This window comes from Arenibacter flavimaris, assembly GCF_030291335.1.
In the GTDB taxonomy this organism is placed as follows: domain Bacteria; phylum Bacteroidota; class Bacteroidia; order Flavobacteriales; family Flavobacteriaceae; genus Arenibacter.
The window spans coordinates 230,686-287,158 of the sequence record NZ_JASWIM010000002.1 but is presented as its reverse complement, the minus strand read 5'-3'; the positions used below and the strand labels follow the sequence as shown (position 1 = coordinate 287,158).

Below are 56,473 nucleotides of genomic sequence, written 5' to 3'. Positions count from 1 at the left end.
ATTGGTTACTCCGTCCCCGTCACAATCAACTGTTAAATAGTCGCCGCTCTGGGCCAAGGTAATATGTTCAGGGTTGTAATCGCAAGGGTCCAATGGATCCGTGCCATCTTCTTTCTCATCCCCGTTGGTTACCCCATCCCCGTCACAGTCCGCTTCGTCCCAACTATTGGAAGGAGCTACAGTTTGGTGGGCCAATACAAAATCGCAGGAATCCAATGGATCCGTACCGTCTTCCTTCTCATCCCCATTGGTTACTCCGTCCCCGTCACAATCAACTGTTAAATAGTCGCCGCTCTGGGCCAAGGTAATATGTTCAGGGTTGTAATCGCAAGGGTCCAATGGATCCGTGCCATCTTCTTTCTCATCCCCATTGGTTACTCCGTCCCCATCACAATCAACTGTTAAATAGTCGCCGCTCTGGGCCAAGGTAATATGTTCAGGGTTGTAATCGCAAGGGTCCAATGGATCCGTGCCATCTTCTTTCTCATCCTCGTTGGTTACCCCATCCCCGTCACAGTCAGCTTCGTCCCAACTATTGGAAGGAGCTACAGTTTGGTGGGCCAATACAAAATCGCAGGAATCCAATGGATCCGTACCATCTTCCTTCTCATCCCCATTGGTTACTCCGTCCCCATCACAGTCAACTGTTAAATAGTCGCCGCTCTGGGCCAAGGTAATATGTTCAGGGTTGTAATCGCAAGGGTCCAATGGATCCGTGCCATCTTCTTTCTCATCCTCGTTGGTTACCCCATCCCCGTCACAGTCAGCTTCGTCCCAACTATTGGAAGGAGCTACAGTTTGGTGGGCCAATACAAAATCGCAGGAATCCAATGGATCCGTACCATCTTCCTTCTCATCCCCATTGGTTACTCCGTCCCCATCACAGTCAACTGTTAAATAGTCGCCGCTCTGGGCCAAGGTAATATGTTCAGGGTTGTAATCGCAAGGGTCCAATGGATCCGTGCCATCTTCTTTCTCATCCTCGTTGGTTACCCCATCCCCGTCACAGTCCGCATTCTTCCATTCCGTTGATGGTGAGCAGTTCTGGTGGGCCAAAATAAAATCACAGGGGTCCAATGGATCCGTACCGTCTTCCTTTTCCTTTTCATTGGTTACGCCATCACCGTCACAATCCGCATTCTTCCATTCCGTTGATGGTGAGCAGTTCTGGTGGGCCAATATAAAATCACAGGGGTCCAATAAATCCGTACCGTCTTCCTTTTCCTTTTCATTGGTTACGCCATCACCGTCACAATCCGCCTTCTTCCAAGCAGTAGACGGCGCACAGTTCTGATGGGCCAATATAAAATCACAGGGATCCAACGGATCCGTGCCATCCAACTTTTCTTTTTTATTCGTTACTCCGTCACCGTCGCAATCGGCATTCTTCCAAGCAGTAGACGGCGCACAGTTCTGATGGGCCAAAATAAAATCGCAAGGATTATTCGGATCCGTACCATCCTCATTTTCCTTATCATTGGTCACACCATCCCCATCTGAATCCACAGCTGTAGCCGATGATGAACCTATTATTGTAGTGGAAAGAGGACTACCAGGATTTAAAGCAAATGCTGAAGCCATGCCATTACCAGACAATTCAATATTACCGATAGCAAAAAGATCCCAAAATCCATTCAAAGAATTTTCCTTGATATCTGATGTTTCTTTATCATCGTCTTCATGCAATACGGGTTCCCCATGAATAGAATTAAAATTATATACATAGGTATTCCCATAGGAGGAAGAACTTCCAAAAACAAAAATAACAGCGATAAGTGAAAAATAGCGGGCTAAAGTGCTCCTATATTTCACAAAAGTAATATTCTCCATAAATGATAGTTTTATATCAACTGATCACCATGGCATAATAGGTAAAAACAAATGTAAGAAGTTGGGGCCAACTCCAAAATTACATGCAAGATATATCTAAAAAATCAATACTCATAAGGTTTTCAATCTGTAAATTATATAAAATCTGCCAATAACCGTATTACTCGACAAAGTGTTAATTATTTACAAAAATAACTTTGAAAAAAATATGATTAACCTGTAAAAAATATTATTTGAACAACACTTGACCTAAACTTTTTCATTGGTGAAAAATACATTACAGACCTATCATTTAACAAAACCCGACGAATGGTTTTATCTATTTTGATTAAAATATACTCACTTTAATACCTAAAAAAAGGTATACAAAAATTAAGAATATTCCCAAAAATAATATTTGGATCACAATAGGCACTGGACGGGCAAGGCAACCGTATTCAAATGTCATATAGATTTCAAGAATAAAATCGATACCACAAGAACCAAAGCCACACAAGACTCCAATTGTTACCTATACATTCAAAATATCCGCCAATTAATAATTCTTTGTTGCATTAACCCATATTTGCTGGTTGAAAAAAATTAATTTGACTTATTTTTGCCGAAATCAAAAGATCAATGAGTTTTAGGGAACAAATTGAAAGAAGAAGGACTTTCGGAATTATATCGCATCCCGATGCGGGAAAAACTACACTTACTGAAAAACTACTCCTTTTCGGGGGTGCCATTCAGGAGGCCGGAGCTGTTAAAAACAATAAGATAAAGAAAACTGCTACCAGTGACTTTATGGAAATTGAAAAACAAAGAGGTATTTCAGTTGCCACCTCTGTTCTTGCCTTTCTCTACAAGGACAAAAAAATAAATATACTGGACACTCCAGGCCACAAGGATTTTGCGGAAGATACTTTTAGAACCCTAACTGCCGTTGACAGCGTAATCGTTGTTGTTGATGTTGCAAAAGGTGTAGAGGAGCAAACTGAAAAATTAGTGGAAGTTTGTAGAATGCGGAACATTCCAATGATCGTATTCATCAACAAATTGGACCGTGAAGGAAAAGATGCCTTCGATTTATTGGACGAAGTTGAGCAAAAATTGGGACTTTCCGTTACCCCATTAAGTTTCCCGATCGGCATGGGTTATGATTTTAAAGGAATCTATAATATTTATGAAAAAAACATCAATCTTTTTAGTGGGGACAGTAAGAAGAATATTGAGGACACTATAGCTTTCGACGATATTAACAACCCGCAGTTAGAAGAAATTATAGGTACAAAAGCAGCCACTGAGCTCAGGGACAACCTGGAATTGGTCAACGGTGTATACCCCCCCTTCAACAAGGAAAGTTATCTCCAGGGAACACAGCAACCCGTTTTTTTTGGTTCTGCCCTGAACAATTTTGGAGTGCGTGAACTGTTGGATTGTTTTATAGATATTGCCCCCTCGCCCCGGGCCAAAATGGCCGAAGAGCGCCTTGTAGAGGCCAATGAAAAGGAATTAACTGGTTTTGTATTTAAGATACACGCCAATATGGATCCAAAGCACAGGGATCGTCTAGCATTCATAAAAATAGTTTCGGGTACTTTTGAAAGGAACAAACCCTATTTACATGTCCGACAAAACAAAAATTTGAAGTTCTCCAGTCCCAATGCATTTTTCGCCGAGAAAAAAGAAATTGTGGATATTTCCTATCCTGGGGATATTGTTGGATTACATGATACCGGAAATTTCAAAATTGGAGATACCTTGACGGAAGGTGAAGTTCTACACTACAAAGGTATCCCCAGCTTTTCCCCGGAACACTTTAGATATATCAATAATGCAGATCCCATGAAAGCCAAACAGCTCAACAAGGGAATTGACCAATTAATGGATGAAGGGGTTGCCCAGTTATTCACCTTGGAAATGAACAACAGAAAAGTTATAGGTACTGTGGGAGCCTTACAATTTGAAGTAATACAATATCGTTTGGAGCACGAATATGCCGCCAAATGCACTTATGAAAATTTCCCGGTTTACAAAGCTTGTTGGGTAGACCCCAAGGACAGGAACAGTGAGGAATTTAAGGAATTTAAACGGGTAAAGCAGAAGTTTTTGGCCATGGACAAACGCAAGCAACTTGTTTTTCTTGCGGATTCCCAGTTTTCACTGCAGATGACCCAGCAGAAATACCCCAACGTAAAACTTCATTTTACTTCAGAATTCAATTAAATCACATATAGATTCCCGTAAAACAAAAAACCTTCTGCTAATACAGAAGGTTTTTTTATTGCTTTTAAGCTTCACCCGTTGGTCCAAAATTCAATGGAATGGGAGGCTGCTCATAATCCTTTATTGTTCCATGTGCCTTTTCGAAGCGACTCACATTATCACCAAGCGCCTTTAAGAATTTCTTGGCATGCTGGGGGGTAAGCACAATCCTACTTTTCACCTTTGCCTTGGGAGCCCCGGGCATCATGCTTATAAAATCCACTACAAACTCTGAAACGGAATGATTGATTATAGCCAAATTGGAATATATTCCCTCAGCCGTTTTCTCATCCAGCTCTATGTTGATCTGTTTTTGATTTTGATCCTTATCACTCATTATAAAAAATGATTATCTATTACTATTTAACTAAAAGCTAATGAACAAGTAACAAACAAATTGTCAATTGTCCAAAAAAAAACCCCGGTGAATAACACCGAGGTTCTTATTATTTAGAATTTCAATTCCTCTTTTCGGGCCATGATTTCATCGTATTCCTCCTTGGAACCTACAATGATATTTTCATAATCCCTCATTCCCGTACCTGCTGGGATTTTATGACCAACAATTACGTTTTCTTTCAATCCTTCCAGCGTATCTACCTTACCGCTTACAGCAGCTTCGTTAAGTACTTTGGTCGTTTCCTGGAAAGAAGCGGCAGAAATAAATGATTTGGTCTGTAAGGAAGCACGTGTAATTCCTTGTAGGATTGGTGTAGCTGTTGCCGCTACAGCGTCCCTTGCAGTAACCAAATTCTTATCGTTACGTTTAAGAATCGAATTCTCATCCCTTAATTCACGGGCACTAACAATCTGACCCGGCTTTAAGTTTTCGGAATCACCCGCATCTTCTACCACTTTCTGTCCGAAAATCTCATCGTTCTCTTGGATGAAATCATCCTTGTGAACCAATTGATTTTCCAAGAAGATAGTATCTCCCGGATCCTCTATACGCACTTTACGCATCATTTGACGCACTACTACCTCAAAGTGCTTATCATTGATCTTCACCCCTTGCAATCGATATACTTCCTGAACTTCGTTCACCAAGTATTGTTGCACCGCTGAAGGTCCTTTGATGGCCAAGATATCCTCTGGAGTGATTGATCCATCGGACAATGGCATTCCTGCACGTACGTAATCATTTTCTTGTACAAGAATTTGATTGGACAATTTAACCAAGTATTTCTTGACCTCACCCAATTTGGATTCGATAATGATCTCGCGGTTACCTCTTTTGATCTTACCAAAGGAAACAACACCATCAATCTCGGAAACAACAGCAGGGTTGGATGGGTTACGGGCTTCGAACAATTCGGTAACTCTTGGAAGACCACCCGTAATATCCCCAGCCTTAGCTGATTTACGCGGTATCTTAACCAAAATTTTACCTTCATTGATCTTGTCTCCATCATCTACCATAATATGCGATCCAACCGGAAGGTTGTAAGAACGCAATACTTCATCCTTATTGTTTTTGATCAATAGGGTAGGTATTAATTTCTTGTTCCTTGATTCTGAAATTACTTTCTCTTGGAATCCAGTCTGTTCATCAATCTCTACCTGATACGTAATACCTTGTTCAATATTCTCATATGCAATTTGTCCTGGGAATTCTGAAACAATAACTCCGTTGTAAGGATCCCAAGAACAAATAACCTGACCTTTCTCTATTTTTTCACCATTCTTAATGAACAACTGTGAACCGTAAGGAATGTTGTTGGTACTTAGTGTTATTCCAGATTTTGCATCCACAACCTTAATCTCTGATGTCCTAGAAATTACAATCTCTGATTTTTTACCATCTCCATCCTGACTGGAAACTGTCCTTAAATCTTCAATCTCAGCGACACCGGCAAATCTGGCTTCCAATTTATTTTCTTCAGAGATGTTACCTGCAATACCTCCCACGTGGAAAGTACGCAATGTTAACTGTGTTCCTGGCTCACCGATAGACTGTGCAGCTACTACACCAACAGCCTCACCACGTTGTACCATTTTATTGGTAGACAAGTTTCTTCCGTAACATTTACCACAGATACCTTTCTGTGCCTCACATGTAAGAGCAGAACGCACTTCTACTTTTTCAACTGGGGATGCTTCTATTTTCTTCACATCCGATTCCATAATTTCCTGACCTGCCTTTAAAAGCAATTCTTCAGAAATAGGATCATAAACATCATGTAAAGAAACCCTTCCAAGGATACGTTCCCCTAAAGTTTCAACAATCTCTTCATTTTTCTTAAGGGCCTCAACCTGAACCCCTCTTAGTGTTTCACAATCCTCAATATTGATAATTACATCTTGTGAAACATCCACCAAACGACGTGTAAGATAACCTGCATCCGCCGTTTTCAACGCCGTATCCGCAAGACCTTTACGTGCACCGTGAGTAGATATAAAGTATTCAAGAATGGAAAGACCCTCTTTAAAGTTGGATAAAATGGGGTTTTCAATGATCTCCCCACCTCCAGCAGTAGATTTTTTTGGTTTTGCCATTAATCCACGCATACCGGTCAACTGGCGAATCTGCTCCTTGGAGCCCCTTGCACCAGAATCCAACATCATATACACAGAGTTAAATCCTTGCTGATCCTCACGGATACGCTTCATAGCCAATTCCGTTAACATGGCATTGGTAGATGTCCAAACGTCAATTACCTGATTGTAACGCTCGTTATTGGTTATAAGCCCCATGTTATAGTTGGCCATAATACCATCTACCTGTGTATTGGCATCCGCAATCATTTCATGCTTCTCAGGCGGAATAATAATATCTCCCAAACTAAAGGACAATCCACCTTTAAAAGCGAATTCATATCCCATAGTTTTTATTTTATCCAAGAAATCGGCTGTTGTTGGAACATCGGTAACACTTAATATATTACCAATGATATCCCTAAGCGATTTTTTGTTCAATACCTCGTTAATGTATCCTGCCTGCTCTGGAACTACCATGTTGAACAATACCCTACCAACTGTTGTTGGAATGATTTGATTGACCAATTCACCAGCCTCATTAAAATCTTTGGCACGTACCTTTATACCGGCATTAAGATCTAGCCTACCTTCATTAAAGGCGATAACCACCTCTTCATAGGAATAGAACGTTAAACCTTCTCCTTTTACCGCTACCTCTGGAGTTGACTTTCTTTCTTTGGTCATATAATAAAGTCCCAAGACCATATCCTGTGATGGTACGGTAATAGGAGAACCATTTGCAGGGTTCAAAATATTATGTGATGCCAACATTAAAAGTTGTGCCTCCAAAATAGCTTCAGGTCCCAAAGGCAAGTGAACTGCCATTTGATCCCCATCAAAATCCGCATTAAATGCAGTACACACCAAGGGGTGCAAACGTATAGCCTTACCTTCAATAAGCTTTGGCTGGAACGCCTGAATACCTAGTCTGTGCAATGTAGGGGCACGATTCAACAATACTGGGTGTCCTTTTAAAACATTTTCAAGAATATCCCAAACTACAGGTTCTTTCTTATCAATGATCTTCTTGGCAGATTTCACCGTTTTTACAATACCCCTTTCGATCAACTTTCGGATAACAAAAGGCTTGTAAAGTTCAGCTGCCATATCTTTGGGCAAACCACATTCAAACAATTGCATTTCAGGTCCAACGACGATTACCGAACGAGCGGAATAATCCACACGTTTACCCAAAAGGTTTTGACGGAAACGACCTTGTTTTCCTTTCAGTGAATCTGAAAGTGACTTTAGTGGCCTATTGGATTCTGTTTTAACTGCAGATGCCTTACGTGTGTTGTCAAATAAAGAATCAACTGCCTCCTGAAGCATACGCTTCTCATTTCTAAGAATCACCTCTGGCGCCTTGATCTCGACCAATCTTTTAAGACGGTTGTTCCTTATAATAACCCTTCTGTAAAGGTCATTTAAATCCGAGGTTGCAAAACGGCCACCATCAAGCGGTACTAAAGGACGTAGTTCCGGTGGAATAACAGGAATCACCTTCATGATCATCCAATCCGGCCTGTTCTCCCTATTTTCCTGAGACTCCCTTAAGGCTTCCACTACTTGAAGTCTTTTCAAGGCTTCGGTCTTACGCTGTTTGGAAGTTTCGGTATTGGCCTTATGTCTTAATTCATAGGACAATTGGCTCAAGTCTATTCTCGCCAAAAGATCAATTAAGCATTCCGCACCCATTTTAGCGATAAACTTGTTCGGGTCAGTATCTTCCAAGTACTGATTCTCTTGTGGAATAGACTCCAATATATTCAAATATTCCTCTTCGCTCAAGAAATCCATTTTTTGGATTTCCTCACCGTCCGGTCCCTTGGCAATACCCGGCTGAATTACTACATAACGTTCGTAGTAAATAATCATATCCAATTTCTTGGAAGGCAAACCCAATAGGTAACCAATTTTATTGGGCAAGGAACGGAAATACCAGATATGGGCAACAGGAACAACCAAATTAATGTGTCCTACCCTATCTCTACGTACCTTTTTCTCCGTGACCTCTACCCCACAACGATCACAAACAATACCACGGTAACGAATCCTCTTATATTTCCCACAGGCACATTCATAATCCTTTACAGGACCAAAAATACGCTCACAGAATAGACCGTCCCGCTCAGGCTTGTGCGTTCTATAGTTAATAGTTTCAGGTTTTAAAACCTCACCTCTTGACTCTGCCAAAATAGCTTCTGGAGATGCCAAACCGATTGAAATTTTATCGAACCTTTTAATGGTATTATTATCTTTTAGTCTAGCCATAACTATAATCTGATACTAATTTAATTCTTGTTATTAGGAATAGTGTTTAAAACCAATCCTTGTTATTCTTCCAATCTAATATCCAAACCTAATCCCTTAAGTTCGTGCATTAATACGTTGAAAGATTCTGGCAAACCAGGTTCTGGCATGGTCTCTCCTTTTACGATCGCCTCGTAAGTCTTGGCCCTACCTATAACATCATCCGACTTAACGGTCAGTATTTCCCGTAATGTAGCAGAGGCTCCATAAGCTTCCAGTGCCCAAACTTCCATCTCTCCAAAACGTTGTCCACCAAATTGTGCTTTACCACCCAATGGCTGCTGCGTAATAAGTGAGTATGGTCCAATGGAACGAGCATGCATTTTATCGTCTACCATATGTCCTAATTTCAACATATAGATAACCCCAACGGTTGCAGGCTGGTCAAAACGTTGACCCGTACCGCCATCGTAAAGATACGTATGTCCAAATCTAGGAATTCCTGCTTCATCGGTATAGGCATTGATTTGCTCCAAGGTAGCACCATCAAAAATTGGGGTCGCATATTTCTTCCCTAATTTTAATCCGGCCCATCCTAAAACAGTTTCATATATCTGTCCAATGTTCATACGGGAAGGCACCCCTAATGGATTCAATACTATATCCACCGGTGTTCCATCCTCTAGGAACGGCATGTCCTCGTGACGTACAATTCTGGAAACGATACCTTTGTTTCCGTGACGGCCCGCCATTTTATCCCCAACCTTCAGTTTACGCTTTTTCGCTATGTAAACTTTGGCCAATTTCATAATACCGGCTGGCAATTCATCACCAACGGAAATAGTGAACTTGTCCCTTCTAAGGTTACCTTGAAGATCGTTCAACTTTATCTTATAGTTATGCAAAAGATCGGTTACCAAGGTGTTGCTTTCCTTATCCGTAGTCCAACTTCCACCAACCAAATGGGCAAAATCATCAACGGCATTCAACATTTTCATGGTATACTTCTTTCCTTTTGGCAAGACTTCTTCCCCAAGGTCGTTCAATACCCCTTGGGAAGTTTTGCCATTGACCAATGTAAATAGTTTTTCGACCAATACATCTTTCAATTGCTGGAATTTCACTTCGTATTCCAACTCCAATTTGGAAAGTTCTTCCTTATCCTCGGAACGCTTACGCTTATCCTTAACAGATCTTGAGAATAATTTCTTGTCTATAACAACCCCTCTAAGTGATGGGGATGCCTTTAAGGAAGCATCTTTTACATCACCGGCTTTATCACCAAAAATGGCGCGTAACAATTTTTCTTCCGGGGTAGGATCGGACTCACCTTTAGGAGTGATCTTACCGATCAAAATATCCCCAGGCTTAACTTCCGCTCCAATACGGATCATTCCGTATTCATCCAAATCCTTGGTAGCTTCTTCAGAAACGTTGGGAATATCATTGGTCAACTCTTCAGCTCCCAATTTGGTATCCCTTACCTCCAAAGCGTACTCATCAACATGGATAGATGTAAAAATGTCCTCACGAACTACTTTTTCAGAAATAACGATCGCATCCTCAAAGTTGTAACCTTTCCATGGCATAAACGCCACTACCAGGTTTCTTCCCAATGCCAATTCGCCACTTTCCGTAGCGTAGCCTTCACAAAGAACCTGTCCTTTTTTAACCTTGTAACCCTTTTTTACAATAGGTTTAAGGTTAATACTTGTTCCTTGGTTTGTTTTTCTAAACTTGACCAATTCATAAGTTTTGGAATCTTCTTCAAAGCTAACCAATCTTTGCTCTTCGGTACGGTCGTACTTAATGGTGATTTTCTGGGAATCAACATATTCTATAACCCCATCTCCTTCTGCATTTATCAATACCCTTGAATCCGACGCTACTTGACGTTCCAAACCTGTACCCACAATAGGTGATTCCGGCTTCAATAATGGAACGGCCTGACGCATCATGTTAGATCCCATCAAGGCCCTGTTGGCATCATCATGTTCCAAAAATGGGATCAAGGATGCCGAAATGGAAGCTATCTGGTTGGGTGCAACATCGGTATATTGAATTTCAGCAGGATCCACCACTGGAAAATCCCCTTCTTCCCTTGCAATTACCTTCTCTGCAGTAATGTTTCCTTTTTCATCCATAGGAATGTTTGCCTGGGCAATTTTCATTCCTTCTTCCTCTTCTGCACTTAGGTAAGTAAAGTCGTTAATGTTTACTGTACCATTGTCAACCTTACGATACGGTGTTTCCAAGAAGCCCATTGGGTTTACCTTGGCAAATACCGATAGTGAGGATATCAATCCAATGTTCGGTCCTTCCGGAGTTTCAATAGGACAAAGTCTACCGTAATGCGTATAGTGCACATCACGTACCTCAAACCCTGCTCTTTCCCTTGAAAGTCCGCCTGGCCCCAATGCCGACAATCTTCTCTTGTGCGTAATTTCGGCCAATGGATTGGTTTGATCCATAAACTGTGATAACTGGTTGGTACCAAAGAAAGAGTTGATCACCGAAGACAGGGTCTTGGCATTGATCAAATCTATTGGGGTAAACACCTCATTATCACGTACGTTCATACGCTCGCGAATTGTTCTGGCCATACGTGCCAGACCAACACCAAATTGCTGTGACAATTGTTCACCAACAGTCCTTACCCTACGGTTGGAAAGGTGATCAATATCATCGATCTCAGCTTTGGAGTTGATAAGCTCTATCAAATATTTAATAATGGTAATGATATCTTCCTTGGTCAAGACCTGCTTGTCCATTCCAATATCCAATCCCAATTTTTTGTTCATTCTATAACGTCCTACCTCACCAAGGTTGTAACGTTGATCGGAGAAAAACAATTTATCTATAATACCACGTGCTGTTTCCTCATCGGGCGGTTCAGCATTACGCAATTGACGATAGATATGTTCAACAGCCTCTTTTTCAGAATTCGTCGGATCCTTCTGTAGGGTGTTATGGATAATGGCATAATCGCTTTGTGCATTATTCTCTTTGTGCAAAAGAATAGTCTTCACATCAGCTTCCAATATCTCATTTATGTGATCTTTTTCTAAAATAGTATCACGGTCAAGGATAATCTCATTTCTCTCAATAGATACCACTTCGCCCGTATCCTCGTCCACAAAATCCTCATGCCATGTATTCAATACTCTAGCCGCCAATTTTCGGCCCAATACTTTCTTTAATCCGGCATTGGAGACTTTCACTTCCTCAGAAAGGTCGAAAATTTCCAAAATATCCTTATCCCTTTCAAAACCAATGGCCCTGAACAAGGTGGTAACCGGTAATTTTTTCTTTCTATCAATATAGGCGTACATAACACCATTGATATCCGTTGCAAACTCTATCCAGGAACCTTTAAAAGGAATCACCCTTGCAGAGTACAACTTTGTTCCATTTGCATGGAAAGATTGACCAAAGAAAACCCCTGGAGAACGGTGTAACTGGGAAACAACAACGCGTTCTGCTCCATTGATCACGAAGGTACCGCTAGGAGTCATATAAGGAATAGTTCCTAAGTACACATCTTGTACAATGGTCTCGAAATCCTCATGCTCGGGATCTGTACAATATAATTTTAATCTTGCTTTTAATGGAACACTATAAGTAAGTCCACGCTCAATACATTCTTGAATGGAATATCTAGGTGGATCAATGAAATAATCTAAAAATTCTAATACGAACTGGTTCCTTGTGTCTGTAATTGGAAAGTTTTCCATGAAGGTGTTGTACAACCCTTCATTGCCCCTTTCGTCAGATTTAGTTTCAAGTTGAAAAAAATCTTGAAATGATTTAATCTGAATGTCCAAGAAATCCGGATAATTCGGCGTGTTCTTAGCGGATGCGAAACTTATTCTTTCAGTCTGATTTGTGAACATCTATGGACAAAATTTTGATCGTGAATACTATAATTGGGTAGTGTACGCCACTATACACGGTATCTATAAAAAGGCTTAGGTCTAGCCACAAAAAGCGGAAAGACCTAAACCAAAATATTAATGGTTGTCGTTGCTATTATTTAAGCTCAACTTCCGCTCCTGCTTCTTCCAAAGATTTTTTAATTCCTTCTGCTTCGTCTTTAGAAACACCTTCCTTAACGGCTTTTGGTGCGCTATCAACGATGTCCTTAGCATCTTTCAATCCTAAACCAGTTAATTCCTTAACCAATTTAACTACTGCTAATTTAGAAGCACCAGCTGCTTTCAATATAACATCAAATTCCGATTTTTCCTCAGCAGCATCACCACCATCGGCAGCACCGCCACCAGCAGCAACAGCAACTGCAGCAGCTGCAGGCTCTATACCGTATTCATCTTTTAATATATTAGCCAACTCATTTACTTCCTTTACTGTAAGGTTAACCAATTGTTCTGCGAAATCTTTTAAATCTGCCATTTTTCTATCGTTTAATAAAATTTTAAAATATAATTGTTTTTAGTGCGTACGTATTATCTTTCTGATAATGTCTTAAGGATTCCAGCAAGTTTACCTCCACCGGATTTAAGTCCAGAAATAACATTTTTGGCTGGGGATTGTAACAATCCAATAATTTCTCCAACCATTTCCTCTTTGGACTTAATGCTTTCCAAAGCATCCAATTGATCATCACCAACATAAATTGCCTCGGCAATATATGCTCCCTTCAACAAAGGCTTATTAGACTTCTTTCTAAAAGTCTTAATCAGCTTTGCGGGTGCATTTCCGGTTTCCGAAAACATTAAAGAGGTATTCCCCTTCAACACTGTTGGAAGTTCACCGAAATCCTTATCCGAAGCCTCCATTGCTTTTGCAAGCAAGGTATTCTTAACTACAGCAAGTTTTATATCAGCCTTGTAACAAGCCCTTCTCAATGCCGAAGTAGTTTCAGCATTTAATCCGGAAATATCGGCTAAATATATAGTGGAGCTATCCCCTAACTGCGCAGTTAAATCTTGTATAACATTTAATTTCTCTTCTCTTGTCATAATAAAAATTTTTAACTACCAGTTAAACTGCTTTTGGATCCAATGCAACACTAGGACTCATAGTACTGGACATATATATAGTCTTCACATATATTCCTTTGGCTGCAGTTGGCTTTAATTTTACCAGTGTATCCAACAGCTCGTTGGCATTGTCCGCAATTTTATCAGCTGAGAAAGAAACTTTCCCGATTGCAGCATGCACAATTCCTGTTTTATCCACCTTAAAATCGATCTTACCGGCTTTTACCTCAGCAACTGCTTTGGCAACATCCATAGTAACCGTACCTGTTTTTGGGTTCGGCATAAGACCTCTTGGTCCCAAGACCCTACCTAAAGGACCTAGCTTACCCATAACACTTGGCATCGTGATGATCACATCAACATCGGTCCAACCGCTTTTAATTTTATCCAAATATTCGTCCAATCCTACGAAATCAGCACCAGCTTCCTTAGCCTCCGCTTCTTTGTCCGGTGTTACCAAAGCCAAAACCTTAACATCCTTACCAGTACCGTGGGGAAGTGTAACAACACCACGAACCATTTGATTGGCCTTTCTTGGATCAACGCCCAAACGTACCGCCAATTCAACAGATGCATCGAATTTTGTATTGGTTATTTCTTTTACTAAAGCAGATGCCTCTTCAACAGAATAGAGTTTATTCTTATCTATTTTGCTGTGGGCTTCTTTTTGCTTCTTTGTTAATTTTGCCATTCTAAATTGCTTTTAAGATTTTAAAAAGGTCTGTTGCCTGCAACTTTTAAACCCATAGACCTTGCTGTACCTGCAACCATACTCATTGCCGATTCTACCGTAAAGGCATTAAGATCTACCATTTTGTCTTCAGCGATCAACTTGATCTGGTCCCAAGATACACTTGCAACCTTATTTCTGTTAGGCTCGCCAGATCCTTTTTTAATCTTAGCCGCTTCCATTAATTGAACTGCCGCCGGCGGTGTCTTTACGACAAAGTCGAACGACTTGTCTTTATAAACCGTGATCGCCACTGGCAATACTTTGCCTGGTTTGTCCTGCGTACGAGCATTGAATTGCTTACAGAACTCCATAATGTTGACCCCGGCAGCACCTAAAGCGGGTCCAACCGGTGGCGATGGATTCGCTGCACCTCCCCTAACTTGTAGTTTAACTACTTTACTTACTTCTTTTGCCATTGTTTAAAATTAAATTTAAAGAGTGTTAATTTGGAAGCAACACTACTTTTATCTATGTAACAGTTCTTATTAAACTTTTTCTACTTGCATATAACTGAGCTCCAATGGTGTTTTTCTTCCAAAAATTTTCACCATTACCTCCAGCTTGCGCTTTTCTTCATTAATCTTTTCTACGGTTCCATTAAAACCATTGAACGGCCCATCAATAACCTTTACAGTTTCACCGAACACAAACGGGATGGCAACACTATCGGTCTTAATAGCCAATTCATCAACTTTTCCAAGCATTCTATTCACTTCGGATTTCCTCAAAGGAACAGGATCCCCCCCTTTGGTCTCACCTAAAAATCCAATGACATTGGTAATAGAACGGATAATATGAATCATTTCACCCCCTAGGTTGGCTTTGATCATAATATATCCCGGAAAATAAACACGTTCTTTGTTTATCTTTTTTCCGTTTCTTATTTGCACCACTTTCTCAGTAGGAACAAGAACTTCTTCCAAATAGTCACCAAAACCAAGCCTAGCGACTTCCGCCTCTATATAGCCTTTAATTTTGTTTTCCTGACCACTTACGGCTCTTACAACATACCATTTCTTATCCAATACTTCTGACATACAGTACTTCTTAATTGATTATGTTATTGAAATACAGTTGTATCAACTTACCAAACAAACTATCAACACCCCAAGTCGCAAGCGCAAAAATTATAGAGAACACCGCTACGATCACCATCAAGTTGGAAGATTCCTCCCTTGTCGGCAAAGTAACATTGTTCCTAAGTTCGTCTATAGATTCCTTTATATATGTAAACATGCTGCGATATATTTATTTTCCAAACTACAAAACAAGGCCTTAAAAAAAACTGACGACACCATCCAAATCAGAAAAGAACCCATTGTATTCTGCACGGGCGGAGAGGCTCGAACTCCCGACACCTGGTTTTGGAGACCAGTGCTCTACCAACTGAGCTACACCCGTTTATATTTACATTGAAAGGTATCCCGCTTTAGCAAGACACCCTCAATGTAAACAATACTATACTAAAATATTAATCTAATATCTTGGTAACCTGTCCTGCACCAACTGTTCTACCACCTTCACGGATAGCAAAACGCAAACCTTCACTAAGTGCGATTGGAGACAACAAGTCAACAATAATAGTAAGGTTATCCCCTGGCATAACCATCTCAACTCCACTAGGAAGATTGATAGTACCGGTAACATCAGTAGTTCTTACATAGAACTGAGGACGGTAGTTATTATGGAATGGAGTGTGACGTCCACCTTCTTCTTTTTTAAGGATATAAACCTCAGCTTCAAATTTAGCGTGTGGCTTAACAGAACCTGGCTTACAGATTACCATTCCTCTTTTTATTTGAGCTTTTTCAATACCTCTCAAAAGAATACCAACGTTATCACCAGCTTCACCTCTATCCAATATCTTACGGAACATCTCAACCCCAGTAATGGTAGAATTCAATTTTTCAGCACCCATACCAATGATCTCAACAGGATCTCCTGTGTTTGCAACTCCTGTTTCAATACGTCCAGTAGCAACAGTTCCACGACCTGTAATAGTAAATACATCTTCAACAGGCATCAAGAAAGGCTTATCAACATCCCTTGTTGGCAATTCGATCCAGCTATCAACAGCTTCCATCAATTCCATTACAGTATCAACCCATTTTTGCTCACCGTTAAGTGCACCCAAAGCCGATCCGGAAATAACAGGACCATTGTCACCATCATACTCATAGAAAGAAAGCAACTCCCTTACTTCCATTTCAACCAACTCCAAAAGCTCCTCATCATCAACCATATCCACTTTGTTCAAGAAAACAACAATTCTTGGAATACCAACCTGACGACCTAAAAGGATGTGCTCCCTAGTCTGTGGCATTGGACCATCAGTAGCAGCAACAACCAATATGGCACCGTCCATTTGAGCAGCACCAGTAACCATGTTCTTTACGTAATCCGCGTGACCTGGACAATCCACGTGAGCATAGTGACGGTTCGCGGTAGAATATTCTACGTGTGAAGTATTAATTGTAATACCTCTTTCTTTTTCCTCAGGAGCGTTGTCGATAGAATCGAAACTTCTCATTTCAGAAAGTCCTGCGTTTGCCAATACTGTAGTAATCGCAGCAGTCAATGTAGTTTTACCGTGATCCACGTGTCCAATAGTACCTATATTCAAATGCGGTTTGGAACGATCAAATGTTGCCTTTGCCATGTGTGTTAATTTTAATTCTTAGTTTATATTAGTGTACAAATAATGCCTTAATTGAGCCAATGATGAGATTTGAACTCATGACCTCTTCCTTACCAAGGAAACGCTCTACCCCTGAGCTACACCGGCATCTTTAATTTTAACCATTGGGCCAGGCCCAATCTAAAACTACAACCCTATACCCAAAGTTTAAGAGCGTTGACGAAGTTTACCCTCGGCGTCGCTCAGGACAGGATACCAAAATCTTGTCCATTTAATTTTAATTGCGCAAAGCCCCATCAAAGGAGCTTTTGCTTTTAAAATTAGAGCGGGAGACCGGGTTCGAACCGGCGACATTCAGCTTGGAAGGCTGACGCTCTACCAACTGAGCTACTCCCGCTTTTTATAATTTTTAGGCAAACCTAAAAATTAATTTCATTATTTCAAAAAAAACTTTCTGTATTCTCATACAAAGACCTTTTAAAGCCTTTTTGTGGGGAGAGCAGGATTCGAACCTGCGAAGACGTAGTCAGCAGATTTACAGTCTGCCCTCGTTGGCCGCTTGAGTATCTCCCCAAACCATATATTTTAAAGAACCCGGAAAACTAATTTTCCTTTTTTTTTTGAGCCGATAGAGGGACTCGAACCCACGACCTGCTGATTACAAATCAGCTGCTCTAGCCAGCTGAGCTACATCGGCTTTTATTACTTTTTTCCTCAAAAAAAAGTCCGCTATTTCTAACGGACTGCAAATGTAGATATTTATTTATTTAATCAAAACATTTTTTGATAATTTTTTTATGCATTTAATCTTATTTTTTCTTTTCGCTTTACCAACTTCCTTTCCAAGGAACTACATGCCGTGTCCACGGCCTCTTCAAAGGACTTACATTGCTTTTTAACCACAAACTTATCTTTGGGGACCAACACCTTGATTTCCACAATTTTATTCTCCTTTGCACTTGTGTTCTCGACCTTTAGGTATACATCGGAACTAATTACCTTGTCATAAAACAGTTCCATTTTATTTAACCTTGCCTGAATAAAGTCAATTAGCTTTCCGTCTGCAGTGAAATTAACCGATTGTGCATTTACTTTCATAGAATGAAGTTTTAATAGAGTTAAACAATAAATTTAGCTAAAGACCGCACTATTTCTTACTTCTAGGATGAGCCGCCAAGTGCACCTTCTTTAATTCCGCAATACTGTTGTGCGTATAAACCTGTGTTGATGCCAAACTCGAATGCCCCAATAACTCTTTTACAGAATTTAAATCCGCGCCCTTATTTAGCAAATGGGTGGCAAAGGTATGTCTTAAAATATGCGGACTCTTTTTTACCTTGGCCGACACTAAACTAAAGTACTTATTTATAATTCTATAAACAAGGGTTTCATACATTTTATTGCCTTTGGCAGAGAGAAGAATATAGGCCTTATCCTTAATTGCTTCCAACGCGCTCCGCTCGAGATTATATTCCAAAAACAATTCCTTGGTCGCCTCTAGTAGTGGAATGATCCTTTCCTTATTTCGCTTCCCCAATACCTTTATTGTCATGGCCCCATAATCCACATCCCCAACCTTAAGCCCTATCAATTCAGCACGTCTTATCCCAGTGGTATACAGCAATTCGATTATCAACTTATCGCGCTTGCCCTCAAAATTATCTTCGAAGGGAATTTGGGAAAGAACATCATCCATCTCAGTTTCCGAAAATGGAATCTCAATTTTCTTTGAAGTCTTAAGTGCTTTGTGTTTTGCCAAGGGGTTAACCGTCAATACACCAGCCCCCAAAAGATACTTATAATAAGCCTTTAAGGACGCTATTTTGCGATTTACGGATCTATTGGACACCCCTGATTCCACCAAGGAAACTATCCAGCTCCTGATCAGGTTGTAGGATATCTGCGCTATATCCTCAATGCCAAACTGCTGCCTGCAAAAATCTTGAAATTCCAGTATATCGTTCCGATATGCTTTTGTTGTATGGGGAGAATAGTTCTTCTCCAACCCCAAATAAGAAATAAATGATTCTAAGGACATAACCCAAAGTTACGAAGATAAACATCCAATATAGTACGGCACAAAAAAAAAGTCCCACTAAAAGTGGAACTTTTTAAACTATTATAAATTCAAGTGGAACTAGATTTCCTCTTTATCCCTTAGACCTTGAATATATTGAGCTTTCTGAATCTTCGCTCTGTTCTCTACAGATGGCTTAGTAAACTGCTGACGTTTTCTCAACTGTCGCATTGTACCTGTCTTGTCGAACTTACGCTTAAAACGCTTTAAAGCTCTATCGATGTTTTCTCCTTCTTTTATTGGTATTATTAACATGGGCAATAACCTCCTCTCTTTTGTGATTAAGGCTGCAAATATATACCTTAAAAATGAATTACAAATATTTATTTTAAAATTTTTCTGGCAATAACCACTTTCTGTATCTCGGTAGTACCTTCCCCAATAGTACACAACTTGGAATCCCTATAGAATTTTTCCACGGGAAAATCTTTGGTAAACCCATATCCACCGTGTATTTGCACTGCCTCATTTGCTACTTTTACACATACTTCCGAAGCATACATTTTGGCCATAGCTCCCAATTTGGTAACATTACGCCCTTCATTTTTAAGAAATGCAGCCTTGTGTAAAAGTAATTCCGAAGCTTCGATTTCGGTGGCCATATCCGCTAATTTAAAGGAAATACCTTGAAATTGGCTAATAGGCTTACCAAACTGCACCCTCTCCTTCGAGTATTTTAAAGCCGCCTGATAAGCTCCTTTGGAAATTCCCAGGGACAAAGCCCCAATGGAAATTCTTCCACCGTCCAAGATCTTCATAGACTGAACAAATCCTTCTCCGATTCCCCCCAATCTATTTGCGTCCGGAATTTTGCACTTATCAAATACCAATTCGGCCGTTTCACTGGCCCTCATCCCCAGTTTGTTCTCCTTCTTTCCACTGCTAAAGCCAGGTGTACCCTTTTCCACTACAAAGGCAGTCATACCATGGCTATCCCCTTTTTCTCCGGTTCTTGCCACCACAACCGCAATATCCCCACTCTTGCCATGGGTAATAAAATTTTTGGCTCCGTTCAAAACCCAAAAGTCCCCATCCTTGACCGCTGTGGTACTCATACCTCCTGCATCGGAACCGGTATTGTGTTCCGTAAGGCCCCAAGCCCCGATCCATTCTGCGGTAGCCAATCTTGGAATCCATTTTTTCTTTTGATCCTCATTCCCAAAACTTAGGATATGATTGGTACATAATGAATTATGTGCCGCCAGTGATAATCCTATGGAAGGATCCACTTTGGAAATCTCTTCAATAATAGCTACATATTCGTGATAACCCAGGCCTGACCCTCCTAGCTCCACAGGAACCAAAACCCCCATAAAACCCATCTCCCCAGCTTTCTTAAAAACCTCAACGGGAAAGGTTTGGGCCTCGTCCCATTCCATTACATAGGGCCTAATATATTGTTCAGCAAACTCCCTGGCTGAGGCAGCTACCATTTGTTGAGTTTCAGAGTAGTCAAAACTCATTGTAGTAGGGGTATCGATTACCATTATTAGCAATTTTTTTTATAATTGCAAATATAACTTAATTATATCTAATTTTTCCGAAGGAAAATCTTCGATTTCCATTAATTCATCAAATGAAGCTATACCACCGTTCGCCTCCCTAAAAGCCACCATACGCGCTGCCACTTCATATTTTATATAAACAAGTTTGGAGATATCCCTTGGGGACGCTTGATTGATATTGATTTTTGTAATTTGCGGCCTTTGCAAAATCTTGAAGTGCTCCAAAATCCTCGCAGTCACCTCCGGCTTCAGACCATAGACATGTCCTAACTGCTCCTCGGACAAAAAACCACCCAGGAGGTCCCTAAATTTTACAATGCGCCGGGACAACTTCTCCCCTATTCCATTAATAATCCTTAATTCTTCCGCCGTAGCAGTATTAAGATCTTTGACCTTTACATTCTTAAAGCGTTCAGGGCCCGAACTGGATCCCCAATTTCCAGGGGAAGAAGAACTATTACCAACCACCAACCCCACTCTTCTTTTATCCGTCCATTCCGGAAACTTAAAATAAGGCTGCAAACTCTCCAAAAGGGAATCCGATATCAATGTTACCTTTTGAAACTCCTCTCCAGAATTAACAAATTGGTTCCCAGCCCTAAAAGCATGAAGCCGATCTATTTCCTCTGTAGACATCCCTAAAATGTAACCCTTGTAATCTGTTATAAAATTGGGATTAAATGGATAATGACTGATAGAATCCTCCGTTTGGCTATGACATTTCAGCTCCTCTATTTTAGCTTGGTATTCCTCATCGACCAATAAGGAATTGGTATTTTCAGTTATAGGATACCATTTAAAAATAAAATACACTATTTGGAACATAACGATGAGAAACAGTAAGAAGAAAATCCCGTTTCGTTCCTGCTTATTGAACCTAAAATGGGATTTTAACGATTCTCTGTTCACGACTCAAACTTTTTGTCCTAAAAATACTTTAACATTTCTTGGATAATGCTATAGGGGGGATTACAAATCCCTATATAAAAAGCATCGCTGCAAAAGCGGCTAAGTTCAAAATGCCACCCACCCCGAATCCAGGTTGGTTATAACCTAAATATAGTAAAAATGTAATAGATTTAAAAAGTTGGCACAACCTCAATCTCCAGCCAAATCTTGGGCAATGTTCCTCCGACGGTATCAATAATTAAAAAATCCCACCTTATTCCCTATGATGGAATTTAAGGTGGGATTTGTATTTATTATCCTAAGTATTTAATTATACCTTCCCCTTTTTTTTGTAAAGCAGATTTGCCTTAAGTTTTATCAAATAATCATCAAGATCCTTTTTCACCTCACCGGACATCAGATAAAGTCCAATAATATTCGGGAAGGACATGGCCAAAATCATCATATCCGAAAAATCCAATACCGCTCCCAAGCTCACCGATGCACCAACCACCACAAATACTAGGAATAACATCTTATATACAAACTCCACTTTTTTACTTTTCCCAAAAAGGTAGGTCCAAGCCCGCATCCCATAGTATGACCAAGAAATCATGGTTGAAAAAGCAAACAGGAACACTGCTAAGGCCAAAACATATGGAAACCAAGAAAGCACACTTCCAAAGGCATCCGAAGTTAATTGGGCTCCTGCCATTCCCTCTACTTCATGCATCCCTGTAAAGATCAAAACCAAGGCAGTCAATGTACATACCACAACCGTATCTATAAAGGGTTCCAAGAGGGCTACAAAACCTTCAGAGGGCGGATGGTTAGTCTTTGCCGTACTATGTGCAATTGCCGCTGAACCAACTCCGGCTTCATTGGAGAACGCCGCCCGCTGAAAGCCAACGATCAAAACTCCAATTACCCCCCCTTTAAGCGCACTGGGACTAAAAGCACCTTCCACAATGGCCGCAAAGGCTGGTCCTATATTTTGAATATTGATTATGATTACCGTAAGGGCGGCCAGAATATAAATGGAGGCCATGATAGGAACTACCCTCCCGGTTACATTGGCTATACTATTAATTCCACCAATTATTACCACACCAACCAAAATTGCTGTAATTATTCCAAAATAAAACCCATTGCCCTGTAGAGCAGGAAACTGTCCGGAAAGTTGTTCAAAGGATTGATTGGCCTGGAACATATTTCCACCACCAAAAGAAGCTCCCACTGCCAAAACCGCAAATAGACCGGCAAGCACTTTTCCAACCCCCTTTAAATTCCTTTTCTCAAGGCCATAGCGCAAATAGTTCATCGGACCTCCAAAAACCCGGCCGTCTGGAAGTATATTACGGTACTTAACCCCCAAAGTACACTCCACAAATTTGGAAGACATCCCAAGCAAGCCACATACAATCATCCAAAACGTTGCACCAGCGCCTCCCAAAGAAACGGCCACACCTACCCCGGCAATATTCCCAAGTCCGACCGTACCCGAAACGGCAGTTGCCAACGCTTGAAAATGGGTAACCTGGCCTGGGGCATCCGGATCGTCGTATTTACCCTTGGCCAAATCAATGGAATGCCTAAAGCCCCTTATATTGATAAAGCCCATTCTAAGTGTAAAAAAAACAGCCCCAATAACCAACCAAATCACAATAAACGGTATTGCCTTTTGCTGTGGATCCCCATTTGGATGGGTTATAACTATTGGTTCATCATATTTGACCTCTGCCAAAAAATGTGCCCCTTGCTCTATTACGTGCTCCAGGTTCTCGGAATTGTATATTACTCCTCCCTCCTTGGCCAAATGCTTTAATACTCCGTTGACGGGAGAGGTTATTGTTTCGGTAGTTCCATTACTTTTGGAAATAATTGCAATATCATCCCCCTTTTTTACTTTTTGTCCTTCCGGCTTCAACCACTGCTTTAAAATAAATTTATCCTTCAACTCTGGAGACCAACCTGGAATTCCAATACGTTTCACATCGGCATATACCACAGGATCATAAATGCCGATGGCAGCAAAAGGGTCCCAGAAAAGAACAGAGCCCAAAGCACTAACGGCAGGTGTCATTACCCCATTAAAAAATTCGGTAATGGCTTCGGCCGGCACCTTGAACTCCTTAGTAACCTGTACCCCTTTTGCATCGGTAACGGTAACCGTATAGGCAAGGCCTTCCACCAAATTAGTGGCCTGATTGGAAGTCAATGCCGTATTTTGATTACTCCATTTATACTGATAAGGAGGGGTACCTCCGTCAACCTCCAGCTTTATAACACCGTCATTGATGTTCTTGGAAGGATTGTAAATAGATTCCTTTACAACCAGTTCTTGTGAAAATAACACAAATGAAAACAGTAAAAAAATGGAAGATATATATTTCTTCATAAGTAGCTTGAAAAGATTAATTTTAGTTGGTTTAGCTTCAAATATCCCGGCAATATCCTAAAAATAATGCTCGGAATCAAATATAATTGTTTAATAACTTAATCTATATGGAACATCTCATTTAATTTTTTTATCTGTTCGGGCCTGCCCAAAACTATGACCTTCCCCTGCGGCTGTAATTTTATATCGGCCTCTGGGTTAATAATATAATTGCCATTTGGGTCTATATAACCAATGATTGTACAACCTGTCTTCTTTCTCAAATCCAGATCGCGCAGGGAATGATTGTCAATTTTATCCATAAAACTTTCTATGGTCACCTCTTCCAAGTTGGTGGTATGTTCGCCTTCGGTTGAAAGTTTATCCATGAAAGTAATCAAATCGGGCATAACTACTAAGGAGGCCATATGATCCCCTCCTATCTTATCGGGCATAATCACTTTGTCCGCCCCCGCAAGTCTCAATTTCTTTTCGGAAGTTAATTGGGAAGCCCTGCTGATAATGAACAGTTTTTTGTTCAATTGTCTGGCCGAGAGCACCACAAAGAGGTTTGCTGCATCATCGGGCAGGGCAGTAATAAGGTATTGCGCCCTATCTATCCCAGCTTCTTCCAAAGTATCATCTTCATTGGCATCACCTTCAATAAACAAGATCTCTTCTTCGAATTTCTCAATGACTTCCCTATTTCTTTCTATGACCACAAAGGATCTATTGTATGCCTTTAACCTTTCTGCCGCCTGATTTCCATTGCGACCAAAACCGCAAATTATAACGTGGTTACTTAAATTCTTAATTTTATTTTTCACCCTTTTTTTCTTTAAAAGTTGAAGCGAATTTCGACTTAGGATATATTCGGTTATTACTGAAATTGCAAATGCAAATATAAATACACTGGTCACTATTAAAATTACGGTAAAGATTTTTGCCTCGGCATCCAAAGGCCTTACCTCTGAAAAACCCACGGTAGTTACCGTAATGATTGTCATATAAAAGGCATCGATCCAAGTATAGTCGGACAGGAACCTATATCCAAAAACTCCGAACAACAAGACCATGACCAATAGCGTCAGCGCCAAATACATTCGGGAGCGAAAAAGTCTTATCATACTTAAAGATCAAAAACAGAGGTTCTTTTGGTGTATAGCAAGTCCTTTATCCTTAACCAAAAGGCCATAAACAAATAAAGGGCAAAGCCGAAGCCCAAGGTAACGAAAGTAAGATAAATAAAGGATGTACGAACCACTCTGGTACGTATGCCCAAACGCTCAGCTATTCGCCTACAAACCTCAAATCCTCTTTTCTGAAAATAATAAAGTACTTTGTAGAAAATGTTCATGCCTTAAAATTAAGGTTTTCTATTCAATAATTGATGGCCCACAGCACATTGCAAACATTTATTTTTTATGCAATACTCATTGTACAGTTGTAAAGCGGCCTGACTCTCCTTGGCTGACGGAAATTGCAAATTAAGCATCTTGAACTTGGAAATAACGTTATTGCTTTCCGCGCCTATATTGGAAATAATAGGTAATATCTCCTCGGGCACCTCCCTTCCCATATGCTTTGCATAGCTTAATTTTATAGGAAGAACGGTATTGACAATTAATAAATCCACAAACTTCCTATTTAGTTTCTTGCCATTGCTCTTGGAGATTTTTCCAAAGTTATAATGGTTGTCCCAATATTTACTGGCAGAAACATTGAAAACCGAATAGATTTCCCCAACACTTTTGGCATTTACAACCATACTGAACAGGTTTTGGTGCAACGCATACAAATTGGCCAATTGGGAAAGTCGTATAGTCGGGAAATTGGAAGGGCGCAGTTTAAAGAACTCTGGTTTTTGATATGGTGGATCCAGGAAATCGAACTTGGCCATAAGAAAAGCATACTCCCTTTGTAAGCTATCATAATAATTATCACCGATGATATCATTGTCCAAAAATCCGGCAAACCCGAAGAGCAAACTTTCCAATTGCAGTGTATTGGCCTGTATTTTGCGCACCACAGGGTAAGGTAGCCTACTGGCAATTTCAAAAAAGGGCCCACTATTTATTTTTAGTCCAAAATTTTTGGAAAGCAATACAAAAAATACACGCTCCCAATCGTTGTTGGAGTCTATTAAAAGTTGGGAAACCAAATCGGTTTTCCTTTCCAAACGCTCAAAAAAGAGCACCTCCAACCAATGCTGTAAAACAAAATCGGAAATATGGCCAATCTCACTTCCACAATTTATAAAGGAGCTATTTTTCCGGGAGAACAATTTTTGGTACTCCCTTAGAATATCCAACGATATATAATCCTTGAGCACCAAGGTTGGAATTATAGTGCTATCGCTCCTGAAAACATCACAATCGTGCTCCCAAACTACATGTAGTATTACATTTTGGTAATGGGGATCTATTTCGTGATTGTGGGCATACCAATCGGAAGATTTAATATGCATTTCAACCGTACCCGCCCACAACTGACCATCTATTATAATCTTGGCGTTAAAAAAATCGGGGCCGGCCAGTAGGTTGTGCGATCCTACCTCCAATATTTGGATGTTTTCGCTTTTGGACCCTACCAAACCTTCCAGCTGAAGTTTTTTGTACTTCCAAATAAAATGCAAAAGATCTTCCCGCATAAACCAATGTATAGAATAACTACTAGACCTTAAGGTTACTATGGGAACGGGTACGCACTACTGGGATTCTTCCAGGTACTTCACCAAAAAGAATGGTTTTACAAGTAGCTTACTCTACGATCTCACCTTCCCAATTCATAAATCCACCTTCCAAATTGTAGGCGTTTTCAAAACCAAGCTTGTTCATAATGGCACAGGCCTGACCGCTTCTTTGGCCAGATCTACAATAAACGTAATAGTTTTTTGTTTTATCCAATTTCTCCAATTCGGCCACGAACTCCTGTCCCATATAAATATCAATATTGGTAGCGTTAGGGATGTAACCGTCCTCCACCTCTTCCGGAGTCCTAACGTCCAATATGAAAGCATTCCCGTCGCTTTCCAATTGTGCACTCCATTCCTCTTGTGATAAATCTGCCATTTGTTTTATTATTTAAACCCCAAAAATAATGTTTTATAAAAATTCATCCAATAATTAAGGTCAAATATATAATGAAACAGACAGCCCCAATAAACCAGGCCATTGTTGCACCTTCAATAACAAATTAAATTTTTAACAAATTTTTGGCAACGGCATTGTTGGAATACAGCATTAAAATCATACATTTGTATATACAATTGTTGTAACGACATGAATGTAGAAAAAATAATTAAAACCGAGAAACAAATTCCTTTAGCGAGCAGGACCCTCATACATTTAAGTCTAGTGGAAAGCAAGATTAATGAAATCATGACCACAGCACTTAAACCACATGGTGTCTCCCTTCAGCAATTTAATGTGCTGAGAATTTTAAGGGGACAAAAGGGCAGACCCGCCAATCTTTCCACCTTGAACGAAAGGATGGTAACCAAAATGAGCAACACCACTAGATTGGTGGACAAGTTGATCTTAAAGGGGTATGTAGACCGCATGGTGTGTCCCAGCAATCGTAGAAAGGTAGAAATAAATATCACTGTCCAAGGCGAAACCGCATTGACTGAAATGGATTTTGCCATGAAAGAGGCAGAAGAAAAATTATTAAAAAACTTTACAGTGGAGGATTTAACCACATTAAATGCCCTACTGGACAAATTTTAAAAGCAAGTATAAATAATTATAAAATTCAAAATATGAATTCCTATATCAAAAATTTGAACTGGCGTTATGCCACCAAAAAATTCGATGCTTCCAAAAAAGTGTCGCAAAAAGATTTAGATAACTTACTGGAGGCCACCTCCCTTAGTGCATCTTCTTACGGGTTACAGCCCTACGAGATACTGGTTATAGAAGATGCTGCATTGAGAAAAAAATTACAGCCAGCAGCTTGGGGACAGTCACAAATAACCGAAGCCTCCCACTTAATAGTACTGGCCAACCAGTCTACTTTTGGGGAAGAATTGGTAGATGATTACTTGGACAATGTAAGTGAAACACGTGGTATTCCGTCCAATGATCTACAAGCTTATTCAGATTTTATGAAATCCAAATTAATGCCATTATCCGAATCCGCAAAAGCCACCTGGACGGCAAGTCAGACCTATATCGCCCTGGGCAACCTTTTATCGGCGGCAGCAGACCTTAAAATAGACACCTGTCCTATGGAGGGTTTTGACAATGCCCAATTCAATGAAATCCTTGGACTTAAAGGGAAAGGACTTAACGCAGCAGTTCTAATCGCCGTGGGCTATAGGTCCGAGGAGGATAAAACACAACATTACAAAAAAGTGCGCAAAGCCAAAGAAAATTTAATTACACATATATAAACAGAAACAGTAACATTAACAAACATTATCTAAAATTGAAACTATGAAAAAAAATGCATTGAGTTTAGTATTGTCCGTATTTACAGGTTTAACCGCCCTTGCATCCACTCCTGTGGATAACGAAGTTAAACAAGTTAAAACATCGGAAAGCACCGTAACTTGGAAAGGATATAAGGTTACCGGTTCCCACCATGGAACCATTGCCCTAAAAGAAGGCTCCTTAATATTTGACGGTGATAAATTAACCGGGGGCGAATTTGTAGTGGATATGCCAACTTTGGTTTCAAACGACCTGCAGGGGGAATACAAGGGAAAGTTGGAAAATCACTTGAAATCCGATGATTTTTTCGGAGTTGAGGCACATCCTACCTCCAAATTGGTCTTCACTACCGTAAAGTCCACCGGAAAAAATTCCTACGAAGTAACCGGAGACCTTACCATAAAGGGGAAAACCAATCCCGTTACCTTCGATATTTCCGTCTATGGAAACAAGGCCACTGCCACAATGAAGGTAGACCGTTCGTTATATGACGTGAAGTACGGATCTGGTAGTTTCTTTGATAATTTAGGGGACAAAACCATTTATGACGAATTTGATCTGGTAGTGGATTTGGTATTCTAAACCCAACCAATTCAAGATTTTTAAAACCTCACAATTGTGGGGTTTTTTATTTTTTACGTAACACAGGTTTGTAAATTTAAAATTCCTTCTTATATTTGGCATTCAATGAAGAACATGGTATCAAATACTTGGTGGTGGAGCAACTTACGAAAAACATCGTGAGCAAAGCATCATTGTAGTATAACTATATAAAAGGCTTGTCATCACGACAAGCCTTTTTTTCGTTTATCATAGAAATTAAAGAACCCATTGGCAGAGAGTAGCAATTAAAAGAACAAACATGAAATACCAGCTAATATCACATCATAAAAAAATACTTGCGGACACCATTACCCCCGTAAGTGTCTATTTAAAAATAAGGGATCGTTTCCCCAACAGTATCCTGTTGGAAAGTAGTGACTATCATGCCAACGACAATAGTTTTTCCTATATCTGCTGCAATCCCATTGCTTCCATAAAAGTGGAAAACGAAACCATTACGAAACAATTTCCAGATGGGTCCATAGAAGAGATCAGTGTGGGCGAACAAACGGACATCCCAAGTATTTTACATGATTTTGGTCAAAAATTTGATTCCCAAAACAACAACTTTAAATTTATCAACAATGGCCTGTTCGGGTATATGGCCTATGACGCCGTAAAGTATTTTGAGGACATAGACATTTCCAAGAAAAATAACAGTATCTCCATTCCCGATATCTATTACGCCATTTATCAAAATATAGTGGCCATTAACCATTTTAAAAACGAAGCTTATATTTTTGCGCACTGTTATGAATCCCAAAATAACATTGGGGAAATAGAACAGATCCTCAACGCCAAAAACTTTGCCTCCTACAATTTCTCCAAAGAAGGAAGCCCCATTTCCAATCTAAAGGATGAGGAATACAAACAGCACGTAGAGCTGGCAAAAAAGCATTGCAATAGGGGCGATGTTTTTCAATTGGTATTGTCCAGAAGGTTCTCGCAGGAATTTAAGGGCGACGAATTTAACGTCTATAGGGCGCTCAGGTCCATAAACCCTTCTCCCTATTTATTTTATTTTGACTATGGGGATTTCAAAATTTTCGGAAGTTCTCCAGAAGCCCAATTAATAGTAAAAGATGGCAAAGCCGAAATTCATCCAATTGCAGGGACCTTCAAAAGAACAGGGAATGATGAACAGGATGCCGAATTGGCCAAAAAATTAAAAATAGATGACAAGGAGAACAGTGAACACGTTATGCTGGTTGATCTGGCAAGAAACGACTTGAGCCGAAACGGCACTATGGTTAAAGTGGAAAATTACAGGGAAGTACAATTCTTTTCACACGTAATACATTTGGTCTCCAAAGTAACGGGACTAAAGAAAAAGAACATCCCTACCATGAAAGTTGTCGCCGACACCTTTCCTGCGGGTACCCTAAGCGGTGCCCCCAAACACATGGCCATGCAACTCATTGAGAAATACGAAAAAACAAGTAGGGGCTATTACGGTGGGGCCATTGGGTTTATGGATTTCAACGGGAACTTCAACCATGCAATTATGATCCGTACCTTCTTAAGTAAAAATCATCAATTGCACTACCAGGCCGGAGCCGGTTTGGTAGCAGCTTCAAATCCAGAAAATGAACTACAGGAGACTTACAATAAATTGGGGGCTCTGACCAAAGCCTTGGAAATAGCGGAAACCATATAAAAAAACTCCCATCAAATTTGCCTTGAACTTTATTGTTTAGGAAAATGCAAGAATCATTTAAGATGTTCCAAAGTGGACAACAATAGTATGAAACAGAAGACAGACAAAATAGCGAATACCAACCCCTCGACCAATCTCCAGGGAACCTCCATATTGGTTATAGACAATTACGACAGTTTTACTTATAACCTGGTCCACTATTTGGAGGATTTGGATTGCAGTGTAACCGTCAAAAGAAATGACCAAATTGATCTTGAGGAAATCGAAGCCTTTGACAAGATCGTTCTTTCCCCAGGGCCTGGAATACCCGATGAGGCCGGTTTGCTGAAAGCAATCATTTCAAAGTATGCACCAACAAAAAGTATCTTTGGTGTATGCCTTGGACAGCAAGCTATAGCTGAAGTTTTCGGAGGGTCTTTGGTCAATATAGACCAGGTCTATCACGGAATAGCTACCAAAATAAATATTGTAAAAGACGATATCCTTTTTAAAGGATTGCCTAAAGAAATAGAGGTGGGGCGCTATCATTCGTGGGTAGTGGACCCTGCACTACCAGAAGTGTTGGTAGCCACCTCCTTTGATGAAAATGGACAGGTCATGTCTTTACGCCATAAGGTATATAATGTATGTGCCGTACAATTTCACCCCGAATCCGTATTGACCCCCCATGGGAAGAAAATATTGGAGAATTGGGTAAAAAACTAGAAGTAATTAATGAGTATCAACTATTAATTTTCCTTATCGCACCCAACAATAACAACATATAGTAACAGAGAATTCCAAGTACATGGTACTTATATCTCAACACCATAGAAATAATGAAAGATATTCTAAACAAACTGATCAATCACGATGTACTTCCAAAAGAGGATGCAAAACAGGTTTTGGTCAATATTGCCAAAGGAGATTACAATACAAGCCAGATTGCCGCTTTTTTAACCGTTTATATGATGCGTAGCGTCACCATAGAGGAGTTGGAAGGCTTTAGGGACGCCTTATTGGAACTTTGTTTGGCGGTGGATCTATCGCAATACAACCCCATAGATCTATGTGGTACCGGAGGCGATGGGAAAGACACCTTCAATATTTCCACCTTGGCCAGCTTTGTAACGGCCGGAGCCGGTGTTAAGGTAACCAAACACGGCAACTATGGAGTATCCTCAAAATGTGGCAGTAGCAATGTCATGGAGTTTTTGGGTATTAAATTCAGTAATGAGGCCGGATTTCTTGAAAAATGTATAGACGAGGCAGGTATCTGTGTATTACATGCCCCCTTATTTCACCCGGCCATGAAAAATGTAGCCCCTATACGCAGGGAATTGGGAGTTAAAACCTTCTTTAATATGTTGGGCCCAATGGTGAACCCGGCCTTCCCCAAAAATCAAATGGTCGGCGTATTTAATTTGGAACTTGCCAGGATGTACGGTTATCTATACCAAAAGACCGATAAAAACTTTACAGTCCTTCATGCCTTGGATGGTTACGACGAAATTTCATTGACAGGTAATACCAAAACAATTACCAACAAATCGGAGGGAATGTTAAAGCCTTCGGATTTTGGTGTTGAAACCATCTCCGCATTGGATATTGCGGGAGGAGATAGTATAGAAGAATCTGCCCAGGTTTTTCTTAATGTACTACAGGGAAAAGGTACTGCACCGCAAAATAATGTGGTCTGTGCCAATGCTGGAATTGCCATTGCCACTGTTAAGGGAATAAGCCCTAGGGAAGGCTTTGAGGAAGCCAAAGAATCCCTGGTCAGCGGAAGAGGGTTGGCTGCATTAAAAAAATTACAGGCCTTAAGTCAATAAAAAATAATAAATAAAGGGCCTTGCACAAGCGGGCCTTACAGTACCTATGAATATACTGGACAAAATAGTTTTGGATAAGAGAAAGGAAGTGGATCTAAAAAAATCGATTATTCCGGTTGCCCAATTGGAAGCTTCCATATTGTTCAACAGACCTACAGTTTCTTTGGCAAATACCTTGAGAAATAGCAATACTGGGATAATCGCGGAACACAAAAGGCGCTCCCCTTCCAAATCGGTCATCAACCAAAACAACAGTGTCTCCGATGTAGCGGTCGGCTATGAAAAAGCCGGCGCCTGTGGCATGTCGGTTTTAACGGATGGAAAATATTTTGGCGGATCCTTGGACGATCTATTATTGGCCAGGGCATCCGTACAAATGCCATTGCTTCGCAAAGAATTTATCATAGACCAATATCAAATATTGGAGGCCAAGGCCCATGGTGCAGATGTGATATTGTTGATTGCGGCCATATTGAGCAGGAAGGAAATTAAAACCCTATCCGAATTGGCCAAACAATTGCAATTGGATGTATTGTTGGAAGTTCACAACGAAGAAGAACTACAAAAGTCCATTATGCCCAGTTTGGACATGTTGGGAGTGAACAATCGGAATTTAAAGACTTTTGAAGTAAGCCTGGAAACCAGTAAAACCCTATCCAAATTAATCCCGGACGATTTTGTGAAGGTTTCCGAGAGCGGCATAAGTTCCGTTGAAGCCATACAAGAATTACAACCTTACGGATATCAAGGGTTCCTTATTGGGGAGAATTTTATGAAAACGGATAACCCAGGAGAGAGCGCCCTACAATTTATTAAATCGATTAAGTAACAGCATGGCCATGAAACTGAAAGTGTGTGGAATGAAATTGAATATCCAGGAAGTGGCCACCCTTCATCCGGATTATCTGGGTTTTATATTTTGGGAACCCTCCAAAAGATTTTTTAAAGGAAACATCCCCCAATTACCACCTTCCATTGAAAAAGTAGGTGTTTTTGTTGATGCCACTATTGAGGAAGTCTTGGAAAAAATTGAAACCTATAGTTTGGATGCCGTTCAATTGCACGGTAAGGAAAACCCGGAATTTTGCAGGAAGCTCAAAATAGCCAATATAGACCGTACAAATGCTATAGGTACGGCAAGCCTAAAAATCATAAAAGTGTTTTCTATTAAGGACGATTTTGATTTTGGTGTTTTAACTCCCTACGAGGAGATATGCGATTTTTTTCTTTTCGACACCAAAGGCAAATTACCTGGTGGAAATGGATTTACCTTCAGCTGGGAAGTGCTAAAGAACTATCCCTCTACCAAACCCTATTTTTTAAGTGGTGGCATTGGATTGGAGGAGGTTGAAAAAATAAGGGAATTTCAACAAAGGCCGGAATCAAAATATTGCCATGCCATTGATGTCAATAGTAAATTTGAATCGGAACCAGGATTAAAGGATATTAAAAAATTGAAGGAATTTAAAGAAGTACTGGGCAATGGGTAACCAATACTCAGTACTGAATACTATACTATAAAAACATGAATTACAACGTAGACGAAAAGGGTTATTATGGTGAATTTGGAGGAGCTTTTATTCCGGAAATGCTCTATCCAAATGTTGAAAACCTTAGACAGCAGTATCTAAAAATAATGGCGGAACCCTCCTTTAAAAAGGAATTTGATCAATTATTGAAGGATTATGTGGGTAGACCTTCGCCCCTTTATTTTGCAAAAAGGTTGTCCGAAAAGTACAACACCAAAGTATATTTAAAGCGCGAAGACCTCAATCATACCGGCGCCCATAAAGTAAACAATACCATCGGACAGATCTTAATGGCCAAGCGACTTGGCAAGACAAGGATCATTGCCGAAACAGGTGCAGGCCAGCATGGCGTAGCAACGGCCACGGTATGCGCCCTTATGGGAATGGAGTGCATTGTGTATATGGGCGAGATAGATATTGCCAGGCAGGCTCCCAATGTTGCTCGTATGAAAATGCTGGGAGCCAAAGTACGACCTGCCCTTTCCGGAAGTAGAACGCTAAAGGATGCTACCAATGAGGCCATTAGGGATTGGATCAATAACCCCGTGGATACCCATTACATAATTGGATCGGCCATAGGACCACATCCCTACCCGGATATGGTTACCAGATTTCAATCCGTTATTTCCGAAGAAATAAAATGGCAATTAAAAGAAAAGGAAGGCAGGGAAAACCCGGATTACGTAGTGGCCTGTATTGGTGGGGGAAGCAATGCGGCCGGTACCTTCTACCATTTCCTTCATGAAAAGGAAGTGGGCATTATTGCTGTAGAAGCGGCAGGACTGGGCGTGGATAGCGGCGAAAGTGCCGCCACCTCCGTTCTTGGGAAAATGGGGATCATCCATGGTTGCAAAACTTTATTGATGCAAACTGCCGATGGGCAGATTACGGAACCCTACTCCATTTCTGCGGGACTCGATTATCCAGGGGTTGGCCCCATGCACGCACATCTATACAAAACCGGCAGGGCAGAATTTATTGCGGTAACGGACGATGAGGCCATGCAGGCGGGAATGGTATTGTCCAAGTTGGAAGGGATTATCCCTGCTATTGAGTCCTCACATGCGTTTGCCATCTTGGAAACCAGAAAATTCCGACCAGAGGAGATAGTGGTCTTTAATCTATCGGGGCGCGGAGATAAGGATTTGGATACCTATATAAAATATTTCAAACTGTAAGCTATATGTACATTGCCACCCTAGTGACAATGCAAAAAATAATTTTAGAATGAACAGAATACATCAAAAATTACAAGAAGGCAAGAAAATATTGTCCTTATATTTTACCGCGGGCTACCCCACATTGAACGATACGGTAAAAATAATTCAAGATCTGGAAAAAAATGGTGTGGATATGATTGAGATCGGATTGCCCTTCAGCGATCCCTTGGCCGATGGCCCAACCATTCAGGCCAGTTCTACCCAGGCACTGAAGAATGGCATGACCACCTCGCTATTGTTTCAACAGCTAAAAGATATCCGCAAATCTGTTTCCATACCCTTGATCCTTATGGGATATTTCAATCCCGTTCTTCAATATGGCGTTGAGGAATTTTGCGAAAAATGTCAGGAAATAGGAATAGACGGACTTATTCTTCCCGATCTGCCTTTGGATGTGTATCAGGAAAATTACGAAGCCATTTTTAAAAAATATGGTCTTGTGAATATTTTCTTGATAACCCCACAAACCAGTGATGACCGTATCCGTCAAATAGATGCTGCTTCGGACGGGTTCATTTATATGGTAAGTTCTGCAAGTGTTACCGGTTCCCAAGATGGTTTCGGAAACAATCAAGAAGCCTACTTTGAGCGCATTTCGGATATGAGGTTGAAGAACCCACAGATTGTTGGTTTTGGCATAAGCAATTCAGAGACCTTTCAACAGGCCACCAAACATGCCAAGGGAGCCATAATTGGATCGGCATTTATTAAATTTCTGACACAAAAAGGGGTAGATAAAGTTGGGGAGTTCGTAAAGGGAATCCAAAAATAAATTACAACAATGGAGATTATCAATAATTGGAAAATAATTCTGCTCTTGTGCCTAACCCTTGGCTTGGCTCCTTATTTTCCTGAACCCCATATTCTGGGCAAATTGAAATGGATATCCGGTGGTGCAACGGGAATGGGACCCATGGACTGGTTCGATGTTCTTTTACATGGGTTTCCGTTTGTTCTACTCATTAGGATATTGGTCTTAAAAGCCTTAAAAAGGTAAATTTATGAAGGATATATGGATTCCTGCTTTTACAGAAATCCATTTATTCAAACCCATTTCGCCCGCCTAACATTCCCTTACAAAGGTTTAATTTGGCTGTAACTGCATTTTGCAATTTGTTTTTAAGTTGGGATAAACCATAAAACTTAATAGGAATGGGAATTAAAAACAATAAGGAAAATTTAAAGGAAAAGTGCAATAATCCTATCCTAACAATCCCTCTGGGAACTCCAATGTAGATACTAAAAAAAGAAACCATAAAAAATAGGCTCAACAAACGCCAATAATTATATGTCTGCATATGTACTGAAGTACTGTAAGATACTTTTAGAAAAATTCCCTATACTGTAAGACCCTGAAATCGATCGTATTGAATTCAGGGTTCTTGTCTTTTATCCTTTTATATTTCTCCAAGCTTCCAACCGCCCTATTGGCAGCTCCCGAAGGTGCTGTTAAGGACACTGTTTTAATTATTCTCTCCCTGCGTACCATAGTCTTTCCCCTCTTTTTCCAAGAATTATCCAACTTGGCAAAGGGAAGAACAAAGCGATGTACACGGGGCACCTCCGCAGAAACCAATTCCAGGCCAATGTCATGTTCCTTGAGATACTTTCTAAAAAAATACTCAGGACCATTTTTACTATTTCCCCCTGTAAACAATAAGGTATCCACTTTGGGACATTGTTGAATATAAGCCAACATATCCCTTAATACAATGTTTTCCATCCCCAGATCCGAAGCATCGATCTTGGAACGTTCTGCACTTTGTACTATATCACAAATCCCTATTTTTCGTTCCTTCAGAAAATCCACACGCTGCCCTATGGCCCTTTCCGTAGTTTCAAAATCCAAATTAAGTCCGAAAATTCGATCCAATATGGGCCACAATTGGCCATCCCGACTACCGTAGCAGAAATCAACGTCCCCCTCCTTTAAATCACCCGTAGTAAATCTGGGCGGCGGTAGGGTCCCTACTATTAGCTTGGTGGCATCCTCGAATATAAAGGGCTCGTACGGATGTGTATGTAAGAACATATTGGTAGACTTCATGTATTTAAAGAGCTTTGTCCTTACAAAGGTAATGCGTCTAAAAACAAAAGTTGCAGGGATATGCCCAAATATTGGCAAGTTCCCTGCAACTACATTATGTATTGTGCAATGCCAATTATTTTAACACCACCACCAAATCTTCGGAATTTACCAGGGAACCACCACTTAATTGCACCCTATCCACAATACCCTCTTCCGTGGCAGTAACGGTTGTTTCCATTTTCATGGCTTCAATAACAAACAAGGGTTGGTTCTTTTTTACCTCTTGGTTCTTCTTTACCAATACACTGGATAACAATCCCTGCAAAGGGGCACCTATCTGCTTAGGGTCTGAAGAATCCACCTTAACATTTTCTACCTTGTCTACCTTAACGGATTTATCCTTAACAATTACGTTTCGCAATTGACCGTTTACCTTGAAGTATATACTAACATTTCCTGCCTCATCGGGTTCTCCCTTGAGCATAAGGGAAACCAGTATGTTTTTACCCCTGTCCAGCTCCACAATGATCTCTTCCCCTATTTCCATCCCATAAAAGAAATTCTTGGTCGGGATATTAACCACATTGCCATATTTTACATGGTGGTTATAGGCGTCCGTGAAAACTTTTGGATATAATTTATAGGAAAGGAAATCGGTTATAAGTAGCTCGCGTCCCATTCCTGAACTGAATTTTCTTTTGAAGGCATTAAATTCCTTATCAAAATCTATAGGCTCCAAATGTGCATTGGGCCTATCCGTAAACGGTTTTTCATCCTTCAGAACAATTTTCTGTAGCTTAGTGGGGAAACCACCAACAGGTTGGCCCAGATCCCCTTTAAAGAACCCTATAACAGATTGTGGAAAGTTAATGCTATCCCCTCTTTCAAGAACGTCCTCTGCCGTAAGTCCGTTACTGATCATATATTGTGCCATATCCCCTACCACTTTGGAACTAGGGGTTACTTTAACAATATCCCCGAACAGTTTATTTACTTCACCGTACATTTTGGTTACCTCGGGAAATTTGTCTTCCAATCCCAAAGCTATGGCCTGCCCTTTTAGGTTGGAGTATTGTCCGCCAGGTATTTCATGATTGTATACCTCTCCGGTACCCGACTTCAATCCGGATTCAAAGGTATAATAGTAATTACGGACCGTTTCCCAATAATTGGAATACTCGGCCAATTTATCGGTATTTAAAATATTCTGACGCTCGTTAAAACGCAACATCTCCACCACCGAATTGAAATTGGGCTGGGAAGTAAGCCCGGACAATCCGCCCAGGGCAACATCCACTACATCCACGCCGGCCTCTATAGCTTTAAGGTACATGGCCGATTGGGTAGAGGAGGTATCGTGGGTATGCAAATGAATAGGGATGTTGATTTCCGATTTTAAAGCAGAAATCAATTCATAAGCGGCATAGGGTTTTAGCAAACCTGCCATATCCTTTACTCCCAAAATATGGGCACCCGCATTTTCAATGTCCTTGGCTAATTGCACGTAATACTTTAGGTCGTACTTCGTTTTTGTAGGATCTAAAATGTCCCCGGTATAACAAATGGAGCCTTCGGCCAGGCCGGCAGTCTTGGTTCGTACATATTCAATACATGGGGCAAGGGATTTCATCCAGTTGAGCGAATCAAATATTCGAAATACATCTACTCCAGACTTAAAGGACTCCTCTACAAACCGCTCTATCAAATTATCCGGATAAGCGGTATAACCAACTCCGTTGGAACCCCTGATCAACATCTGCAATAGTACATTGGGCATCGCTTTACGCAATAGTTCCAACCGCTCCCATGGATTTTCCTGTAGAAAACGTAGGCAGACGTCAAAGGTGGCCCCTCCCCAAACTTCCATACTAAATATCTCTGGGTGGTTCTTGGCATAGCCCTCGGCCACTTTTAACATATCTATTGTTCGCATACGCGTGGCCAGCAAACTTTGATGGGCATCGCGCATGGTAGTATCGGTAAAATGGACCTTTTTTTCATTCTTCAGCCATTGTGCAAATTGTTCAGGGCCCAATTCCGTCAACAGATCCTTTGTGCCCTTTGGAAAACCTTCCAATTTGGGAAAGGAAGGAACTTTCGGTTTGGAAAAAATATGATCCTTATCCAATTTCTTGACATCGGGATTACCGTTTACAATAGTTTCCCCCAGAAACTCGACCAATTTATTGGCTCGGTTCCTTGGTTCCACAAACTTGAAGAGTTCTGGTTCATTCTTAATAAAATTAACGGTCACCTTGCCTTCCCTAAAAGTAGGATGCTTCAAGATGTTGTCCAGGAAGGCCATATTTGTCTTAACACCACGGATTCGAAATTCAGCCAATGCCCTGCGCATTTTTCTACACGAGCCGTCCAAAGTTCTACTAATTGCCGATACCTTGACCAGCATGGAATCGAAAAAGGGAGATATGGCCACCCCCTGATAAATACTTCCGGCATCCAGCCTAATACCCAATCCGGAGGCACTCCTATAAGTAGTAACAACGCCATAATCCGGCTTAAAATCATTACCTGGGTCCTCGGTGGTTATCCTACATTGCAATGCATAGCCCGTAACCACTACGGAAGCTTGGTCTTGGATCTTAATTTGCTTATCGGAAAGCTTATACCCACCCGCTATAAACAGTTGGGCCTTGACCAGGTCTATATTGGTAATCATTTCGGTCACCGTATGCTCAACCTGAATTCGTGGGTTTACTTCAATAAAATAGATACTACCGTCATCATCCACCAAAAATTCTACCGTTCCTATATTGTTATAATCAACGGCTCTACAAATGTCGATAGCATACTTGTATAAATTATTTTTTGTCTCCTGTGGCAGACCAATGGAAGGAGCAAACTCTATTACCTTCTGGTAACGGCGTTGCACCGAACAATCGCGCTCATATAAGTGCACAATATTACCGTGGGTATCCGCAACGATCTGTATTTCTATATGCTTGGGGTTTTCCACAAATTTCTCAAGGAAAACAGTATCGTCGCCAAATGCATTCAGGGATTCCCTCTTGGCCTCTGGAAATCCTTTTTTAAGTTCATCTTCCGTACGGATCACCCTCATTCCGCGACCACCACCCCCGGAAGCGGCTTTAAGCATTAATGGATAACCTATTTCCTTTGCTTCTGAAAGTGCAATATCAATAGTGGTCAAATCCTTATCACTACTTCTAATAATAGGTATATTATTGGCAACAGCAACATCCTTGGCCGTTATCTTATCGCCCAATGCCTTTAGGACTGCCACCTTAGGGCCAACGAAAATAATACCGTTGTCTTCACATTTTTGGGCAAATTTGGCATTTTCGGAAAGAAAACCATATCCTGGATGTATGGCGTCCACGTTATTGTCCTTTGCAACCTTGATAAGGGCGTCCATATCCAAGTAGGGTTTCAAGGGCTCTGTGTCCTCTCCTATTTGATAACTTTCATCGGCCTTATATCGGTGTAGGGAATATCGGTCTTCGTAAGTATATACCCCTACTGTTTTAATTCCTATTTCAACACATGCCCTGAATATACGTATTGCTATCTCTCCCCTATTTGCTACTAATACCTTTTTTATTTTCAACCTATTACGTTTTTGGAATTGCTCAATTTAACATAATTTTATAATAGTGCAAACTTAGCATATTAGGGCTAGGTCGCCAATATGTTAAAAGTAAATCTTTCAATAAATTTGTTACAAATAAAAATCATGGATCAAAACTGTTTCCATTTGAAACTTGCCAATAAGGTATTAATAAATTAACTTTAAAAAAGATAAAATACAGAGAAAATGGGAAAAGGTGATAAAAAATCGAAAAGAGGAAAAATTATTAACGGCACATATGGCACAAGACGCAAACGAAAAATTAAGAAAAGACCCAATGTAGTAGAAAAAATAAGTCCTGACAAAAAAAAATAATGACAAAATCTTATGGCAGGTTAATCCTCCATAAAGCTCAGGATAACGTCGCCCTCCTCTGAAAGATTTAACACGTAGGTGTAAAATCCATTTTCCAGTGGTGTTTCACCTACGAAATCTATAGGCTGCAAAACGTAAGTCTCCCCAGCTACCATTATATTAATGTAGGCATAGGAATAAGCAGTCTCATATTCCAGATAACCGGAATATTCTTCCGGTGCTATATTTTCATGAATCATATCGTCACTTCCTACCTGTACGGTATCAAAAGTAACACTGCTTTCATTTTTAATCCTGATGTTCACTCCTTCCAGGTCATCATCCCTATCCGTACAACCAATAAACACAGTAACAATCAAAAACAATAAAGCGAGTCGTTTCATATCAATCCCAATTAAGCAGTAGTACTTATTTGAAAATAACGCTTTTTTTTCAGAAATATTCTATCGGATAAACACGGGTTGATTTTCCTTCAGGGTATGTTCCTTACTGTACAGATATCCATCCCTGTCAAACCTCATAACATCGTCCAAGGTTTTGGCATCGGTATCCAAAATATAACGCACCATGGAACCCCTAGCTTTTTTGGCGAAAAAACTTATTATCTTTAAATTATCATTCTTCCAATCCTTGAATATTGGGGTAATTACAGGTACCTTTAGGTGCTTTTCGTCCACTGCATTAAAATATTCATTGCTTGCCAGGTTAAGAAAAAGCTCCTTGTCCTGCAATTCTGAATTTAGATAATCGGTAATTTGCTTTTTCCAAAATTCGTACAGATTCTTTTTACGTCCTATCTTTAATTGGGTTCCCATTTCCAACCTGTAGGGCTGCATAAGGTCCAAGGGTTTCAAAACGCCGTACAATCCCGATAATATCCTTAGCTTCCCCTGAAGGTTTTCCAAGGTGTTGGGTGCCAAGGTATAGGCATCGAGGCCTTGGTAAACATCCCCGTTAAAAGCATAAATTGCAGGCCTCGCATTTTCTTCTGTAAAGGGAACAGTGAACTGCTGGTTCCTTTCCCAGTTCAGTTCAGCGAGATTGGCCGAAATGCCCATTAATTTTGACAGGGCCTTTGGATTCTTTTTTGCCAAAACCTTGTTCAACTGTTCCGCCTCTTTGATAAAATAAGGCAGGGAAAATTCCTTAGTGGGTAATGGGCTTTCAAAATCCAAAGATTTTGCAGGTGATATCACTATTTTCATACTCGTTGGAATATTGTTAAGAATTAGGTCAAAAATAATGGCTGTACCTTAAATTACCTAGCCCTTTAAAATCTTGTTATCAATATTGGTATAAACGAAACCTATTCAGCTTGACTGTGCTTGGCGTAGTGCTTCCATTTTTCAATGCAGTTGGCCATATCCTCCGGTATTTCGGAATCGAACCTCATAAAATTCCCGGAAGTGGGATGCACAAACCCCAAGGTCTTCGCATGCAGTGCCTGCCTGGGTAGAATTTTAAAGGCATTATCCACAAATTGCTTGTATTTAGTAAAGGTGGTTCCCTTTAAAACTTTTTCCCCTCCATACCGCTCATCGTTGAACAAGGTATGGCCAATGTGTTTAAGATGCACCCGAATCTGATGTGTTCTTCCTGTTTCCAAGGTACAGGAAAGCAAGGTTACATATCCATAGCGCTCCAGTACCCTGTAGTGGGTAACCGCCTCCTTGCCCTGCTCCCCTTCCGGAAACACATGCATCTGCAATCTGTTTTTAGGATTCCTGCCTATATGGCCCTCAATGGTACCTGTTTCCTCCTCCACATTTCCCCATACCAATGCTATGTACTCGCGTTCGCTGGTTTTATCGAAAAACTGTTTGGCCAAATGGGTCATTGCAGCCTCTGTTTTTGCCACGACCAACAGGCCAGAGGTATCCTTATCTATCCGGTGCACAAGTCCGGGACGTTCATCACTGTTCTTTGGCAAATTTTCAAAATGATAGATCAAGGCATTGATCAAGGTTCCCGAATAATTTCCATGGCCAGGATGCACAACCATCCCTGCTGGTTTATTTACCACCAAAAGCACATCGTCTTCATATACAATGTCCAAAGGTATGTTCTCCGGTATAAGTAAATTTTCGTGGGGAGGATGCGCAAACATGACCCGGATATGGTCACCTGCCTTTACCTTGTAATTTTGTTTTACCGTTGCACCGTTTACCCATACATTTCCATCCCTTGCGGCCTGTTGAATTTTATTTCGGGTAGCGTTTTCAATAAAATTCATTAAAAACTTATCGATCCTTAATGGATCCTGCCCTTTGGAAGCCTTAAAACTATGATGCTCAAAAAGTTCCTCTTCATTTATTTCAAACTCGTCCTGTGCTTCCATAATTATTCGGACCCCGCCTTTACTTCTGCTCTTGAGGTAATATTACCGTTGCCACATATCAACTCTATCTTTGATGTTTTTGGCAGTTTGTCCCCCGGAACAATATATTTTCCTTTATACTTAATGTTGTAGACCATATCCTTTCCCAATTCATCCACATAGGTAACCCTTTCCACATCCAAGCCCACCGCTTTGAGCATGGAGCTGGCATTTCTTTGTGTTACCTGAATAATATTGGGTATAGTAACCTTTTTATACCCGGATGGGTTAACAGTAATATAAATTTTCCTGTTCTCCTTAACCTTGCTCCCGGCACGGGGCGTCTGATCTATGATTGAAAATCTGGGATAAGTTGGATTATAGTTGGCCGAATCCAATACCTCATATCTCAATTTTGATCGATCGATAAGGGATCTCATCTCAGTTACCGATAATTTGGATAGATCCGGAACTTCAACAAACTTACCGTGATTGGTAGTGGCCTTTAGATATTGCATTGCCCCAACTACCAACAAAATGGAAACCAACAAGGCCAATACCAACTGAATCAAAAATGTTTTACTTGTTAAAAAATTAAAAAAATTTCGCATAGTATAATTTCTTGTGTCGCAAAGATAGAAAACCGAACGCTTTTTCTTTACTTTGAATGCATGATATTTATTTATTGATTTTGACCCGTGGAATGCCCTATGGAATTTTCACTTAAAAATTGGGGAATACCATAAAACCTCTTGTAGGACAATGACTTAAATAATTATCCAAAGAACCAATTATTAAAAATTAGATATATCCAATGAAAAAAAATATTGCAATTATAATGGGCGGTTACTCTAGCGAGTATAAGATCTCCTTGACTAGCGGAGGGGTGGTATACGATTATTTGGACAAGGAAAAATTCAACGCCTATAGAATACATATTTTCAAGGACAAATGGGTCTATGTAGACCCAGACCAAAAGGAGTACCCTGTTAACAGGCATGATTTCACCATTGAATTGGTCTCTGAAATCATAAAATTCGACTGCGTATTTAATGCGATTCACGGCTCACCTGGTGAAGACGGCCTTATGCAGGCCTATTTTGAACTTTTGGGAATTCCGCAAACATCCTGCGATTACTACCAGGCCTCTTTGACCTTTAACAAACGAGACCTACTGAGTGTTCTGAAACCATATGGCATTAAATCGGCCCCTTCATATTATATCAACTTGGGAGACCCTATTGACGAAGATGGAATTATAGCAAAAGTAGGATTGCCCTGTTTTGTAAAAGCCAACAAAGCTGGCAGTAGTTTTGGTATTTCCAAGGTCTATACAAAGGAAGAATTGCCGAAGGCCATAGAAAATGCCTTTAAAGAGGACAATGAAATACTTATAGAATCCTTTTTAAACGGAACCGAAGTATCGGTCGGGGTCATAAAATACGAAGGGAAGACAAAAGTATTACCGATCACCGAAATTGTATCGGAGAACGATTTTTTTGATTATGAAGCCAAATACGAAGGTAAATCCCAAGAAATAACACCAGCAAGAATTACAAAGGCACAAGAGAAAAAGGTGGGCCAAATAGCGCAGAAAGCTTATGAAGTGCTGAAAATGAAAGGATTTTCAAGAAGTGAATTCATATTTGTAGATGACGAACCTTTTATGCTGGAAATGAACACCACACCTGGCCTTACCACAGAAAGTATATTGCCACAGCAGGCAAAAATAGCAGGCATTTCGCTTTCTGAACTCTTTGAAAGTGCCATTTGGGAGGCTTTGGGAGAAAATAAGTAATTTTAGACCCATACCCAATTACAACAGAATGGGTATTTTAGCCAACATTATATTTCCGGCCACATTTTTGGACCCCCGGGGATTGACAACTTTAATTTTGCAATAATGAAAACAAGACGCGCTATATTTCCAGGTTCTTTTGATCCATTGACCTTAGGGCATTATGACATCATTAAAAGGGGAATAACCCTTTTTGATGAACTAATTATAGCCATAGGGGTAAATACAGATAAAAAATACATGTTCAGTCTCGAGGAGCGCAAAAGATTTATTTCCGATTCATTTAAGAATGAACCGCAAATAACCGTCCTTACCTATCAGGGATTAACCGTTGATTTTTGCAAAAAAGTTAACGCAGCCTTTATTTTGAGGGGTTTAAGAAACCCTGGGGACTTCGAATTTGAAAAGGCCATAGCCCATACCAATCGCAAGCTTTCCGAAATAGAAACGGTATTCCTGCTTACCTCTTCGGGCAAATCATACATTAGTTCCTCCATTGTTAGGGATGTTATTAGAAACGGTGGCGATTACTCCGGCCTGGTTCCCGATTCCGTCAGAACAAAATAAAACATATTTCCTGTCTTGAACCTTCAAAAAATCCAATGCAAATATGGCCTTGGACACCAATTGCTGCCAAAGGTCCACTACATTTTCCCAGTTGAATAATACCAAACAAATGGGAAAATGACCTAAAATTTCCTTATATTACAGTTACACAACTAATTTTGTCCAATTCACAACAATCTATTCGTTGTATTAAATAATCGGACTACTATTGTAGGAAAATGCGACAGATGATTATGAATACCCCCATCATATCAAACCAATTCCTGATAAAACAGTTGCCAAAACCAACTGTTTTTATTAATAAGGAATTTAAGGTGGTGCTCGCGTCGGACAAGTGGGCTGAAGATTTTGGTTTCCAAGGTCAGGATTATATTGGAAAATCCATTTATGACATATTGGATAAAACAAGTACTAAATGGTCCAACAACTTGTTGGCCTGTTTTGATGGTAAATTCCCGGAGTCGGAATTACAGGCCTATCTGGATAAAGACTCTAAAGAGAAGTGGTTCGAATGGACAAATATTCCATGGTACGATGAACAGGAAAACATAGTAGGGGCAATCCTCCAAACTGAAGATGTATCGGAAAAGGTTAAAAACGAATTAAAAATCGAGAAACTGGAATTCCTGCAAAAGGAAACAGGACAGCATGGAAAAATAGGGAATTGGGAATATCAAAAATCGAAAGATAAGTTTACTTGCTGTGAAATGATCAGGCGTATTTTTGAGGTCGATGACGATTTCGAGATCAACATAGACAACTCTGTAAATTTCTACAAGACCGGTTATAGCAGGAACACCATTTCCATGGCCATTTTTTCCGCCAACCAGAAAAAAACTCCTTGGAACGAAAAATTGCAGATCATTACCGCCAAAGGAAATGAAAAGTGGGTGAATGTTTCCGGAAAGCCATTATATAAGAATGGCGAATACGTGGGGCTCATAGGAATTGTACAGGACATAACGGATTTTGTAGAGAAAGAACAAAAGACCAAAGACAACGAACATTTATTAAAGACCCTGATAAACAACCTACCCTTACAGATTTATATTAAGGATACCCAATCCAGGAAGTTGCTCGCAAATAAATCCGAACTTCAATTTCTTGGTATTGAAAACGAGAGGGATATTATCGGCAAGGATGATTTTGACCTATACGACAGGGACACGGCCCAGAAATTCAGGGATGAGGACATTGAAGTCATGATCTCTCAAATTCCTATGCTGAACAAGGAATTAACGCGCACCAACACCAATGGTTCGGTTATTACATTTCTATCTTCCAAAATCCCTCTAATAGGGGAGAATGGGGAGGTTACAGGACTTGTAGGAATTAGCATGGACATTTCCGAACAAAAGCAAAAACAAAAAGAACTTAAAAATCTTATATCAGTAACCTCGTCCCAGAATAAAAAACTGATTAATTTTGCACATATTGTTTCGCACAATTTAAGGTCCCATTCTGCCAATTTTGCCATGCTCTTGGATTTCTTGGGCAACGAAAAGGATGAAAATGAAAGACTAAAAATAATGGGAATGCTTATGGATTCCTCTAAAAACCTTATGGAAACACTTCATAATTTAAATGATATCGTGGCCATCAATACCGAGTCCAACATTATTAAGAAAGAGGTCAACTTCAACAAAAAGTTAAACTCCGTACTTAAACAAATCAACCCCCAGCTTAACAAGGCCAAGGCCACAGTAATTAGTGAAGTATCCGATGATCTTAACATAAACGTTGTACCTGCCTACTTAAAAAACATATTGACAAATATTATTACCAATGCCCTAAAGTATAAAAAACCGAATGTTGACCCAATAATAAAGATAAGCGTAAACTATGTTCAAAATTATACGGTCATAAGTATCGAAGACAACGGCGTAGGGCTGGATTTAAAAAAATACGGAACCAAGTTATTCGGAATGTACAAAACCTTTCATGGCAATTCGGACGCAAAAGGTCTAGGGCTGTATATTACAAAAAATCAAATTGAGGCCATGCATGGTAAAATAAGTGCTACAAGCCAAGTAGGTATAGGAAGCACTTTTAATTTATATTTTAATGACAAAAATTAATTCAATTTTTATTGTCGATGATGACACTATAACGATTTACGGAATTAAAAAAATATTAACTTCTGTTGCCTCCTGTAAGGACATTTTTGAATTTAAAAATGGTCAAATAGCAATGGACCGTATAAAGAAAATGATAATTGAAAAATCGGAACTGCCCGATTTAATTTTTCTGGACATCAACATGCCAATAATGGATGGATGGGAATTCTTGGAAGAATTCATAAAATTGCCCATTCACAAAAAAGTCAATATAAATATTGTAACCTCCTCCATTGACCAATTTGACATGGACAAGGCCGAGAATTTCAGATCCCTGACACATCACACCGTTATTTACAATAGCAAACCTATCAGAAAGGCCGACATAGAAAAAATTACCGCAGCCATTGCCGTGTAATACCCAAGTTTTAGCTAACTTTGATTTCTAGAAGATGATTTTGAACCTCTATTTAAAAAGTTCAAAACCTATTTATATCTCATTTTCCAATTGGACTTCAAGGTCTTTTTTTTTGAGTTTTAAACAAATTATAACCTAGCATGAAACTTCTGGTAAGACTTTTTTTACTGCTTTGTCTTATTTCTTGCGAGACCGAAAAAGAAAGAAAAATTGAAAACATTAAAACAGTTTTTGAGCGCAGTAACGGGGAAGAAACGGCAACCTATCTCCAAATCATAGATTTCTACATTCAACTTGCCAAGGAATTTCCAGAAATAAATATACAGATCATCGGCAATACCGATAGCGGTAACCCCCTACATGTTGTAACCTACAACCCGGACGCCGATTTTAATTTTCAAAAAATTGGTAGGGATAAGAGTATTTTATTAATAAATAATGGCATACATCCAGGAGAAAGCGATGGCATTGATGCCACCATGCTATTATTTAGGGATTTGGTACTAAAAAATATAGAAGCCCCCAAAAACACGGTTGTGGTTACCATACCCGTTTACAATGTTGGCGGAGCCTTGAACAGAAATTCAACATCCAGGGTAAATCAAAATGGTCCTAAATCCCATGGTTTTAGAGGCAACGCGAAAAATTATGACCTTAATCGCGACTTTATAAAAGTAGATACAAAGAACGCCCACACTTTTTCCAAAATTTTCCACTTGATAAAACCGGATATCTTTATAGACAACCATGTTAGCAATGGAGCGGATTATCAATACACCCTTACCCACCTGTTTACCCAGCACAACAAATTGGGAGGTGAATTGGGCCAATACCTTCACGAAGAGATGGTTCCCGCACTTGAAAATTCGCTCAAGGAGGCGGACTGGGATATTACGCCCTATGTGAATGTTTTTAATCAAGTACCCGAAAAAGGCTTTTCCCAATTTATGGATTACCCCAGATACTCCACAGGATATACCACTCTTTGGAACACCCTGGGCCTAATGGTGGAAACACATATGCTTAAGCCATACAAACAAAGGGTAGAAGGCGTATACGCCTTAATGACCAAGATTTTGGATATTTCAGAGAAAGATTACAAGAAGATTAAAAATTTAAGGGAGAATGCTTTTGAAGTTTACCTAGAGAAACAAAACTACCCCCTACAATGGGCCATCGATACAACCAAAAGTACTATCCTGGAATTCAAAGGATATGAAGCCGATGAATTTAACAGTGAAATAACAGGGCTTCCCAGGCTTAAATATGATAGAAACAGACCGTTTACCAAAGAAGTGGAGTACCAAAATTTTTTTAAACCAACACACGAGGTGGAAATTCCCAAAGCATATGTCATAAAGAAGGGTTGGGACAGAATAATAGATTTATTATCGGTAAACCAGATAAGCTTTAAAACCTTAAAACAAGACACTTCCATAGCGGTGGAGACATATAAAATAGACAGCTACAGTACTGCCGAAAATTCGTATGAGGGACACTACCCACATTATAATACCAAAGTAAAGCGCAGTAACCAAAAAGTTGATTTTACGGCGGGGGATATCTTGGTACCAACCAATCAAAAGGGCTTGCGCTATTTATTGGAAACCTTGGAACCGGAGGCTACGGACTCTTTCTTTAACTGGAATTATTTTGATGCTATTTTACAACAAAAGGAAGGTTTCTCACCTTATGTTTTTGAAGATATCGCTTTGGAAATCCTTCAGGACAGTCTGGAAATGAAGACCCAGTTCAATCTTAAAAAAGAAATCGACAGTACTTTTGCAAGCGATTGGTATGCCCAGCTGGATTGGATTTACAAACGGTCCAAATACTATGAACCCGAACATTTGCAATATCCCGTTTATAGAATTCTAAAGGAATAATCCCTCAATCTTCAAACAGAATTCTAATATTGGCATAGGAATTTTCCAATGCTTTTTTGATTTTTTCCGGACCTTTCCATTTTACTTTTTCTATTCCTTCAGAGGTTTCGCCCACTAAAACTCCCTTATAATTGGTTTTCATGGCAAACCAATGTACTTCCTTTAATTTATAGGTCCCATTCCTCTTAAAGAGATGGTAGGTAGTCCTTAAAAAATTTTCGATCTTCAGCCCCTTTACCCCTGTTTCCTCTTCCACTTCGCGCAGTGCACATTCCTCAATGCTCTCCCCTTTGTCCAATTTTCCTTTTGGAAGGTCCCATTTATCATTGCGGTAAATAAAAAGTACCTTCCCTTCCTTGTTGGTAACCACTCCACCAGCAGCGACAACTAGTGGTATTTTTTTCGAAAATTTCTTTAATATCTCTTCACTATTCGGGTGATAAATAAAAGCTTCACTAAGTTTTTTGCTTGCCAAAGCGTCTATGGCCTCATTAATGGCAGACCCGTTCAACAAAAAATATTTATTATTTGCCGTATCCGATAATTTATTTGTCAAAATCAGAGGTGACTCATTAACAAAAACTTTATACATTTGCGTCATGGTTTTAGACAAAGACACTGCCAAAAGAACTGCAGAGCTTCTGCTGCAAATTAATGCAATTAAGTTGAAACCTGAAAATCCATTTACATGGGCTTCAGGGTGGAAATCTCCAATTTATTGCGATAATAGGATAATACTCTCATACCCAAGCATTAGAAATTATGTTCGGGAACAAATGGGAAAGCAAGTGGAAAGCCTTTATGGGAAACCGGATGTAATAGCCGGAGTGGCCACAGGGGCCATTGGTATAGGTATGCTGGTTGCCGAGTATTTGGGACTTCCCTTTATTTATGTACGGCCCGAAGCCAAGTCCCATGGGCGGCAGAACCAGATAGAGGGCCGTTTGGAGGCCAATCAGAGCGTAGTCGTCATTGAAGACTTGATCAGTACCGGTAAAAGCAGTTTAAATGCTGTGGATGCTTTAAAAAACAATGGTGCAAACGTAAAGGGAATGCTGGCCATCTTTACTTATGGCTTTGATGTAGCCAATGAAAATTTTAAGAAATACGGTTTGGATCTACATACTTTGAGCAATTACGATTTTTTAATTCAGCAAGCTTCTGATACCAACTATATAAAAGAGAATCAATTAAAAACCTTACTAGAGTGGAAAAGTAGTCCCTCTACCTGGCAATCTTAAATTATGTATTTAGAAACACCTAAGAAAAAAGTTAACAAAAGCAGTAAGGAAGTTTTTGATTTTCTGAACGATGTGAAGAATTTTAAAATCTTAATGCCCGAAAACATTAGTAAGTTCGAACTTATTAATGAGGATAAATTTTTGTTTGCACTTAAAGGAATGCCCGAAATTGTATTGCAAAAAAAACAGCAAACTCCACATTCGCAATTAATTCTGGGAGCGGCAAGTGATAAATTACCCTTTACCCTCACTGCCGATATTGTAGCAATAAATGAGAATGAAAGCGAGGTAACCTTAAGCTTTGAAGGGGAGTTTAACGCCATGATGGCCATGATGATAAAATCGCCGATCAATAATTTTATAGGTACACTGTCCGAGAATCTTTCCAAAATATAGGTTTAGGCTATTTTTCGGATATAATGTTCAATACAGTAGCTTCACCTCTTTTAGGTTGAATTCCTGTAATATATCGTCTTCCATTAAAATCTTTAGTTTTCCGGCGCTGGAAACGCCTTTTATAAAGCCCATGAACATTTCGTCGTCACGGTTTTTAAAGGTAGACGGCTTATCCTTTCTAAAAAGGGCAGACTCGTAACGTCCAAAAAGATTTCCCCTATCCGCCTTCCCCTTGTTCCCTATCAACTTTTTTAAATTTTCAACAACACTGTATAGCAATTCATCCAGATCCACCGATCTACCTAAAATTAGCTTTAAGGAGGACACATTGGGAAGCTTATTGAAACCCAATTGATTTACATTTAAGCCAATTCCAACAACGGAGGCCTGAATATGTTGTCCGGATAAAATATTTTCAATGAGAATTCCACAAATTTTGGAATGTCCTGACATAATGTCGTTAGGCCATTTAATCTTTAAATCAGGTACTTGAAGTTGGGTTAAAGTGTCATAGATTGCCAGAGAAACATAAATATTCAAAAGAAACTGATCCGAGACCTGACATTCCAAAGATTTCACTAAAATACTAAAAGTCAAGTTCTTACCAGGCTCGGAGAACCAACTTGTCCCCATTTGACCCCGTCCCTTCAATTGGGTATGGGCCATTACCACTGTAAAATCGTCCAGCTTATTATGGAACATCAATTCCTTTAAATAGGCATTTGTTGAGTCCGTGGCACTAAGTTTGATTAATTGCATTTACAATCTTATGATTAATATATAATGTATTGTTAAAAACAATAGTTAAAAAAACAAAAAAATAATAACTTTGTAAAAATTTAAAATTTTTGAATGCAGAAAAGGAAAAGTAGCGCAGATGAGTTAATTGCCTTAATTTTAAGTGGAATAGAAGAGGTTAAAGGACATGACATAAATTTACTTGATCTTAGAGACATTGAGAATACTGTTTGTGACTACTTTATTATTTGTAATGGTACTTCCAACACACATGTAAACGCCATTGTAGGCTCCATCCAAAAAACCGTAAGTAAGGCAATTCAAGACAAACCTTGGCATGTTGAAGGTTCCGATAACGCGGAATGGGTTTTAATGGACTACGTAAACGTAGTAGTACATGTATTTCAAAAACAAGTTAGAGAATATTATGATATAGAAGGACTTTGGGGAGACGCCAAAGTAACTTCAGTTGAAAGTAGCTTCAATCAGTAAAAAAAAATAATGGCAAAAGAAAATAATACAGGTCCCAAAAAACCCAAATTCAATACTTGGTGGATATATGGCGTAATAGCAATATTATTAATTGGTTTTCAATTTTTCGGTAGCGGAAACTTCGCGAATACCAAAAAAGCCAGTACCTCCGAGCTTCAAGAGTATTTAAGAAATGGGGATATCCGAAAAATATTGGTCATAACCAATACCAGACAGGCAAAAATATTCCTTACCGAAGAGGCCTTAAAAAAGGAGGTCCACAAGGATGTATCGGACCAGCCCTTTTCCTTGACGGCCACTGCTACGCCACAGTACGTAGTAAACTATGGGGATCAGCAGAACTTTGAAAACGAGATCAATGACATTAAAAAGGAAAACAATTTAGACACGGAACTTACGTACGACCAAGAATCGAATGTACTCACCGAACTCCTGTTGACCTTATTGCCATTTGTACTCATCATAGGTATTTGGATCTATTTAATGCGCCGTATGTCCGGTGGGGCCGGTGGTGGGGCCGGTGGTCAGATTTTCAATATTGGAAAGTCCAAAGCCAAATTATTCGACGAAAAAACCGATACAAGAACCTCGTTCAAGGATGTTGCCGGTTTGGAAGGCGCCAAGGAAGAAGTGGAGGAGATTGTGGAATTCTTGAGAAATCCGGACAAGTACACCTCATTGGGTGGAAAAATTCCTAAAGGAGCCTTATTGGTAGGACCTCCGGGAACTGGTAAAACCTTATTGGCCAAGGCTGTTGCCGGCGAAGCGAAAGTTCCATTCTTTTCACTTTCCGGTTCGGATTTTGTGGAGATGTTCGTAGGGGTAGGAGCTTCCAGGGTAAGGGATTTATTTAAACAGGCCAAAGACAAATCACCTGCCATTATTTTTATTGATGAGATCGATGCCATTGGTAGGGCCAGGGGCAAAAATAATTTTACGGGATCCAATGACGAGAGGGAAAATACCTTGAACCAGTTATTGACCGAAATGGATGGTTTTGGTACCAATACCAACGTTATTGTCTTGGCAGCGACCAACCGTGCCGATGTTTTGGACAAAGCATTAATGAGAGCGGGGCGATTTGACAGACAGATATACGTGGATCTTCCGGACATCAGAGAGAGAAAAGAAATTTTCGAAGTCCACTTAAGACCTATAAAAACGGCCGAAACATTGGATTTGGATTTCCTGGCCAAACAAACTCCTGGTTTTTCGGGTGCCGATATTGCCAATGTCTGTAATGAGGCGGCATTGATTGCTGCCCGTAAGGAGAAAAAAGCTGTTACCAAGCAAGACTTCTTGGATGCGGTAGACAGAATTGTTGGAGGTCTTGAGAAAAAGAATAAAATAATTACTCCTGGGGAAAAGGAAACCATTGCATATCACGAAGCCGGACATGCCACCGTAAGTTGGATGTTGGAACACGCCGCACCCTTGGTGAAAGTAACTATAGTACCCAGAGGGCAATCGTTGGGTGCCGCATGGTATTTACCGGAAGAACGCCTCATTGTTCGCCCGGAACAAATGAAGGATGAAATGTGTGCTACCCTTGGCGGTAGGGCTGCCGAAAAAGTTATCTTCAACAAGATATCCACTGGTGCACTGAGCGATTTGGAAAAGGTAACCAAACAGGCCAGGGCCATGGTAACCATTTATGGCCTGAACGAAGAGATTGGCAATATTACCTATTACGACTCATCCGGTCAAAATGAATATGGTTTTTCCAAACCCTATAGCGAACAGACCGCATTGACCATAGACAAGGAGATTTCCAAGCTCATTGAGGAGCAGTATAGAAGAGCCGTTGAATTATTGTCCAACAACAAAGATAAACTTACAGAATTAGCTGAACGTTTATTGGAAAAAGAAGTTATATTTAAGGACGATTTGGAAAAGATTTTCGGCAAGCGTCCTTTTGACAAAGACAAAAGACTTGAAGCTGAGGAAGCAGCTGAAAAAGAGGAAAAAGCAAAGAAAGATCTTCCAAAATCAGAAACAGAAAAATAAAACAATAAATAATTCGTTGTTCCTAAACAACTAGGGGCTTAAAGACTCCATTTAGATATTAATGGGATTATTTGATAAACTTTTCGGGGGAGGAAAAAGAAAGGTTTCCAAGGAAACTGTGGAAACGAGAGGGCAACATATGCCCGACTTAAACATTCCTGTTGACGAAAAGTTTACCATTAATTTTAAACATAATGGTGGCAAGTTCCTTTATTGTGATTCCATAAATGAGGTGTTCAACAATTTGGACAATATTATCATTGAAAATCAATGGCAGGACCAAACCTTTTTTTCAATGGATAAAAGATTGGAGGAAAAATTCTCCAAACAAGAGATAAATTTCACCAACCTACCCAATAATAGCGAAATATTTTTCACCACCTGTGAACATTTAGTTGCACAAAATGGTTCCATATTGGTTTGCTCCAATCAATTGAAGGAAAGAAAACTACACGAATTACCTTCAAATGTTATTGTTTTTGCCACTACCAGCCAAATGGTCGAATCTATTGGAGAGGGATTAAAGACAATTAAAAAGAAGTATAAAAATGTAATTCCGGCCAACATTACTACCATAAAACATTTCCAACCAACGGCTGAAAATTCAGACGATTTCTTAACTTACGGAAGTAGTTCTAAAAATCTTTATCTTTTACTTCTGGAAGACTTATAACATGAAAGAAATTTTAAGGCGCTTACTTACAGGTGCGGTATATGTAATTCTGTTACTTTCCGCCGTATTCCTAAGTTCCGATGCGTTTGATTTTTTATTTATGACCTTTGGACTCGCCTGCCTTTACGAGTACAAACGCATGATAAAACTTCCTGGCTACCATATTTTTATAGCCTACTTGGCGCTGTGGTGGGCATTTATTTACCTTATTGATGATAAGGTTCTCATCAATATTCTAATGTTCATTACCATATCGATTAATTTTATATTGCTGTATTACCTCTTTTCAGGAAAAGAAAAACCGTTCAACAATTTGCAAAAGTTTATTATTGGCTTATTTTATATAGGCGGAGGGTGTATTTTCCTTACTATGATACCTTATAAGGACAATGAATTTGCAAAACTGCTGATCATGGGGATATTTATCCTTATTTGGGTAAACGATACCTTTGCATATTTGGTAGGAAAAAGTATTGGCCGTCATAAATTGTTCCCCTCCATTTCCCCGAAAAAAACAATAGAGGGAGCCGTTGGAGGTTTTGTTTTTGCCTTGGCTGCGTCCTATTTTTTATCGAAATATGAGACCAATATCTCTTTGGGACAATGGTTGATACTGGCCACTGTGATAGTAATTACAGGAAGTTTGGGCGATCTTA

At 39.9% G+C, this 56,473-nt stretch carries 53 protein-coding genes and 5 tRNA genes (1 of these 58 cut by a window edge); 24 read left to right on the top strand and 34 right to left on the bottom strand.

Annotated features, from left to right (window positions below):
- A partial coding sequence (locus QSE00_RS03330) for a thrombospondin type 3 repeat-containing protein (protein WP_459076830.1) occupies positions 1-1,830 on the bottom strand: 1,830 nt, incomplete at its 3' end.
- A gap of 618 nt (positions 1,831-2,448) precedes the next feature.
- Here QSE00_RS03330 and QSE00_RS03325 point away from each other — a divergent pair.
- Positions 2,449-4,038, top strand: coding sequence for a peptide chain release factor 3 (locus QSE00_RS03325; RefSeq protein ID WP_286104855.1), 1,590 nt, complete (start codon positions 2,449-2,451; stop codon positions 4,036-4,038).
- Positions 4,039-4,102: 64 nt separating this feature from the next.
- Here QSE00_RS03325 and QSE00_RS03320 read toward each other — a convergent pair whose 3' ends face one another.
- From QSE00_RS03320 to QSE00_RS03200, 25 genes are all read right to left on the bottom strand, one after another.
- Positions 4,103-4,414, bottom strand: coding sequence for a DUF3467 domain-containing protein (locus QSE00_RS03320; RefSeq protein ID WP_072863284.1), 312 nt, complete (start codon positions 4,412-4,414; stop codon positions 4,103-4,105).
- A 113-nt stretch (positions 4,415-4,527) separates the two neighbouring features.
- Entirely contained in the window at positions 4,528-8,826 is a 4,299-nt protein-coding gene (gene rpoC, locus QSE00_RS03315) for a DNA-directed RNA polymerase subunit beta' (RefSeq protein ID WP_110356681.1), read from the bottom strand.
- Positions 8,827-8,888: 62 nt separating this feature from the next.
- On the bottom strand, positions 8,889-12,698 hold the full coding sequence (gene rpoB, locus QSE00_RS03310; protein ID WP_110356680.1) for a DNA-directed RNA polymerase subunit beta: 3,810 nt from the start codon (positions 12,696-12,698) through the stop codon (positions 8,889-8,891).
- A gap of 136 nt (positions 12,699-12,834) precedes the next feature.
- A complete protein-coding gene (rplL, locus tag QSE00_RS03305; RefSeq protein WP_110356679.1) occupies positions 12,835-13,215 on the bottom strand; it encodes a 50S ribosomal protein L7/L12 in 381 nt (126 codons plus the stop codon).
- Positions 13,216-13,268: 53 nt separating this feature from the next.
- On the bottom strand, positions 13,269-13,784 hold the full coding sequence (rplJ, locus tag QSE00_RS03300) for a 50S ribosomal protein L10 (RefSeq protein ID WP_103477258.1): 516 nt from the start codon (positions 13,782-13,784) through the stop codon (positions 13,269-13,271).
- Between the two features lie 22 nt (positions 13,785-13,806).
- Positions 13,807-14,496 carry a 50S ribosomal protein L1 gene (gene rplA / locus QSE00_RS03295; RefSeq protein ID WP_110356678.1) on the bottom strand — a complete coding sequence of 230 codons (690 nt, stop codon included), beginning with the start codon at positions 14,494-14,496 and terminating at the stop codon, positions 13,807-13,809.
- A gap of 20 nt (positions 14,497-14,516) precedes the next feature.
- Entirely contained in the window at positions 14,517-14,954 is a 438-nt protein-coding gene (gene rplK, locus QSE00_RS03290) for a 50S ribosomal protein L11 (protein ID WP_031444830.1), read from the bottom strand.
- Positions 14,955-15,023: 69 nt separating this feature from the next.
- Positions 15,024-15,575: a transcription termination/antitermination protein NusG gene (gene nusG / locus QSE00_RS03285; protein ID WP_110356677.1), complete on the bottom strand. Its 552-nt coding sequence runs from the start codon at positions 15,573-15,575 to the stop codon at positions 15,024-15,026.
- Positions 15,576-15,585: 10 nt separating this feature from the next.
- Positions 15,586-15,774 carry a preprotein translocase subunit SecE gene (gene secE, locus QSE00_RS03280; protein ID WP_110356676.1) on the bottom strand — a complete coding sequence of 63 codons (189 nt, stop codon included), beginning with the start codon at positions 15,772-15,774 and terminating at the stop codon, positions 15,586-15,588.
- 92 nt (positions 15,775-15,866) lie between these two features.
- Positions 15,867-15,939, bottom strand: a tRNA-Trp gene (locus QSE00_RS03275).
- Between the two features lie 70 nt (positions 15,940-16,009).
- Positions 16,010-17,197: an elongation factor Tu gene (gene tuf, locus QSE00_RS03270; RefSeq protein WP_110356675.1), complete on the bottom strand. Its 1,188-nt coding sequence runs from the start codon at positions 17,195-17,197 to the stop codon at positions 16,010-16,012.
- Between the two features lie 54 nt (positions 17,198-17,251).
- A tRNA-Thr gene (locus tag QSE00_RS03265) sits at positions 17,252-17,323 on the bottom strand.
- A 177-nt stretch (positions 17,324-17,500) separates the two neighbouring features.
- Positions 17,501-17,573: transfer RNA gene (locus QSE00_RS03260), tRNA-Gly, on the bottom strand.
- Between the two features lie 94 nt (positions 17,574-17,667).
- A tRNA-Tyr gene (locus tag QSE00_RS03255) sits at positions 17,668-17,749 on the bottom strand.
- Positions 17,750-17,799: 50 nt separating this feature from the next.
- Positions 17,800-17,873: transfer RNA gene (locus QSE00_RS03250), tRNA-Thr, on the bottom strand.
- Positions 17,874-17,971: 98 nt separating this feature from the next.
- Positions 17,972-18,274 carry a ribosome hibernation-promoting factor, HPF/YfiA family gene (hpf, locus tag QSE00_RS03245; protein WP_031444834.1) on the bottom strand — a complete coding sequence of 101 codons (303 nt, stop codon included), beginning with the start codon at positions 18,272-18,274 and terminating at the stop codon, positions 17,972-17,974.
- Positions 18,275-18,323: 49 nt separating this feature from the next.
- Positions 18,324-19,214, bottom strand: coding sequence for a tyrosine-type recombinase/integrase (locus QSE00_RS03240; RefSeq protein ID WP_110356674.1), 891 nt, complete (start codon positions 19,212-19,214; stop codon positions 18,324-18,326).
- A gap of 99 nt (positions 19,215-19,313) precedes the next feature.
- Entirely contained in the window at positions 19,314-19,508 is a 195-nt protein-coding gene (rpsU, locus tag QSE00_RS03235) for a 30S ribosomal protein S21 (RefSeq protein WP_031444836.1), read from the bottom strand.
- A 68-nt stretch (positions 19,509-19,576) separates the two neighbouring features.
- Positions 19,577-20,716, bottom strand: coding sequence for an acyl-CoA dehydrogenase family protein (locus QSE00_RS03230; RefSeq protein WP_286104858.1), 1,140 nt, complete (start codon positions 20,714-20,716; stop codon positions 19,577-19,579).
- Positions 20,717-20,755: 39 nt separating this feature from the next.
- Positions 20,756-21,667: a ComEA family DNA-binding protein gene (locus QSE00_RS03225; protein WP_286104853.1), complete on the bottom strand. Its 912-nt coding sequence runs from the start codon at positions 21,665-21,667 to the stop codon at positions 20,756-20,758.
- A 310-nt stretch (positions 21,668-21,977) separates the two neighbouring features.
- Positions 21,978-24,044 (bottom strand): amino acid carrier protein, encoded by a 2,067-nt coding sequence (locus QSE00_RS03220; protein WP_286104852.1) that lies wholly within the window; start codon positions 24,042-24,044, stop codon positions 21,978-21,980.
- Between the two features lie 98 nt (positions 24,045-24,142).
- Entirely contained in the window at positions 24,143-25,150 is a 1,008-nt protein-coding gene (locus QSE00_RS03215) for a potassium channel family protein (RefSeq protein WP_110356671.1), read from the bottom strand.
- Between the two features lie 2 nt (positions 25,151-25,152).
- Complete coding sequence (locus tag QSE00_RS03210) at positions 25,153-25,380, bottom strand: PspC domain-containing protein (protein WP_110356670.1); 228 nt, start codon at positions 25,378-25,380, stop codon at positions 25,153-25,155.
- Positions 25,381-25,389: 9 nt separating this feature from the next.
- On the bottom strand, positions 25,390-26,673 hold the full coding sequence (locus tag QSE00_RS03205) for a DUF2851 family protein (RefSeq protein ID WP_286104851.1): 1,284 nt from the start codon (positions 26,671-26,673) through the stop codon (positions 25,390-25,392).
- Between the two features lie 109 nt (positions 26,674-26,782).
- Entirely contained in the window at positions 26,783-27,094 is a 312-nt protein-coding gene (locus QSE00_RS03200; RefSeq protein ID WP_110356668.1) for a rhodanese-like domain-containing protein, read from the bottom strand.
- A gap of 210 nt (positions 27,095-27,304) precedes the next feature.
- Here QSE00_RS03200 and QSE00_RS03195 point away from each other — a divergent pair, with 210 nt between their 5' ends.
- The 11 genes from QSE00_RS03195 to QSE00_RS03145 all read left to right on the top strand — a co-directional run bounded on the left by QSE00_RS03195 (position 27,305) and on the right by QSE00_RS03145 (position 36,273).
- Entirely contained in the window at positions 27,305-27,751 is a 447-nt protein-coding gene (locus QSE00_RS03195; protein WP_110356667.1) for a MarR family winged helix-turn-helix transcriptional regulator, read from the top strand.
- A gap of 32 nt (positions 27,752-27,783) precedes the next feature.
- A complete protein-coding gene (locus QSE00_RS03190) occupies positions 27,784-28,416 on the top strand; it encodes an NAD(P)H-dependent oxidoreductase (protein WP_286104850.1) in 633 nt (210 codons plus the stop codon).
- 43 nt (positions 28,417-28,459) lie between these two features.
- A complete protein-coding gene (locus QSE00_RS03185) occupies positions 28,460-29,038 on the top strand; it encodes a YceI family protein (protein ID WP_110356665.1) in 579 nt (192 codons plus the stop codon).
- A 280-nt stretch (positions 29,039-29,318) separates the two neighbouring features.
- Entirely contained in the window at positions 29,319-30,716 is a 1,398-nt protein-coding gene (locus tag QSE00_RS03180; protein ID WP_286104849.1) for an anthranilate synthase component I family protein, read from the top strand.
- Positions 30,717-30,803: 87 nt separating this feature from the next.
- On the top strand, positions 30,804-31,421 hold the full coding sequence (locus QSE00_RS03175; RefSeq protein WP_110356663.1) for an anthranilate synthase component II: 618 nt from the start codon (positions 30,804-30,806) through the stop codon (positions 31,419-31,421).
- 113 nt (positions 31,422-31,534) lie between these two features.
- The gene (trpD, locus tag QSE00_RS03170) at positions 31,535-32,527 is read left to right on the top strand and encodes an anthranilate phosphoribosyltransferase (protein WP_286104848.1); all 993 of its coding nucleotides are present in this window, start codon (positions 31,535-31,537) and stop codon (positions 32,525-32,527) included.
- A 46-nt stretch (positions 32,528-32,573) separates the two neighbouring features.
- On the top strand, positions 32,574-33,356 hold the full coding sequence (trpC, locus tag QSE00_RS03165) for an indole-3-glycerol phosphate synthase TrpC (RefSeq protein WP_286104847.1): 783 nt from the start codon (positions 32,574-32,576) through the stop codon (positions 33,354-33,356).
- A 10-nt stretch (positions 33,357-33,366) separates the two neighbouring features.
- The gene (locus QSE00_RS03160; protein WP_286104846.1) at positions 33,367-34,017 is read left to right on the top strand and encodes a phosphoribosylanthranilate isomerase; all 651 of its coding nucleotides are present in this window, start codon (positions 33,367-33,369) and stop codon (positions 34,015-34,017) included.
- Positions 34,018-34,052: 35 nt separating this feature from the next.
- Positions 34,053-35,234 (top strand): tryptophan synthase subunit beta, encoded by a 1,182-nt coding sequence (gene trpB, locus QSE00_RS03155; RefSeq protein ID WP_110356660.1) that lies wholly within the window; start codon positions 34,053-34,055, stop codon positions 35,232-35,234.
- A 49-nt stretch (positions 35,235-35,283) separates the two neighbouring features.
- The gene (trpA, locus tag QSE00_RS03150) at positions 35,284-36,048 is read left to right on the top strand and encodes a tryptophan synthase subunit alpha (RefSeq protein ID WP_286104845.1); all 765 of its coding nucleotides are present in this window, start codon (positions 35,284-35,286) and stop codon (positions 36,046-36,048) included.
- Positions 36,049-36,057: 9 nt separating this feature from the next.
- On the top strand, positions 36,058-36,273 hold the full coding sequence (locus tag QSE00_RS03145) for a hypothetical protein (protein ID WP_110356658.1): 216 nt from the start codon (positions 36,058-36,060) through the stop codon (positions 36,271-36,273).
- A 327-nt stretch (positions 36,274-36,600) separates the two neighbouring features.
- Here QSE00_RS03145 and QSE00_RS03140 read toward each other — a convergent pair whose 3' ends face one another.
- Both QSE00_RS03140 and QSE00_RS03135 read right to left on the bottom strand, forming a co-directional pair.
- On the bottom strand, positions 36,601-37,308 hold the full coding sequence (locus QSE00_RS03140; protein ID WP_110356703.1) for a uracil-DNA glycosylase family protein: 708 nt from the start codon (positions 37,306-37,308) through the stop codon (positions 36,601-36,603).
- A 130-nt stretch (positions 37,309-37,438) separates the two neighbouring features.
- Complete coding sequence (locus tag QSE00_RS03135) at positions 37,439-40,891, bottom strand: pyruvate carboxylase (protein ID WP_286104843.1); 3,453 nt, start codon at positions 40,889-40,891, stop codon at positions 37,439-37,441.
- Between the two features lie 207 nt (positions 40,892-41,098).
- Between QSE00_RS03135 and QSE00_RS03130 the strand changes: the two genes are divergently transcribed.
- Positions 41,099-41,227, top strand: coding sequence for a 30S ribosomal protein THX (locus QSE00_RS03130; protein ID WP_286104842.1), 129 nt, complete (start codon positions 41,099-41,101; stop codon positions 41,225-41,227).
- A gap of 20 nt (positions 41,228-41,247) precedes the next feature.
- Here QSE00_RS03130 and QSE00_RS03125 read toward each other — a convergent pair whose 3' ends face one another.
- The 4 genes from QSE00_RS03125 to QSE00_RS03110 form a co-directional block, all read right to left on the bottom strand.
- Positions 41,248-41,610 (bottom strand): hypothetical protein, encoded by a 363-nt coding sequence (locus QSE00_RS03125; protein WP_110356654.1) that lies wholly within the window; start codon positions 41,608-41,610, stop codon positions 41,248-41,250.
- Between the two features lie 60 nt (positions 41,611-41,670).
- Complete coding sequence (gene yaaA, locus QSE00_RS03120; RefSeq protein WP_286104841.1) at positions 41,671-42,432, bottom strand: peroxide stress protein YaaA; 762 nt, start codon at positions 42,430-42,432, stop codon at positions 41,671-41,673.
- A gap of 101 nt (positions 42,433-42,533) precedes the next feature.
- A complete protein-coding gene (locus QSE00_RS03115) occupies positions 42,534-43,565 on the bottom strand; it encodes an RluA family pseudouridine synthase (RefSeq protein ID WP_110356652.1) in 1,032 nt (343 codons plus the stop codon).
- 2 nt (positions 43,566-43,567) lie between these two features.
- Positions 43,568-44,155 carry a PASTA domain-containing protein gene (locus QSE00_RS03110; RefSeq protein WP_286104840.1) on the bottom strand — a complete coding sequence of 196 codons (588 nt, stop codon included), beginning with the start codon at positions 44,153-44,155 and terminating at the stop codon, positions 43,568-43,570.
- A gap of 203 nt (positions 44,156-44,358) precedes the next feature.
- On the opposite strand from QSE00_RS03110, the gene QSE00_RS03105 reads away from it, so the two are divergent.
- From QSE00_RS03105 to QSE00_RS03085, 5 genes are all read left to right on the top strand, one after another.
- Complete coding sequence (locus QSE00_RS03105; RefSeq protein WP_110356650.1) at positions 44,359-45,342, top strand: D-alanine--D-alanine ligase; 984 nt, start codon at positions 44,359-44,361, stop codon at positions 45,340-45,342.
- Between the two features lie 105 nt (positions 45,343-45,447).
- On the top strand, positions 45,448-45,909 hold the full coding sequence (coaD, locus tag QSE00_RS03100) for a pantetheine-phosphate adenylyltransferase (protein ID WP_110356649.1): 462 nt from the start codon (positions 45,448-45,450) through the stop codon (positions 45,907-45,909).
- Positions 45,910-46,136: 227 nt separating this feature from the next.
- On the top strand, positions 46,137-47,987 hold the full coding sequence (locus QSE00_RS03095; RefSeq protein ID WP_286104839.1) for a PAS domain-containing sensor histidine kinase: 1,851 nt from the start codon (positions 46,137-46,139) through the stop codon (positions 47,985-47,987).
- Entirely contained in the window at positions 47,974-48,384 is a 411-nt protein-coding gene (locus QSE00_RS03090) for a response regulator transcription factor (protein ID WP_286104838.1), read from the top strand. The genes QSE00_RS03095 and QSE00_RS03090 overlap by 14 nt, the downstream gene beginning before the upstream one ends.
- A gap of 140 nt (positions 48,385-48,524) precedes the next feature.
- On the top strand, positions 48,525-50,270 hold the full coding sequence (locus QSE00_RS03085; protein WP_110356646.1) for a M14 family metallopeptidase: 1,746 nt from the start codon (positions 48,525-48,527) through the stop codon (positions 50,268-50,270).
- Positions 50,271-50,274: 4 nt separating this feature from the next.
- On the opposite strand, the gene QSE00_RS03080 is transcribed toward QSE00_RS03085, so the two are convergent.
- Positions 50,275-50,862, bottom strand: coding sequence for an NUDIX hydrolase (locus QSE00_RS03080; protein WP_110356702.1), 588 nt, complete (start codon positions 50,860-50,862; stop codon positions 50,275-50,277).
- A 7-nt stretch (positions 50,863-50,869) separates the two neighbouring features.
- Between QSE00_RS03080 and pyrE the strand changes: the two genes are divergently transcribed.
- On the top strand, positions 50,870-51,511 hold the full coding sequence (gene pyrE, locus QSE00_RS03075; protein WP_110356645.1) for an orotate phosphoribosyltransferase: 642 nt from the start codon (positions 50,870-50,872) through the stop codon (positions 51,509-51,511).
- A gap of 3 nt (positions 51,512-51,514) precedes the next feature.
- On the top strand, positions 51,515-51,907 hold the full coding sequence (locus QSE00_RS03070) for an SRPBCC family protein (protein WP_286104837.1): 393 nt from the start codon (positions 51,515-51,517) through the stop codon (positions 51,905-51,907).
- A gap of 27 nt (positions 51,908-51,934) precedes the next feature.
- On the opposite strand, the gene QSE00_RS03065 is transcribed toward QSE00_RS03070, so the two are convergent.
- Positions 51,935-52,666: a biotin--[acetyl-CoA-carboxylase] ligase gene (locus QSE00_RS03065; protein ID WP_110356643.1), complete on the bottom strand. Its 732-nt coding sequence runs from the start codon at positions 52,664-52,666 to the stop codon at positions 51,935-51,937.
- Between the two features lie 93 nt (positions 52,667-52,759).
- Between QSE00_RS03065 and rsfS the strand changes: the two genes are divergently transcribed.
- From rsfS to QSE00_RS03045, 4 genes are all read left to right on the top strand, one after another.
- A complete protein-coding gene (rsfS, locus tag QSE00_RS03060; RefSeq protein ID WP_072863361.1) occupies positions 52,760-53,137 on the top strand; it encodes a ribosome silencing factor in 378 nt (125 codons plus the stop codon).
- A 9-nt stretch (positions 53,138-53,146) separates the two neighbouring features.
- Positions 53,147-55,144: an ATP-dependent zinc metalloprotease FtsH gene (ftsH, locus tag QSE00_RS03055; RefSeq protein WP_110356642.1), complete on the top strand. Its 1,998-nt coding sequence runs from the start codon at positions 53,147-53,149 to the stop codon at positions 55,142-55,144.
- A gap of 61 nt (positions 55,145-55,205) precedes the next feature.
- Positions 55,206-55,817 carry an LUD domain-containing protein gene (locus QSE00_RS03050; protein WP_110356641.1) on the top strand — a complete coding sequence of 204 codons (612 nt, stop codon included), beginning with the start codon at positions 55,206-55,208 and terminating at the stop codon, positions 55,815-55,817.
- A gap of 1 nt (position 55,818) precedes the next feature.
- Positions 55,819-56,473, top strand: the 5' portion of a protein-coding gene (locus QSE00_RS03045) for a phosphatidate cytidylyltransferase (protein WP_286104836.1). The gene runs 149 nt beyond the window's last position; 655 of the gene's 804 nt are visible here — the first part of the coding sequence; it begins with the start codon at positions 55,819-55,821; its stop codon lies beyond the right edge, outside the window.

Coding starts and splice junctions, on each gene's coding strand:
- QSE00_RS03325 (WP_286104855.1), top strand. CDS start 2,449: ATGAGTTTTAGGGAACAAATTGAAAGAAGAAGGACTTTCGGAATTATA.
- QSE00_RS03320 (WP_072863284.1), bottom strand. CDS start 4,414: ATGAGTGATAAGGATCAAAATCAAAAACAGATCAACATAGAGCTGGAT.
- rpoC (WP_110356681.1), bottom strand. CDS start 8,826: ATGGCTAGACTAAAAGATAATAATACCATTAAAAGGTTCGATAAAATT.
- rpoB (WP_110356680.1), bottom strand. CDS start 12,698: ATGTTCACAAATCAGACTGAAAGAATAAGTTTCGCATCCGCTAAGAAC.
- rplL (WP_110356679.1), bottom strand. CDS start 13,215: ATGGCAGATTTAAAAGATTTCGCAGAACAATTGGTTAACCTTACAGTA.
- rplJ (WP_103477258.1), bottom strand. CDS start 13,784: ATGACAAGAGAAGAGAAATTAAATGTTATACAAGATTTAACTGCGCAG.
- rplA (WP_110356678.1), bottom strand. CDS start 14,496: ATGGCAAAATTAACAAAGAAGCAAAAAGAAGCCCACAGCAAAATAGAT.
- rplK (WP_031444830.1), bottom strand. CDS start 14,954: ATGGCAAAAGAAGTAAGTAAAGTAGTTAAACTACAAGTTAGGGGAGGT.
- nusG (WP_110356677.1), bottom strand. CDS start 15,575: ATGTCAGAAGTATTGGATAAGAAATGGTATGTTGTAAGAGCCGTAAGT.
- secE (WP_110356676.1), bottom strand. CDS start 15,774: ATGTTTACATATATAAAGGAATCTATAGACGAACTTAGGAACAATGTT.
- tuf (WP_110356675.1), bottom strand. CDS start 17,197: ATGGCAAAGGCAACATTTGATCGTTCCAAACCGCATTTGAATATAGGT.
- hpf (WP_031444834.1), bottom strand. CDS start 18,274: ATGAAAGTAAATGCACAATCGGTTAATTTCACTGCAGACGGAAAGCTA.
- QSE00_RS03240 (WP_110356674.1), bottom strand. CDS start 19,214: ATGTCCTTAGAATCATTTATTTCTTATTTGGGGTTGGAGAAGAACTAT.
- rpsU (WP_031444836.1), bottom strand. CDS start 19,508: ATGTTAATAATACCAATAAAAGAAGGAGAAAACATCGATAGAGCTTTA.
- QSE00_RS03230 (WP_286104858.1), bottom strand. CDS start 20,716: ATGAGTTTTGACTACTCTGAAACTCAACAAATGGTAGCTGCCTCAGCC.
- QSE00_RS03220 (WP_286104852.1), bottom strand. CDS start 24,044: ATGAAGAAATATATATCTTCCATTTTTTTACTGTTTTCATTTGTGTTA.
- QSE00_RS03215 (WP_110356671.1), bottom strand. CDS start 25,150: ATGATAAGACTTTTTCGCTCCCGAATGTATTTGGCGCTGACGCTATTG.
- QSE00_RS03210 (WP_110356670.1), bottom strand. CDS start 25,380: ATGAACATTTTCTACAAAGTACTTTATTATTTTCAGAAAAGAGGATTT.
- QSE00_RS03205 (WP_286104851.1), bottom strand. CDS start 26,673: ATGCGGGAAGATCTTTTGCATTTTATTTGGAAGTACAAAAAACTTCAG.
- QSE00_RS03200 (WP_110356668.1), bottom strand. CDS start 27,094: ATGGCAGATTTATCACAAGAGGAATGGAGTGCACAATTGGAAAGCGAC.
- QSE00_RS03195 (WP_110356667.1), top strand. CDS start 27,305: ATGAATGTAGAAAAAATAATTAAAACCGAGAAACAAATTCCTTTAGCG.
- QSE00_RS03190 (WP_286104850.1), top strand. CDS start 27,784: ATGAATTCCTATATCAAAAATTTGAACTGGCGTTATGCCACCAAAAAA.
- QSE00_RS03185 (WP_110356665.1), top strand. CDS start 28,460: ATGAAAAAAAATGCATTGAGTTTAGTATTGTCCGTATTTACAGGTTTA.
- QSE00_RS03180 (WP_286104849.1), top strand. CDS start 29,319: ATGAAATACCAGCTAATATCACATCATAAAAAAATACTTGCGGACACC.
- QSE00_RS03175 (WP_110356663.1), top strand. CDS start 30,804: ATGAAACAGAAGACAGACAAAATAGCGAATACCAACCCCTCGACCAAT.
- trpD (WP_286104848.1), top strand. CDS start 31,535: ATGAAAGATATTCTAAACAAACTGATCAATCACGATGTACTTCCAAAA.
- trpC (WP_286104847.1), top strand. CDS start 32,574: ATGAATATACTGGACAAAATAGTTTTGGATAAGAGAAAGGAAGTGGAT.
- QSE00_RS03160 (WP_286104846.1), top strand. CDS start 33,367: ATGAAACTGAAAGTGTGTGGAATGAAATTGAATATCCAGGAAGTGGCC.
- trpB (WP_110356660.1), top strand. CDS start 34,053: ATGAATTACAACGTAGACGAAAAGGGTTATTATGGTGAATTTGGAGGA.
- trpA (WP_286104845.1), top strand. CDS start 35,284: ATGAACAGAATACATCAAAAATTACAAGAAGGCAAGAAAATATTGTCC.
- QSE00_RS03145 (WP_110356658.1), top strand. CDS start 36,058: ATGGAGATTATCAATAATTGGAAAATAATTCTGCTCTTGTGCCTAACC.
- QSE00_RS03140 (WP_110356703.1), bottom strand. CDS start 37,308: ATGTTCTTACATACACATCCGTACGAGCCCTTTATATTCGAGGATGCC.
- QSE00_RS03130 (WP_286104842.1), top strand. CDS start 41,099: ATGGGAAAAGGTGATAAAAAATCGAAAAGAGGAAAAATTATTAACGGC.
- QSE00_RS03125 (WP_110356654.1), bottom strand. CDS start 41,610: ATGAAACGACTCGCTTTATTGTTTTTGATTGTTACTGTGTTTATTGGT.
- yaaA (WP_286104841.1), bottom strand. CDS start 42,432: ATGAAAATAGTGATATCACCTGCAAAATCTTTGGATTTTGAAAGCCCA.
- QSE00_RS03115 (WP_110356652.1), bottom strand. CDS start 43,565: ATGGAAGCACAGGACGAGTTTGAAATAAATGAAGAGGAACTTTTTGAG.
- QSE00_RS03110 (WP_286104840.1), bottom strand. CDS start 44,155: ATGCGAAATTTTTTTAATTTTTTAACAAGTAAAACATTTTTGATTCAG.
- QSE00_RS03105 (WP_110356650.1), top strand. CDS start 44,359: ATGAAAAAAAATATTGCAATTATAATGGGCGGTTACTCTAGCGAGTAT.
- coaD (WP_110356649.1), top strand. CDS start 45,448: ATGAAAACAAGACGCGCTATATTTCCAGGTTCTTTTGATCCATTGACC.
- QSE00_RS03095 (WP_286104839.1), top strand. CDS start 46,137: ATGATTATGAATACCCCCATCATATCAAACCAATTCCTGATAAAACAG.
- QSE00_RS03090 (WP_286104838.1), top strand. CDS start 47,974: ATGACAAAAATTAATTCAATTTTTATTGTCGATGATGACACTATAACG.
- QSE00_RS03085 (WP_110356646.1), top strand. CDS start 48,525: ATGAAACTTCTGGTAAGACTTTTTTTACTGCTTTGTCTTATTTCTTGC.
- QSE00_RS03080 (WP_110356702.1), bottom strand. CDS start 50,862: ATGTATAAAGTTTTTGTTAATGAGTCACCTCTGATTTTGACAAATAAA.
- pyrE (WP_110356645.1), top strand. CDS start 50,870: ATGGTTTTAGACAAAGACACTGCCAAAAGAACTGCAGAGCTTCTGCTG.
- QSE00_RS03070 (WP_286104837.1), top strand. CDS start 51,515: ATGTATTTAGAAACACCTAAGAAAAAAGTTAACAAAAGCAGTAAGGAA.
- QSE00_RS03065 (WP_110356643.1), bottom strand. CDS start 52,666: ATGCAATTAATCAAACTTAGTGCCACGGACTCAACAAATGCCTATTTA.
- rsfS (WP_072863361.1), top strand. CDS start 52,760: ATGCAGAAAAGGAAAAGTAGCGCAGATGAGTTAATTGCCTTAATTTTA.
- ftsH (WP_110356642.1), top strand. CDS start 53,147: ATGGCAAAAGAAAATAATACAGGTCCCAAAAAACCCAAATTCAATACT.
- QSE00_RS03050 (WP_110356641.1), top strand. CDS start 55,206: ATGGGATTATTTGATAAACTTTTCGGGGGAGGAAAAAGAAAGGTTTCC.